Raw genomic sequence first — 57,671 nt, 5'->3', positions numbered from 1 at the left:
CTTATGCCACTCTCAAGTATATTGCCCTCGGCAGTACCCGCCTTGCTGGCTGTTAGCTGTGCAGGCTCAATCTTGCCGCTGCTCAGCTGGAAACGTATTTCATTAATAAGCGCCTCGTTATGCTTGGTGGCCTTGCTGTAATACATGGCCCTTTCTATAATTACATACAGGGTAAAGAATAGTAGCAATATAATAGGGATTACCATTACACCGCCCTTCATTACAAGCGAAAGATAGTTAACCGATACCTCTGTGGTTTGCACCGCAGCGGCGGCAGTGTCTTGTGCAGCGGCAGGAATGGAATCCTGCATTAAAAAGATCAAATTAGTCATGTTAAGTGTAGGTTGCTGTTTTTTAAAGTACTATGCTTTTTTCCGTCGTGTTATTGTATAATAACGAATATATGTTTTTTTGCGTATACAAATAAATAAAAAACCTGCCTATAAGCATAGGCAGGTTTCAATATTTTTAACAAAAAATGTCTTATGCAGCTTCCTGAGATTCGTTGTGTCGCCTTTCAATTTCTTCTTTGTCTTTTTTGCTTACCGAGTCAACAAGTACCGGGGTAGCAATAAATAGTGAAGAATAAGTACCTACAACAATACCGGTTAGCATAGCGAATACAAATCCGCGGATGCTCTCACCACCAAATACAAACATAATAGCAAGTACTATAACCATGGTTAGAGATGTGTTAATGGTACGAGACATGGTTGTATTGATAGATGCGTTAACTACTTCCCTGAAAGAACCTTTAAGGTTACCGGCAAGGAACTCACGCACCCTGTCAAATACAATTACGGTATCGTTCATAGAGTAACCAATAACGGTAAGTATGGCCGCAATAAAGTGCTGGTCAATTTCCATGTGGAACGGCATAAACTTGTAGCAAAGTGAGTATATACCCAGTACAAATATTACGTCGTGCGCCACAGCGGCAATTGCACCAAGCGAATACTGCCATTTCCTGAAGCTCACCATCAGGTAAACAAACACTATGGCCATTGCGCCAAGTACCGCCCAGTAAGCATTAGTCTTGGCATCATCTGCCACGCTGCCGCTCACGGTGCTTGATTGTATAATACCCTGAACCTTGTCATCGTTATTATTTACAAACTGCTCGTAAGAAAGGTTTGTATAGTGCTTTTTAAGGCCGTTGTAAAGTATAGTGGTAATCTCCTTATCTACACCTTCGCCTTTTTCGTCAACTTTATATTTAGTGGTAAGCCTTAGCTGGTTGTCGCCACCAAAACGCTTAACGTCTACGTTTTCGCCAAATGCAGCACCAAGCTCTTCCCTAACGTCTTCGTCAGAAATTGGCTTTTCAAACCTTACGGTATACGTACGTCCACCGGCAAAGTCAATACCTTCTTCAAGGCCGTTTACAAAGAACGACACCACACTTACAATAACCACAAGGCTTGAGAAGATATAAGTAAACTTCTTGGCACCAAGGAAATCAAAATGGAAGTTAGTAAACCAGTTTTTAGAAAGGCCGGTTACAAACGTTAGGTTAGTACCTTTTTTAACAGCCCTGTCAAGGAAAATCCTTGTTACAAACAATGATGTAAACAGTGAAGTAAAGATACCTATAAGTAGTGTAGTTGCGAAACCTTTTACAAGGCCTGAACCAAATATAAACAGTACCGCACCTGTAAGCACGTGTGTTACGTTAGCATCGGTAATAGAAGACATTGCACCCCTCCAGCTGTAAGAAGTTTTAACAGCCTCTTCAAGCGATTTTCCGTGGCGCAGTTCTTCCTTGGCACGTTCATATATAATAATGTTGGCATCTACCGCAGTACCCATTGTTAGTACAATACCCGCAATACCAGGCAGTGTTAGCACCGCGCTAAGGCTTGCAAGAAGGCCAAACAGGAACAGTAGGTTAACAAGTAGTGCAATGTTAGCATAAGTACCTGCCTTACCATAATAAACCCACATCCATGCACATACAAGCAGTAAACCTACAATAGATGAAGTAATACCGTTATCAATAGCTTCCTGGCCAAGTGATGGGCCTACTACCTGCCTTTCGGCGATATCTGCCTTTGCAGGAAGTTTACCTGCACGCAGTATGTTAGCTAAGTCTTTAGTCTCGGTAACATCAAAGTTACCAGATATTTGCGAGCTGCCACCGGCAATTGGGCCGCTGGTTACTGTAGGTGCAGAATATACTACGTTATCAAGAACAATAGCAATAAAGCCCTGCTCACGATAAGCCTTACCGGTCATTTCTTCCCACTTCTGGGCACCTTTAAGGTTCATCTTCATGCTCACGATAGGCTTACCTGCCTGGTCAAAATCATTAACCGCATCAGTAATTACGTTACCTGCAAGTGGTGCAACGTTATCCCTGTTGGTTTTAAGTGCATAAAGCTGCACAAGGCCATCGTTTTTCTTATCGTCTGCCTTGCCCCATACAAAACGTACAAATTGCAGGTTGTTAGGCAGCATGCTCTTCATTTCAGGTTTCCTGAAAATAGCGTTTATAGCAGCAGTATCTTTTAGGGAAGCCTCGCCAAGTATAGCGCCGCCGGCCCTTTCCATTTTAAGTTTGTCAAGTAGCGGGTTGCTGCCTTTTTTAGCACCAAGAGAATCTTTAGCACCAAGCAGTTTACCGGCATCAGCAGTTGCAGCTGTATCTTTCTCAGTTTTAGAAGCGTTTTGAAGCGCTGTGTTTACAGAGCTAAGGTACGGGAACACGTCCTGTGCCTTGTATACTTCCCAAAACTCAAGCTGTGCAGTACTTTGCAGTAGCTTTGTAGCACGGTCAATATCTTTAACACCCGGAAGCTCTACAAGTATACGGCCGCTTTCGCCAAGGCGCATAATGTTAGGCTGTGCAACACCAAATTTATCGATACGTTCTGCAAGAACGCCATAAGCACTGTCAATAGACTCGCTAACTTTTTTGGCAATAACCTTTTTAACCTGGTCATCACTCATTGTAGTGTTGATTTCGCCGGCAAGGTTTATGTTACCAAAAATATCAGGAGAAGCAAGCGGGGTGCCGTTAGACACTTGCGCAAATGCTACAAAGAATGCATCAAGGTAGTCCTGGTTGCCCTGTTTGTTTTTAGTAGCCTCATCAAGGGCTTTGTTAAACACAGGGTTATCAGAGTTGTTAGAAAGGGTTTTAAGGATTTCCTTTACCGAGATTTCAAGTGTTACGTTAACACCACCCTCAAGGTCAAGGCCTTTGTTTATTTGTTTATCCCTTACTTCATTATATGTATAGCCCAGCACCGGATATACAGGTATCTTACCCATAGAGTCAAGATACTTTACTTCTTTATCAGCATTTCCTTTGGCATAAAGCTTGGCATCATCTTCAATGTTGCCTGCCACCCAGGTGAATGTGAGCTGGTAGATACATAATATTGCAAATAGTATTGCAAAAAACTTTACGAGTCCCTTATTCTGCATTCTTAGTCTAAATTAATTATTCCAATTTTTTTAAAAACGAGCAAATATATAATTTACCACATGATAAACCAATTTATTTCATAATTATATCAAAAAAAAAGGCTGCCATTGGCAGCCCCTGTATTTATTGGGTATAGCGTTATACCAGCACTTCTTTAAGGTCGGCGTTCATGGCCCTAACCGCGTCGGCGCTCTTGGCCAGTTTGGCTTTTTCCTCATCATTAAGGGCAATATCCACTATCTCTTCTAAACCGTTTGCGCCAATAATACACGGCACACCCAGGCATATATCTTCCTGGCCACACTCCCCTTCCAGGAATACCGAGCAGGCTATCATTTTCTTCTGGTCATTCAATATACTGTCTACCAAATAAGCTACAGATGCCCCCGGGGCATACCACGCGCTTGTACCTAATAGTTTGGTTAGCGTAGCACCGCCCACCATAGTATCGGCCGCTACCTGCTCCAGTACATCGGCTGCAAGAAAATCACCCACCGGGCTGCCGTTGTAGCTGGCTAGCCTTGTAAGCGGAATCATAGTAGTATCGCCGTGCCCGCCTATTACCATACCCTGTATATCGGTAATGGGTTTATCAAGCGCCTTGCTCAAAAAGTATTTAAACCTTGAACTATCCAGCGCGCCGCCCATACCTATTACCCTGTTACGCGGCAGGCCTGTGGCTTTTAACGTAAGATACGTCATCGTGTCCATAGGGTTACTTACCACCACTATAATAGCTTCCGGCGAATATTTAAGCACGTTCTCTGCCACGCCTTTAACAATACCGGCATTTATACCTATCAGTTCTTCGCGGGTCATGCCCGGCTTACGCGGAATGCCGCTGGTAATTACAACAACATTGCTGTTAGCCGTTTTGCTGTAATCGTTAGTAACGCCGCTAACACGTGTATTAAAGCCCGTGTTGCTGGCGCACTGCATTATGTCCATAGCCTTACCTTCGGCAAAGCCCTCTTTAATATCTAATAAAACTACTTCGCTGGCTATCCCCCTGTACGAAATTACATCGGCACAGGTAGCGCCCACGTTGCCGGCACCTACAATTGTTACTTTCATAATAAATGATTTTGTTTGTTTAGGTTACTTAAATAAATACTGCAACGAAACGTTGGTATTTACAAATTTACCAAAAGCAACGATAGTTTGTATATTAAAATTGCCAATATTATAGGCCGCACTAAACTCTCCTATGTAATTTATACGCGTTTTATATATGGTTTTAAGCCTGTCGTTAAGCACAGCCTGTAGTGGCACTATTTCTTCAATGGTGCCGGTCTCTCCGGTAACGCGGTATTTTACATCGCTGGTGTTAACAATAAAGCTGCCCATAAACTCAAGGTCGTCCCAAAACTGCTGCGAGGCGCTCAGCTGAAACTGCCACGTGTCTACCAGCCCGTTTATTTGGTTTATACCCAGCGAACCATAATCCGTTTGTACATTAAGGAAGTTAAACGATACATCTTCCTTGGCATAAGCCGCTAAAACCGCTATGTGTATCTTTTCCTCTTCAAGGCTTTTAAAGTAGCGGCTTATGTTGTGCTTAAGCCCTACCCCATACACCTGGTAATTACTTTTTTCAAGCTTTACCTTTGGCGAATACTTCACTACAAGCTCATTGCCCCACGGCAGTGCAACCGAGCCCTGCAAATAAGGATAGGCCACGGTTTCCATATCTATACCCTCAGGCGTTTCAAGGCGCACCGGGTCGTTACCTATCATACCGGTAAGATACACCTGCTTGTCATTGCCCAGTGCGGTGGGCACCGCCGCACGGAAACCCTCTTCAAGCTGAAAAAACTGGAAATCGTCGTTATAAACAGTAAACACCCTGTCGCGCTTTGGCGTAAAAAATACGTTTGTATGCAGGCCAAAGGTTACATCCCACAACCCGCGTTCGCGTGGCGAGGTTATCCACCCGCTGCTTTGCTGGTACACCGCAGCATCGGCTGCCGGGGTTATGTACTTATCAGAAAAGAAAAGGGCGTCAGTAATCAGACGCCCTATATCTCCCGCAATTTGTTGCGTGTTTTGTGCTGTAGCCCCGCCCGTCAGGAGCAGGGCCGTAGCCAAAACAAGTATGTTTGTGTGCTTATGCATCAATCTTGGCATAGGCAGCATTCTTTTCAATAAATTCCCTCCTTGGCGGAACCTCATCACCCATCAGCATACTGAATATCCTATCGGCTTCAGCAAGGCTATCTATGCTTACCTGGCGCAGCGTGCGGAATTCAGGGTCAAGCGTGGTTTCCCAAAGCTGCTCGGCGTTCATCTCACCAAGACCTTTATAACGCTGTATGGTTGCACCGCCACCCAGGCGCTCGTTTATCAGGTCGCGCTGGTTTTCTGTCCATGCATATTCTTTCTTGGCACCTTTCTTAACAAGGTAAAGTGGAGGCGTTGCTATATATACGTGTCCGTTCTCAATCAGCTCCTTCATAAAGCGGAAGAAGAACGTAAGGATAAGCGTACTGATGTGGCTACCGTCTACGTCGGCATCACACATAATAACCACTTTATGGTAACGCAGCTTTTCAAGGTTAAGCGCCTTGCTGTCTTCTGCCGTACCAATGGTTACCCCCAGTGCGGTAAAGATGTTGCGTATCTCTTCGTTTTCAAACACCTTGTGGTGCATGGCTTTTTCTACGTTAAGGATTTTACCCCTTAGCGGAAGTATCGCCTGGAAACCCCTGTCACGGCCCTGTTTTGCAGTACCACCTGCCGAGTCGCCCTCTACAAGGAATATCTCGCACTTTTCAGGATCCTGCTCAGAACAGTCGCTCAGTTTACCCGGAAGTCCGCCACCGCCCATTACAGTTTTGCGCTGCACCATTTCGCGGGCTTTTTTAGCCGCATGGCGCGCCTGTGCCGCAAGGATAACCTTTTGCACAATAGTGCGGGCATCGTTAGGGTTTTCTTCAAGGTAGTTTTCCAGCATTTCGCTCACCGCCTGGCTTACGGGCGCCACCACCTCGCGGTTGCCCAGCTTGGTTTTGGTTTGCCCCTCAAACTGCGGCTCGGCTACTTTAACCGATATAATTGCGGTAAGCCCCTCACGGAAGTCATCGCCGCTGATTTCAAACTTAAGCTTTTCAAGCAGGCCAGAGTTATCGGCATACTTTTTAAGCGTATTGGTTAACCCCCTGCGGAAACCCGAAAGGTGTGTACCGCCCTCGTGGGTGTTAATGTTGTTTACGTAGCTGAATATGTTTTCAGAATAGCTGGTGTTGTAAATAAGCGCTACCTCAACCGGTATTTCGCCCTTATCGGTTTCCATGCTTATAACGCTTGCAATAATAGGCTCGCGGTTGCCGTCAAGAAACTTAACAAACTCCTTCAAACCTTCGCTTGAGTGGAAGGTTTCGCTCACAAAACTGCCGTCTTCGTTGTTTTCCCTTTTATCGGTAAGCGTTATGCTTATACCTTTATTAAGGTAGGCCAGCTCGCGCATACGGGCAGCAAGCGTATCATAGCTATATTCCAGCGTTTGTGTAAAAATAGTACCGTCCGGCTTAAAGGTTACGGTAGTACCCCTCTTATCGGTTTCGCCTATCTGCTTAACCGGATACATAGCCTTACCGCGCTCATACTCCTGTTCATATACTTTCCCTTCACGAAAAACAGTAGCCCTTAAGTGGTCTGAAAGCGCGTTAACACACGACACCCCCACACCGTGAAGCCCACCTGATACTTTGTATGAGTCTTTATCAAATTTACCGCCGGCGCCTATCTTGGTCATTACAACCTCAAGTGCGCTAACGCCTTCTTTTTTATGTATATCTACCGGTATACCACGGCCGTTGTCTTCAACGGTAATAGAATTGTCTTCGTTAATGGCAACAAAAATAGTATCACAATGCCCGGCAAGCGCCTCGTCTATCGAGTTATCAACAACCTCATATACAAGGTGGTGAAGGCCGCGTGTACCCACATCGCCTATATACATGGATGGGCGCATCCTTACGTGCTCCATTCCTTCTAATGCCTGGATACTGTCTGCCGAATAGTTGTTTTTCTTAACTTCTTCGCTCATAAATTATAGCTTAAACGTATTTTTTATGTTTAACGAACAAATATAGCAAAATGCAGGCGATAATGCCACAAATCGCCTCTAATTAGCTTTTAAGTTATTAACAATTTATTAAAATCATCTAATACTTAACAATAGTGAAAGAATTGCCCAATTACACTACATTAATGTAGTTTCAGCACTGTTTTTAAGTCGTAAATCAGCCCAAAATATTTGGATTAACAGGCTAAAATCAACTCGTTTAGCACCAAAAAAGCTACTCATCGAGCTTTACAAGATAATGGGTTACAAGATACCTGCAGGTGGTGCATTCTTCGGTTAATTTGGGCTGGTTATCAAAGTATAACTGGGCAGCAAAATCAAAACGCGACATAGCCAGGCTAAGCACTATATAATAACTCATTAAATCGTGCGTCTGGCTTTCCTGGTTTATAAATTCTTCTGCCTTAAACAAGGTTTGCTCGCCTAACTCTCCCTGTCCATTACGGGTAGCCATATACGACTTAAAAAACATGGTCTCAAAAGTTTGCTGCACTTCTACCGCTTTTTGGGCATATTCAAGCGCTTTAACCGCATCTTCTTTTGCATAATACAGCTTGCCGATAGTCAGCAACGTGGAGGCCCTGTCGGCATTATCAAGCAGTTTGGCATTAAGCTTACGCAGGTTTACCTCAAGCGCCTTATCATAGTTTTTCTGTAGGATGTAAAGGGTAGAAATAGCCGTGTAGGCATCGGGCGTACGGAAACCAAAGTTATCCTTACCCGCCGGAAAGGCTTTAAGGGCCTTTTCAAAATTAGCTATGGCGCCATTGTAGTCTTTTTTAAGCCAGGTAGCAAAGCCCAGGCAAAAATAAGCACTGTATACGTTGGCATCTTTCTCTTTAAGGTAATCAGTAAAATACTTTATGCGCCCATTAAGATAAGCAAGATCTTGTTTAGAAGCCACTTCTTTACCCGATGGGTCGAGTGTTATGATAAGCTTCATAAAACAGCTAAACAGCCTTGTAAATTCCTGCTGCCGCCTGAAGTATTTGTCCTTCTTATCAAAATTTTCCTCATAAGGCCGCATGTCTATCAGGTTTTCAATAGCAAGCCCTTTCGATTTTTCAGTCCACTCATCACCTGCCTGTATGGCCTGCTGCATTTTTTCATAAATTTCTACAAGCCCCAGGTACAAATAGGTGTTGTATTTAAGCCCTTCATCTTTCAGCAGTGGCATCAATACCCTTTTGGCATCGGCAAAACGGCCGTTATTAATAAGCATCATAGGGTAAAAGCTAAACGCAAGCGTATCGGCAGGGTTAATGGCCAGGGCTTTTTCAACATCGGGCACGCCGTCCTGGCCCAGGTTTATTTTTAATATCGCGCTGTATGAATAATACAGTGCCGAATCCTTTTCTACCTTAAAATGCTTTAGCTTGTCATAAGCCTTTGTGTAATATTTAAATGACGCTGCCTCCTCGCCCATCTTGTCGTAATACCCGCCAAGGTCGCTGTAATGAAACGGGTTAAGCGAATCGTTCTTTATAGCCTCAAGCTTTTTAGGCAGGTAGCCGGGGTCTGCTGCCGGCTCGGGGTGTATCTGGCTATAGGGCTTAGCGTGCTCTGAACTGTATGCAAAACTCAGGGTGGTGTTAGGCATAAAAAGCGAATCGGCATGCTTTAGCAAATCGCCAATGGTAGGCACGGGCAGCTCCGGGTTAAATGTATATTTTTCCTGTGCGGAAACAGTAAAGGAAATAAAGAGAAGCAGTAAGGTAATTCTTTTCATAAAGATAAGGCGGATCGTAATTGATAAATATAAACTTACAATTAATATGCCAATACTTACAAACAAAAAACGTCCCGCAATAGCGGGACGCTCTTCCACAAACAAACAAACTAAAATTCCAAAATTTTAAACAAACTAAATTATAAACCTAAACAAACTATCAAACTTTTGCCTGCGCTATGGCAGTATCGGCATTTACGTGGGCAGCGTTGGCTCGGCCGCTTGGGTCGGTATTCGCCTGCCACTTAGGTATCCATTTGCGCACGGTTTGCGCAGCACTGACCTGTGGGAAGTGCTTATGGAACACGCTCCTGTAAAAATAAGCCTCTTTTGTAGCCGGGGTGTTGTACGGAAAACGCTCTGCCGCACCCTCCATCTGTTCATCCGTTACCTGGCTTGAGCAATACTCGATCAGCGTATCTATCCAGTTGTACCCCACCCCATCGCTAAATTGTTCCTTTTGCCTCCACAATACCTCATCCGGCAGGTAAGGCTGCTGTGGCGTATCAAACGCCTTGCGGAGTATGTATTTTTCTACGCCGTTGTAGGTTAACGGCTGTTTTTCTTCGGGTTTTATTTTTATGGCCAGCTCCAAAAACTTTTTATCCAAAAACGGAACCCTCGCCTCAAGCCCGTGCGCCATGGTGCTTTTATCAGCACGCAGCAGGTCGGCAGTAAAGAGTTTTTGTACCCTTTCTATGGTTTCCTTCTGGAAGTCTACCGCTCCCGGCGCATTACGGAAATACAGGTAACCGCCAAAAATCTCATCGGCCCCTTCGCCACTCAGTACCACCTTGATACCCATATCTGTAATCGCCTTGCTCAAAAAGTACATAGGTGTGCTGGCGCGAATAGACGTAACATCATAGGTTTCAAGGTGCCAAATGAGCTTATCCAGTATTTCAATGCCCTGTTCTATTGTAAAGTGTACCTCATGGTGTTCAGTACCTAAAAAATCTGCCACTTTGCGTGCCGCGGCGGCATCGGGTGCCATAGCATCAAGGCCTACACTAAAAGAATGCAGCGTTTGCCCGCTATCTTTCATCAGCCTTGCGGCGATAGACGACGTTAACGACGAATCAAGCCCGCCTGAAAGCAATACCCCGATAGGTACATCGCTCATAAGCCTTTTTTCAACCGCCTGCGTTAACGATGCACGTATGGCTTCATAATCTACCGGCTCAACCGCCTTAGAGGCATCTTCCCACTGCGGCCTGTAATATTTTACAAAACCGGTTTTGGGCGTATAATAATGCCCCGGCGGAAAGGTAGAAAACGTCTGGCACTGATCGGCAATGGCTTTCATTTCGCTGGCAAAGTATATCCTGCCCCTTTCGTCAAGGCCGTAGTATAGCGGCTTAACGCCAAGCGGGTCGCGGCCTGCAATAAAATCGTCGCCGCTTATTACCACAAAGGCAAAAATACCGTCGAGCATATCGCAAAACTCATAGCCAAACTCTTCATATAAATGCACGATAACCTCAGAGTCAGACGTTGTCCTGAATGTATGGCTTTTCAGCACCGTATCGCGAAGGGCCTGGTGGTTGTATATCTCGCCATTATGCACCATCCAGGCATCATTAGTGCCCTGTATGGGTTGTTTGCCTGTATGAAGGTCTACTATAGACAGGCGCTCGTGGCTTAATATATGTCCCTTAGATGTTACATGAAGGTCGCTTTCATCTGGCCCGCGGTGCGACATCCTTTTAGAAAGCTGCTTAACCAATGCTTCATCTTTTCCCTTTCCGATAATTGCTAAAATTCCACACATACTTTATTCTGTTTACATTCAAAGCTCAAAACCACTATTTGGTTTATTTCAACAAGACAAAGTTGTATTTTTAGTTTCAATTTCAAAACACAAACTTGTGAAGTGATTTTAATTTTAAACTAAAATAGATTTTATTACAGCAATTAATAAGGAAATACAGGGTTTTTACAAGGAATGGATTACAAATGTTAATTTGTAAAGCATATCAGCAACGAATTAATGTAATTTGTTGCTAAAACAGTTGCTGGATAGTATACTTAGTACCGTTAACCTCAAATGTATCGCCCACCTGTTTGCCCATCATCATGGCACCCAGCGGCGATTGCGGCGATAACGCCAATATGCTTTTGCCTACCACGGTAATTTTAGGCAATGCAGCGCTTACAAACAGGTAAATACCATTTGCAACCACAAGGCTGCCTAAGGCTACTTTATCAGATTGTTTATCAGGATTAATGCGCTCTAAAACCGCCTGCTGCTCTAAAAATTCAGAAATTTTGTGGTTCAGCTTTTCCTGCTCCAGGTGCATCATGCTCAGGGCTGTTTCATGCTTGTCTCCCGCCGACCCTTTGGCATCGTTAGCCGCACCCTCAGTAAGGGCCGCTATCATATCACGAAAGGCATCCAGCTTGTCCTGAACCTGTTGCTTGTAGTAAGCCAGGATATTTTGTTTTAGTAACTGCATTGTATAAAGAAGCCACGAATTTCACAAATGGACACTAATTAAAATTTGCGCTAATTTGTGAAATTCGTGGCTAAAAAATATTAATACTCAAACGTTCCGTATTCGCTTGTAATGGTAAGTTTTTTACTTTCTGAAGCTTCTACCCTTCCCACTACCTGCGCTTCTATACCAAACGATTGTGAGATTGCAATAATATCACCTGCAATGGCCTGTGGCACGTATAGCTCCATCCTGTGGCCGCAGTTGAATACCTGGTACATTTCCTTCCAGTCGGTGCCACTTTGCTCCTGTATGAGCTTAAATAACGGCGGAACAGGGAACAGGTTATCTTTAACCACATGAACATTATCTACAAAATGCAGCACCTTGGTTTGGGCGCCGCCACTGCAATGCACCATACCATGAATATCGGCCGGGGTATATTTTTCGAGAATCTTTTTAATAACAGGCGCATAGGTGCGCGTAGGCGAAAGCACCAGCTTACCGGCATCTATAGGGCTGCCCTCTACTTCATCGGTCAGCTTTACATTGCCGCTGTACACCAGTTCAGCCGGAACCGCAGCATCAAAGCTTTCAGGGTATTTTGCCGCAAGGTAGTTGTTAAACACATCGTGGCGCGCACTAGTAAGGCCGTTACTGCCCATACCGCCGTTGTACCCTTTTTCATAGGTAGCCTGGCCGTAGCTCGCCAAACCTACAATCACATCACCCGGCTGAATGTTGGCATTATCTACCACATTGCTGCGTTTAATACGGGCCGTTACGGTACTGTCTACAATAATGGTGCGCACCAGGTCGCCCACATCGGCCGTTTCGCCACCGGTTGAGTGTATGGTCACACCAAAGCCTTTAAGTTCTTCTATAAGCTCCTCCGTACCGTTTATAATGGCTGAAATCACTTCGCCCGGCACCAGGTTTTTATTACGCCCAATAGTACTGCTCAACATTATGTTATCTACCGCACCCACACACAGCAAGTCGTCTATGTTCATGATAAGCGCATCCTGTGCTATACCTTTCCAAACGCTTACATCGCCGGTTTCTTTCCAGTACATATAGGCAAGAGACGACTTTGTACCCGCACCATCGGCGTGCATAATAAGGCAGTAGTCTTCATCTCCGGTAAGGTAATCAGGAACAATTTTGCAGAATGCTTTCGGGAAAAGGCCTTTATCTATGTTTTTAATGGCGTTGTGCACATCTTCTTTAGAAGCCGAAACTCCCCTTTGGCTATAGCGTTTGCTGGTATCAGAACTCATGTGTAGCTGTTTGTGTTGTAGCGGCAAAGATAGTTTTTAATGTGATAATTTACCAATGTTTTAATGAGCCAGTGGAGTATAGTCTAAATTTTGTAATTTTGAAGAAAAGCAATTGTTATGAACACCCAAACCATTTCATTAGAATTACCAGGAGATATACTTTTAGCACTAAACGAATCTGAACCCGATTTTAAACAGCGCTTAAAAGCCACTCTTGCCATGCAATTGTACAAATTACAAAAATTGACCATAGGCAAGGCTTCGCAGCTTGCAGGAATGCCGAGGCTTGAATTTGAAACACTGCTTTCTGAAAACAACATATCAATATCCAATATCACTGAAGAAGACATTGACAGTGATATTCAAAAGCTTTTGTAATGAAAAACGGGATTGTAATTGCCGATTCAGGCTCCATTTTCTCATTGGCAGTAATCAATAGGCTTGATATTTTAGAAACCCTTTTTGATCAGATAAAAATTCCAAATGCTGTTTGGGAAGAAATAACATTAGACAAAACAACAGAATTCTATCCGGCTATAGACGCATTCTTTAAAGACAAAGTTACCGCTATAACCGGATTTAATGAATTGACCTTTATAATGGATTACGGAGAATCAGAATCAGTAATCCTATACAAAGAATTAAGAGCCAACTTTTTGTTAGTTGATGATAAAAAAGCCCGTACTATTGCAGAAAGCCTCAATATTAACTGCATAGGCACTCTCGGCATTTTGTCAACCGCGAAAACAAAACAACTTATACCGGACTTAAGGCCTGTCTTTATAGAACTACTCGCTAATAAACGTTACTATTCTATAGACTTATTAAATAAACTTTTGAAAATCCATCAGGAGCTACCCATCTAAACCTTCGGCACCTCTGCCCTTTCCTCAATAAGTTTTTCCTTTTTAAGCTCTGCCCAAAAATCAACGGGTATTTTTGCACTCATGCTGGCGTAGTTCTCAGCAGCCTGTTGTGCCGTACGAATACCGGGTATGGTGCTGGCTACCACTTTAGGCGCAGCGGTAAATTGCAAAGCAGCACTGCGTAGGTCTACCTTGTGGGCAGTGGCAATCTTTTTCATTTTGGCATACTTGTCCATAACATCCTTTGGCTTTTCGCCAGCATACAGGTAACGGTCTTTACCGGCAAGCAATCCGGCGGCAAGCGGTGCACCTACAATAATGCTAACATCGCGCTTTTCACACGCAGGGAACAGTACTTCCAAATCATCTTTATGCTTTACCAGCGAATATTGGGTTGCTGAAAGAAACACATCCGGATCGGCCACCTCAAGGGTTTGCATGGCAGGTTCAATAGTGTTTACACCCAACCCCCACGCTTTAATAAGGCCTTCCTCGCGCATTTTGGTCAGCGCTTTCATAGCGCCGTTTTGCGCCACTTTAAAGTACTCTACCCACTTATCCTTCATATCGCCGTTATCAGGGCTTAAATCGTGTATAAACACAATATCCAGGGCCGGTATACCCAGCCTCAGTAAGCTATCCTCAACCGAGCGGCGCACGCCATCAGCAGTGTAATCGTATTTGTAATTAAAGTTAAGCCTGCCTTTCCATAACGGATGCGTAAAATCAGCATCAGGATACATCAGCCTGCCAACCTTGGTTGAAATCACATATTCTTTTTTGTCTTTGCCATGAAGAAAATTACCCATGCGCCTTTCACTCAGCCCAAGGCCATACCACGGCGAGGTATCAAAGTAGCGGATACCGGCATCCCACGCGCCCTGCATGGCCTGTAGCGCTGTGGTATCGTCGGTCTCGGCAAACCCATTGCCCAGCGCAACACCGCCCATGCCTATTTTATGCGGCACACGGTAGCGCAGTTTAGTAGGCTCAAACGAGCCGGCCGACTCTGTAATTATGGGTGTTACCGAACTTTCGGGTGCAAGGCCGTCAAGGCTGCTGCCTAAAACGGGGGTAATGGCTGCCGCAGCGGCGCCTTTGGTAAGGGTATGTATAAAATTGCGACGGGTAGTTGACATAATTTTGGGTTTAGTGGTTGTCCCTCAAAATTAGCCAATGCTTCAACTGTAAGCAAAATTATTACCTATAAATATATCCTAAAAATGACGAATTGAAGTGGTCATCAGCATTATGGGCAATATGAAAATAATTTTTATCTATCTTTGAAAAAAACATTATGGCGATGGATTTAGAAGCGAGAAAAATAAGTTTTGTACAGGAATTTTTACGGCTACAAAACGAAGATGTTATTACAGCTCTTGAAAACTTTTTACACAAACGTAAAGCAGAATTGGCTGACGAAAATATGTCTCCCATGAGCGTAGAGCAACTTAATATCGAAACTGATTTATCAATTAAAGATGCACAGGAAGGTCGCATTATTAAGGCTTCTTCCTTAAAAGATAAAATTAAAAAATGGGACTAACGGTTTATTGGACGCAATTTGCAGAAAACAAACTCGAAGATATTTACACTTACTACAAGTATAAAGCCGGCAAAAGAGTTGCCGCTAAACTGGTAGACGAATTAGTAGATGCCTCCATAAATTTAGACCAGTCTCCTTACATAGGGCAACGGGAAGAATTTCTTTCAGACAGACTACAGGAATTTAGATATATTGTACACAAAAATTATAAGATTATTTATTGGATTGATATTCCAAACCAAATGCTCCTGATATCTAATGTTTTTGATTCAAGGCAAAACCCGGACAAGATAAAACGCACTCCCTGATTTATGAAGGATTCTCTACAATCAACACCTCAACCCTGCGGTTAGCTTCACGCTCTTCAGGTGTTTTTTCAGGGATTGGGTATAACGGCTGGCTTACGCCGAAACCTTCAAATGTCATGCGGCTACGCTCTATGCCGCTTGTAGATAAAAACATTACAATAGCTTTTGCCCTGTCACGCGAAAGGTTTTTACGGTCGGCCGTCATGCAGCACACATGGCCTTGCACTTTTATTTTGATACCCGGGTTGGCTTTCATTACTTCCAGGAGTTCAAAAAGGCGTGGGCGCGAATCAGGCATTATGCCAAAGGTATTTTCGTAAAAGTTCATGTTAGGCAATACAATTTTTTGCCCTGCCGGGGTGGCCGCCACCTGCTTCATAAAACTTACATCAAGGGCAAGCTCTTCTTCCCTGCCGCCCGGCCCCTGAACCGTAACTTTTTCAGGATAGGTAATATCTTTCTTTTCTGTTACCACCGGCTTAGGTGCCTCTTCCTTTATACCCAGAATTTCATTCTCCCTATGCAAATCCTGTTTTTGCAGAAAGTACAGCGTTACCTTACGGTTTTCAGCCTTGTTAGCCGACTGTTTGTGCAGCTCGCCAAAACTGTGTGTTTTAAAGTCTTCACGGGTTTTTACACTGTTTTTTACAGCGGCATATACATAATCTACCCTGCGCTGTGCCAGCGTATCGTTATAGCCAGATGTACCGTCTTCATCGGTATAGCCATTTATAGCCAATATTTTAGACTCATGGTTAGCCACCATCCATCGGGCAAGCTTATCGGTTTCTTTTTTGGTAAGCTCACTCTTGTTGCTGTCAAAATAAACAGAAAACTGCTCCTGTGCCGCAGTCAGTAGCGGAAATAAGAATAGTACGCCAAATGAAAGTAGTCGCTTCATGAAGTCTTCTTTTTGTGTGGATAACGAATGTAATGAATTTTTATTGCAAACGAAACGCGGAAGATACCGATTTAAAGTAGTTTCTTATAAATAGAGAGAAAACATAAAGCTCAAATCAAATTAGTTACTGATGATTTCTATCTCTACCCTGCGGTTGGCAACGCGCTCGCCTTCGCTTTGTTCGGGTAACGGGTAAATGGGTTGCGAGCTGCCCAGCCCTTTGTAAGAAAGCCTGCTTTTGCTAATCCCGTTTTGCAGCAGGAAATTATACACCATAAATGCCCTTTTTTCTGATACACGGGTTACATCTACATCCTGGCAGCAAATATGCCCCTGTATTTGTATTTCAAGCCCGGGATTGGCCTTCATAATACGCAGCAGCTCATTTGCCACAGGCCTTGAAGACGGCAGCATAATATCTGAATTGTTTTCAAAATTCATGTTTTTAAGCTTAAGCTTGTCGCCTTTCTTCGCCTCAGCCACTTCTGCCGAAAGGCTTGACTGTAGTGCGGGCTGCACTACAGCCCCTTCCCTTTTTTCATAGGTTATTACTACCCGCCTGTCGGTTATAAGGCCACCGTCAAGAGACTGCAACTCCCCAAATCCTTTCACATCGGCATTGGCAGTATTAACACCTTTGCCCTTTAGATAAGCCGCAACATTATTAGCCCTGCGGTCAGAAAGTTTTTGGTTATACTGTGCGGTAGCCGTAGTATCGGCATGGCCGTAAATACTGAGTACTTTTGCATTTTTAAGGTCGGCCAGCAACCGAGTGTATTCATCCGGCAGCGGATTATCTTCGTTAACAGCAAAATAAACCACCGTATGCAGTTCTTTTGTTTGCTGCTGGGCATGCAGTAAACCCAGGCAGAATAAGGCAGAGAGGAGCAGTATTTTTTTCATAAAGTGTGGTGTGTAAAGAGGTAAACAAGGTACTACCTATTGGCTAAAAACAAAAAACCTGCCATAAAATTTATGACAGGTTTAATATTTATTTAAAACTCAAACAATTATCGGATGAAAAGCAGCTCCCTGTACTTGGTTAGCGGCCAGATTTCGTCATCAACAAGAAGCTCAAGCTTATCGCAGCTCTTACGGATAACATCAAACAACGGCTTAACCTCAAAGCAGTAAGCGTGCGCAGCCTCTTCAGAACTTGTAAGGGCATTAGCCTTTTTACGGGCTTCAGTCATTTCAACAACTTTAGAGTTAATAGTGGCAATGTGGCCAGAAATTTCTTTAATGATAGAAATCTGCTCTTTAGCAACACTTTCAAACTCAGCACCAAATATTTCTTTAAGGCCTTTTACGTTCTCAATAATTATGTTTTGGTAACGTATAGCAGTAGGTATTACGTGGTTGCGTGCAATATCACCCAGCACACGGCCTTCTATCTGTATTTTTTTGATATACTCTTCAAGCTCTATTTCATAACGGGCTTCAGCCTCAACATGGTTAAGTACGCCAAGTTCTTCAAACAGCGCAAGTGCCGATTCAGATACTTTAGCCTTAAGCGCTTCAGGAGTAGTCTTATGGTTGCTCAGGCCGCGTTTTGCAGCTTCCTCAGCCCATGCATCGCTATAACCGTCACCTTCAAAAAGAATGGCTTTTGTTTGCTTGATGTATTCCCTAAGCACGTTAAAGATAGCATCGTCTTTCTTCATTTCCTTACCTTCAATAAGGGCATCAACCTCTTTTTTGAAGTCTTTAAGCTGCTTGGCCATAATAGTGTTTACTATGGTCATGGCATTTGCACAGTTAGCAGAAGAACCCACAGCACGGAACTCAAACTTGTTGCCGGTAAAGGCAAACGGAGACGTACGGTTCCTGTCAGTATTATCAAGCAATACATCCGGAATTTTACCTACTACGTTAAGTTTAAGGTCGGTTTTCTCTTCAGGAGAAAGTTTGCCTGAAGATACACCCTCAAGCTCGGCAAGCACCTTTGTAAGCTGGTCGCCAATGAAAACCGATATAATTGCAGGTGGAGCTTCGTTAGCACCAAGCCTGTGGTCGTTACTTGCTGTAGCAATAGAAGCCCTTACAAGCTCTTCATACGTGTAAACAGCCTTAATGGTGTTAATGAAGAACGTAAGGAATTGTAGATTGCTCATAGGCGTTTTACCAGGACCAAGAAGGTTAACACCGGTATCTGTAGCCATACTCCAGTTGTTGTGCTTACCGCTACCGTTTACGCCTGCAAATGGTTTTTCGTGCATAAGCACTTTAAAGTTATGGCGCTCTGCAACTTTTTGCATTACATCCATAAGTAGTGAGTTGTGGTCTACCGCAAGGTTAGCCTCTTCAAATATTGGCGCAAGCTCAAACTGGTTAGGAGCAACCTCGTTGTGGCGGGTTTTAACCGGTATACCAAGAAGCATACACTCGTTTTCAAGGTCGCGCATATAGTTAAGCACACGCGTAGGTATAGAACCAAAATAGTGGTCGTCAAGCTGCTGTCCTTTTGCAGACGAATGTCCAAGCAGGGTGCGGCCTGTTAGTGTAATATCCGGCCTTGAAGCGGCAAGGGCAGCATCTACAAGGAAGTATTCCTGCTCCCAGCCTAAAGTGGCGGTTACTTTCTTAACGTTTTTATCAAAATACTGGCATACTTCTGTAGCAGCCTCATCTACTGCCGAAAGGGCGCGTAGTAGTGGCGTTTTATAGTCAAGCGCCTCACCGGTGTACGAAATAAACACGGTAGGGATGCACAGTGTAGTACCATATATAAACGCAGGAGATGTTGGGTCCCAAGCAGTATAGCCACGGGCTTCAAACGTGTTACGGATACCGCCGTTAGGGAAGCTCGAAGCATCCGGTTCCTGCTGTACAAGCTGGCTGCCGCCAAATTTTTCTACAGGGTCAGAACCGTCAAAAGAAGTTTCAAAAAAGGCATCGTGCTTTTCGGCAGTAGTACCTGTTAGTGGCTGGAACCAGTGGGTGTAGTGGGTAACGCCTTTGCTAAGCGCCCATTCTTTCATACCCATAGCTATATAATCAGCCAGCTTGCGGTCTATTTTAGTTCCATGCTGCTCAGCGCTCTTAACCGCCTTGTAAGCCTCCGGGGTTAAAAATTGACGCATTGCTTTGTCATTGAACACGTTGCTACCAAAGATAATCGACTTTCTGTCAAGCTCTTTAACCTCTACCGGCTTCCTGCCTGCGGTTTCTTTAAGGGCTTCAAAACGAAATGTTGACATGAAACTTATTTTTTAATGTTAATTAATGATTAAAAATCTGTGCAAATGTACAAATTTTTGTCTTCCAACACCCCTACCCCCAATTTTTAGTGGGTTAAATTTTCGTTTTTTTATCAAAACCTCAATTCTACCCACACTTTTAGGGCTTGTATTATTTTTTCTTAAATTTACTGTTATCCCGGTATTGCAATTACAGAATTTTCAAAAAAATTCTTACAACACTTAAAATAAATATAAAATTACTAAAGCCATGTTAATTGAGTTAAATATTTACTAACCAGATTATCAGGAAGCTGAGAATTCCATAATTTGGCTAAAGATTAAGTTTATAACCTAAAAACGAAATACAATGGCTAATAAAAAAGTAGTAATAGGTGCAGCTGTAGCAGCTGCCGTACTGGCCGGTGTAGCTGTGGCTGTAACCGTGCGCAACCGTAAAAAAGCAAAATACCGCGCCCATGCAGATGAGGCTAAGGAAACTTTTAAAGGTAAGCTGAACGAACTGCAACGCAAAGCTGAAAAAGAATATAAAAAGGCAACCAACACTGCCGAAGATGTGGTAAACGCAGCGGCCAACCGCGCCACAGAATGGGCAAATAAAGTGTAGAGGGGGAGCCCAAAACAAAGAAGAAGTGAAAGCCGGTTGCAGTTTGCAGCCGGTTTTTTAATCCAGAGTTTACAACCAAACAGTTATTAAATGCCATAAAATTATATCAATCACAACACGCTAAAAAACAAGTTACTGCACCATGAAAACGAGAAAAACCGCCGGAAAAAAATTTCAGCCCTATAACAACCTTATAGAGCAGTTATCTGCCCAGAATATTACTGTAACACCAAACGGGGAAAAGCTGCCCGAAATTTTGGTTATTACTACATTTCCACCCAGGCAGTGCGGTATTGCAACCTATAGCCAGGACCTTATAAAGGCGCTTAACGACCATTATGTGGATTCCTTTTCTATAAAGATATGTGCGCTTGAAACCAATAAAGAACAACACACCTATACCGACCCTGATGTTAAGTACATACTTAACACCAGCGAGCCGGAATCATACAAACAACTTGCCAGGGCCATAAATGAAGATGAAAACCTGAAAATTGTGCTTATGCAGCACGAATTTGGCCTGGTGCACGAAACGGTTAAAGACTTCAATACGTTTATAGACGAAGTACAGAAACCGCTTGCAGTGGTATTTCATACCGTATTACCCAATCCTAATGAAGAATTTAAGGCAAATGTGCAGCACATATTAAACCGTGCCGACAGCCTTATTGTTATGACACATAACGCTGCCGATATACTGGTGCGCGACTATATAGTTAACCGCGACAAGATTGCGGTTATTGCCCACGGCACACACCTTGTAAAACACGGCCAGGGTCCTGAACTAAAACGCAAATACGGTTTTGAAGGCCGCACCATACTCAGCACCTTTGGGCTGCTAAGTTCGGGGAAAAGTATTGAAACCACGCTTGACGCCCTACCCAATATTGTAGATAAAAACCCTAACGTACTGTTCCTTATTATAGGCAAAACCCACCCTACCGTGGTACTTAACGAGGGCGAAGTATACAGGGAATCGCTCATACAAAAAATTGAAGAACACGGGCTACAGAACAATGTACAGTTCATCAACAAATATGTAGCGCTCGATGAGCTGCTGGACTACCTTCAGCTTACTGATATTTATGTTTTCTCAAGCAAAGACCCTAACCAGGCCGTTAGCGGCACGTTCTCTTATGCGCTTAGCTGTGGCTGCCCTATTGTTTCTACCCCTATACCCCACGCTGTAGAAGTATTGGCAGGAGAAACCGGCTTTACGTTTGATTTTGGTAACAGCGAGCAGCTGGCCGACCGCATTAACACCTTGCTGTTTGACCCTATCCTTCGTGAGAAGATGGTGCTAAACGGGCTGCATAAAATTGTACACACCGCCTGGGAAAACTCTGCTGTGGCACACGCCAAGGTACTGCAAAAAAATGCCGCACCCGGAGCCATTAAACTGGAATACCGCAACCCTCAGGTTAATCTTGACCATATTAAGGCCATGACTACTGATTTTGGTTTTGTGCAATTTGCAAAACTAAATATGCCTGATTTAGCTTCGGGATACACAATAGATGATAATGCCCGCGCCATGATAGCCATGTGCCAGCACTATAAAAAATACCGCAATACCGACGACCTTAAATATATAGGCATTTACCTTAATTATATAGGCTATTGCCAAATGGCAGACGGCCGTTTCCTAAACTATGTAGATGTAAATAAAAATTACACCACACAAAACCACAACGAAAACCTTGAAGATGCTTCAGGGCGTGCCATGTGGGCACTGGGTTACCTTATTTCGCTGGCGCCGATACTGCCTGCCGAAATGGTAGAAAGCGCGGAGGCCATGTTCCAGAAAACGCTGGGGCTTACCAAAGATATTTATTCTACCCGCGCCATGGCTTTTGTTATTAAAGGCCTGTATTACTACAACCGCCAGAATAAGGATAAGGATGTGCTTATCTACATAAAAATGTTTGCCGACCGCATGGTGCAAATGTACCGTCATGAGGCTGATGAAGAATGGAAATGGTTTGAAGGCTACCTTACTTATGCTAATAGCGTACTACCCGAAGCCCTGTTGCTGTGCCACGCCATGACCGGCAACGAAACATATAGGGATGTGGCCAAGGCATCGTTTGACTTTTTACTGTCTAATATATTTGACGAAAACAGCATTAAGGTGGTTTCCAACCGCGGATGGCACGTGCGCGGCAGCGAAAAAGAACGCTATGGCGAACAGCCTATAGATGTGGCCTACACCATACTGGCACTGCGCAAATTTCACGATATATTTAAGTCGGCCGAGTACCTTAATAAAATGGAGGTTGCCTTTAACTGGTTTTTGGGCAATAACCACCTGCAGCACGTTATTTACAACCCCTGCACCGGCGGCTGCTTTGACGGCCTTGAAGAACACAGCGTAAACCTTAACCAGGGCGCCGAAAGCACCGTGAGCTACCTTATGGCAAGGCTTACCATTACCAAATACTTTGGTAATCCAAACAACGTGTACTTCCGTAAGCTAAGGGCTGCAAAGGTTAGCGCCCTGCGTGCCCCGCAGGACATATAAGCGGATGATGAAATACTATACAAAAAACCCCGGCTATCTTTATGATGCCGGGGTTTTTAATTAACTTAACCTTTATAATGTAAATTACTTAGTGCTTATCTGCTTAACATCACTTTCTTTAATGCCATATTTTTTCATTGTAGCATTGTAATCCTTAAACTCTTCCATAGCGTTTGCAGAAGTCCTGGAGCTACTTAAAAATCCTGGAATTATAACAATTCTAAAAATTTGGTTTCTTGTATAGGGATCAAAGGAAGGATCTGAAAGATCGGTGTTTGCCTCCATATATAAAAGCACATCATTTTGAGTAAAATTGTAATCATAATCCACCTCCTCTTCACCAAAATATAATGTACGAGGTATAAGTTGCCAAACATCAAGATCTGTATCAGGATCATCTGTAAGGCGATACACCAATATCATATCTCCATCGGGTATTGTAGTACCAAACTCTACAACATTTTTAAACTCTCCGGATGCTGTAAAATTAAGTCGACGTGTTTGAAAAACCTCAGCAATGGTGTCCTGGTCAAAATTATCGTCGTTGTTACAGCTTGAAAGGCTTAGTAGGCCAACAGCGCTGAAAAGTAAAAGTATCTTTTTCATAGTCTTAAATTTTTAAAGTTTGAATTATATCGTTTACTAAAGTATTCCAAAAAATGCGCCAAAAATGGTTTTTAAAGAAAAATTAGGAAAAAACTTTATTTTACCTTTGTAGTATGATGAACAGCAAACCCACGCTATACATGGTGGTGCTGGGTGCCACCCCACCCGGCAGGCTAACCGAGCAGCACGATATTTTTTTTGGGATAGGCACTGATATAAAAGCGCTTAAGCCCGATATGTATGCGTTTTGGCACAACGGCGGCCAGCTGCATATAGACTCGTGGAGACAGGTTACAAAAGTGGGCGGCTACAACATAAACATAGTACCCAAAGAAAGTTTTACCCCTACAGATGAAAAGCTTTTTTTCCTGAACCTGGGCGGCTACAAACCTGCCGACCTTGAGGAATACCACTACAAAATGCTGGTAGTTGCCAAAACAATGGCCAAGGCCGTTAAAGCCGCAAAGCAAACCGCCTTTTACAAACACTATAATTTTAAAGGTGCCGAAAGCCATATAGATGAGAAGTACGCACTTGATGTAGATGATATGCACAATGTGGAAGATATTTTACCACTACACCTTAAAGAGCAATATCGCATTGCCATAACCCCGTCTGACAGCCTGATAGAAGATGAGCTGCATGCGGGCTATGTAAAACTGGGGCCTTTTACAGGTTTATAGTGTGTGGTTCATAGTTCAACCACAAACTACAAACAAAAACACAAATAATTTAGATATGAGTGAGCAACAACAAACCATAAACAACAAACCACAAACCGACCTGTCGTGGAATGAATTTGAACGTGTAGAAATGCGCGTGGGCACTATATTAGAAGTAAATGATTTTCCGGAGGCACGCAAACCGGCCTTTCAGCTAACTGTAGATTTCGGGGCTGAAATTGGCACACGCAAAACATCGGCGCAAATAACAAAACGCTATACTAAAGAGGTATTAACCGGCAGGCAAATAGTGGCCGTGGTAAACTTTCCGCGCAAGCAGATAGGCAAATTTATGAGCGAATGCCTGGTGCTTGGAGCTGTGGGTAGCGAAGGCGATGTGATATTGCTTGCCCCTGATTTTAAAGTAGAAAACGGCCTGCGTATTGGGTAAATTTATAATACCGCTTTAATCATCCGGTCGTTACCAAACATATCTTTTCGCAGTTCTACTGTAACAAACCCAAGGCTTTTAAGTAGTTCAACCGTTTCCGGCCCCAAATATTGGTTTATCTCAAAATACAGCTTCCCACCGGGGTTAAGCCCTTCTTTAGCCAGTTGTGCAATTTTTCGGTAAAAAATTAGCGGATCGGTATCTTCAACAAAAAGCGCGGTATGGGGTTCAAACTCCAATACGTTTGGTTTAATTTCCTCTTTTTCAAGGTTGCGCACATAAGGCGGATTACTCACAATAACATCATATTTTCGAGGCAATTCACTTAGAGCCAATACATCCTGGAGTATAAATTGTATAGATACTCCATTAGCAGCCGCATTAGCCGTTGCCACTTCAATTGCCCCTGTAGAAATATCCATAGCACTTACCTCTGAACCTTCAATATTTTTAGCCAGCGTTATGGCAATACAACCACTGCCTGTACCTATATCTACAATACTGCTTCCGGCAGCGTTTTCAACAATAATCCAGTCAGCCAGTTCCTCCGTTTCCGGTCGTGGAATCAGGGTATGTTCGTTTACCTTAAACTGCAAACCGTAAAACCAGGTATGCCCAAAAATATACTGAATAGGCTTTTGCTGCTGTAATTGCGCACAGACTTCATTCCATTTAGAAAGTTCAGTATCTGCAAGTAAATAACCCGTATTCAACGCAAAATCCACACGCCTCCACCCTTTCAGTTCTTGAAGGGTTATATAAAAAAAGCGCTCAGCCTCCCCCTCGTCATATAAAGGCATAAGGGTTTGAATAAAGTGGCTGCGGTAGTCTTTAAATGTCATTTTATAAATCTTTAAGCATCCATACCTGGCAGGAGTTGTGGCCCGTGTCGCCCAGCGGCGCATCAAGGTACTTAAACCCTGTTTTGGTATATAATTTTTGTGCTGCCAGCATGCTATCAAGCGTTTCTATATAACATTGACTGTAGCCAAACTGCCGCGCTGTATCAAGGCATTTCTGCATCAGTTCGGTACCAATGCCCCTCCCCCTCGCTTCGGGCGAAAAGTACATTTTCTGTAATTCGCAAACATTGGCTATACCTCCATCAAGGGGTGCAATACCGGCACCGCCAATTACCTCGCCTTTACTTTCTACCACAAAGTATGTAGTTCCCTCTTTATCATATACTGTAGAAAGCCTGTCAAGAACAGGGTCGGCATAGGCAGTGCCTGTTGTGGGTGCACCAAGCTCTATAAACACCCTACGGATAACCTGCGCTATAACTATATTATCGGCCTCAGCAATGGGCCTTATTGTATAATCCATAGCGCAAAGATAACGTAAGAAGTTGGGTGTTGGGTGTTGAGGGTTATTTTTAAAGTTTTTTATCCGTATCAACAAGAACTTGACATCCCACAACACGCAACTCCTAACAACTTTGTAACTTTGCTACTCTGCAACTTAAAAAAATGACCCACGAAACCTACATGCACCGCTGCCTTGGGCTTGCCGAAACCGGTATGCGTGCCGCCATGCCCAACCCCAGCGTGGGTGCAGTGCTGGTACACAACGGGCGCATTATTGGCGAAGGCCACACATCGCCTTACGGAGGCCCGCACGGCGAAGTAAACTGCATTAATTCGGTTAAACCGGAAGACAAGCACCTGATTAACCAAAGCACACTTTATGTAACGCTTGAGCCTTGCAGCCATTATGGCAAGACCCCACCCTGCTGCGACCTGATTATTGCACAGCAAATACCCAATATTGTTGTAGGCACGGTAGACCCCCACGTTAAAGTGGCGGGCAACGGGATAAAAAAACTACGGGAAGCCGGCAAAAACGTAACTGTAGGCATATTAGAAGCCGAATGCCGCGAAAGCAATCGCCGCTTTTTTACCTTTCATGAAAAGCAACGCCCTTACATTATACTCAAATGGGCTGAAAGCGCCGATGGTTTTTTAGCACCTTTAAGACGTTCTGTTATTACAGAAGATAAGAAACCCGTTTGGATAACCAACCCCTACTCACGCCAGCTGGTACACAAATGGCGTAGCGAAGAGGCTACCATACTTGTTGGTACGCACACCGTAATAGACGATAACCCCCAGCTTGATGTGCGCTCCTGGACGGGCCCACAGCCCGTACGCATTGTACTGGATCGCACCAACCGTATTTCGGGCAATTATAACGTTAAAAATCAAAAAATAAAGACAATTGTATTGACAGAGTGCCCTGATTTGCCTAATTTAGAGAACCTGCTGTATGAACAGGTACCGTTTGATGCTAACCTGCTGCAATCTGTTTGCGGGGTGCTGCACAGTCACGGGTTGCTTTCGGTAATTATTGAGGGAGGCTACAAAACACTGCAGGGCTTTATTGACTGCAACCTGTGGGATGAGGCCCGTATTTTTAAGGGCAATGCTGTTTTTAGTAACGGTACACCTGCACCACAGCTTACAGGACAGCTTACCGCGCGGGATACAATTGTAAATGATGAGCTTTTAATTTTCAGGAATTATGGTTAATGCAATTATTTTTGATTTAGGCGATGTATTTTTAAACAAGGACAAAGAGGCTAAAGACAAAGCCCTGGCTGCTATAGGTGTAACCTGGAACGAAGACCTTGAAAAGCTTGAGAAGAAGCTTGAAACCGGCAAGATAAACGAAGAGCAATACCTTGAGGGCATACAGCCTTTTACAAACAATGCCACCCCTGAACAGATTAAAGAAGCCTGGAATGCGGGTATTGCTGATTTTCCGCTATACAGGCTGGAGTTTTTGCAAAAGTTAACCAATACCTACCGCCTTTTCCTGCTTAGTAATACCGACCCTATTCATATAGAAAAGTTTGAGCACGATGCAGGTATGTCGTTCTACAGCGATTTTTACCAGTGTTTTGAAAAGGTATATTTTAGCCATGAAATAGGTGTACGCAAACCCGATGCCGAAGCCTTTAATTACATACTCAACAAACATGATATACAAGCCAAACGCACCCTTGTGGTAGACGACAAAAAGTTTAATACTGATGCCGCCGAAGCATTAGGCTTCCAGGTGTGGAACCTGCAAAAAGGCGAAGAAGACGTAGTAGATTTATTTGATAAGAAGATTTTGACTTTAGAGAGTTAGTTTTGAATCTCAGTTTACAGATAAATTGCTATTGTATCTTGCTTTCAACCTATTAAATGATTTGTAGAATTCCGCTACTTTCCTCGGGTTTGAACTCTGTTTATTATAAAGTGATGGGTTTTGATACATTACCAAAATTTCCAATACTTCATCATCTGTTAAATCAGCAAGCGGTTTTTTAAAGTAATAGTGCGAAGCTGCTTCAGCGCCAATGCAATTCCGGGTAAAGTCAAAACGAGACAGGTTGAATTGCAGGCATTGTTGTGGTGTGGCATAATTTTCAATCATAAATGCCATAAATGTGGTATTCCAAAACGTTCCCTTTGCCCGTAATATCGCTAAAGTAACGGCTGCATCGCGCACTGGATATTTAAAATCTACCGTACTAAACCGTTCCTTAAAGGCATAACCCCAAATGGTATTGCTCATTGAACCCGGATATACCTTTTCATACACATCTAAAAAGTTTTGTGGTAACTCAGGCGCTTCAGCTAGGGATTTCTTAATTGCCTGTCGTTCTTTAGAAGTTGTTATTACACAACCACCGGTTTCAAGCACAAGGTAAATACAAGCCATAATTACCAGAATAGTTATGGTAAAGGACTTAAGTGTTTTGGTAAGCGTTTTTTTCATTGCTTCCAGATATTAAAATCGGTTCTAATGATATCCAGTAAATCCCGGATAAATTCAAGCTCGTCAACCCCAGGATAAATTTTCAAGTAACTTTCAGGATTACTATAGTTAATATGATTTTGTTCATTAAAGCTCCTTATAAAAATTTCATAGCCTGTACCGTCACTAATAGCAGTATGGGTAGTAAAGTAGCCATTTACCCCTTCTTCGGTACGACCTTTACTACGTTTTTCCAGTTTATATTTTATTTCCTTTTCATCAGGTATATATAAAATATTTGTATTGAGTATATCCCACCAGACACCATCAAGGTTTTTATTAATAAACATATCAGTTGTGTTTGTTTTGCCTCCAGTAAAGAAATAATATAGTGCTGCTTTCCACTCTTTTCCATCTTTATAAAACCTAAATACCTGAGAACAGTTACTAATCCCCCTGTCTTTGTACACCCTTATTTCGCTTTCATAAGCAAGGCTATCAGGCAGACCCAAAGCTTTATTTATTTCTGCCGGGGTTTGGCTGTAGGCTACCACACAGCTTAGGAGCAATAATAAAGGGGAAATCTTTTTCATTTTACTATTTTTTCTAAGTGTTTTAACTCATTGTGGCGGCCAAAATTTTGCGTAACCGCATCAGTACCGGTAAAATAACTAAAGCCGCAACCATAACAAATTTTAGCCACACCTGTTATCTTGTTGTTTTTCCTGAACACATATACATCCCTAAAATATGGCATACAGGCAGGAGCGGCATAATCTTCATCATACGCTCTTTCACTAAAAATCTTGTTTAAAGATTCATTTATACTGTCAGGGAGCACCTTCTTATTGTAACCAATATCTTCGAGCTGGGCCACAAATACACTATCTTTTAAAGATTCAGGAGTATAAGATGTAAGTACATCAAGTAACAACTGCCTCCTGATGCTCTTTGGAGCATTAAAAACAGTATCTAAATCTGTTTGCTTCATTGTGGTTTTATAGTACACAACTTCATCAAAATCAAAAAAATGCAGCCCCTTAATAACAGGACGTTCTTCATGATTTTCATTACTTTTATTACTGCAACTAAGAACAATGAATAAAACAGAAAGAAAAACAAGCAGTTTTTTCATAGTAAGGAGATTATACTACAAGTATACACAATTTTCCGTTTGGTTTATCTTGCTACCTTTGCACTACGATATTTTTATTTTGGAAAACGACACTTACAAAACCCTGGCCGCACCCGGCGAAGAAACCCTGTTTAAAGAAAAGAACAGCAAGTTCTTTGGCTATGCCTTTCCCATAGCAAACGAAGACGAGGTAAAAACCATACTGGCCGACATTAAAAAACAGCATTATGGCGCGCGCCACTGGTGCTATGCGTTTCAACTGGGTACAGAGCCTAACATTTACTACCGTGCTAACGATGACGGCGAACCCAACAACACAGCCGGCATGCCCATTTACGGACAAATACAAAGCTTTGGTGTAACCAATGTGCTGGTGGTGTCTGTACGATACTTCGGAGGGGTAAAACTGGGCGTAGGCGGGCTTATTTCAGCCTACCGCACCTCAGCCCAAATGGCACTGGAGGCATCAGAGATTATTGATAAAACCATTGATGTACATTTCACCGTAAAATTCGGTTACCCGGATATGAACAAGGTAATGCGCATTATAAAAGAAAAAAACCTGGACATTGTTTCTCAAACTATGGAAAACGACTGTACTATGACCCTGGCCACCCGCAAAAAAAATGCCCCAATGTTTCTTGAGGCATTTGAAGCGGCTTATGGGATTGTAGTAAGCCCCCCAACCCCCAAAGGGGGAGTTTAGTACCCAACAATTCCCCCTTTGGGGGTTAGGGGGCCAGTTTCTCTTTTACATACTCAGGAGGGCTTGTAGGCCTGCCGGTTTTCATGTCTACAAATACTAACATTGAGTACCCCGTTGTTAATAACTCCTGCTTCTCATTGTAGATTTCGTAGTCAAATTCTATCTTAACGCCCACCTGTTTTTTAAATATTGTTTTTACTGTTAAGAAATCATCATACCGGGCCGGTTTTTTATAATTCATGGTCAGGCTCACCACCGGCAGCATTACACCCTGCTTTTCCATTTCAGCATAGCTAACACCCAGGTTTCTAAGCCATTCCACACGACCCATTTCAAAGTATTCGGCATATTTTCCATGGTAAACAACCCCCATCTGGTCGGTCTCGGCATAGCGAACCCTTACATTAAACTCGTGAAAATTCATATTTTTTTACTGTTAATTTTATGCTAATTTTAGCTTAATTATGCTTACGTTTTTTTTTGAAAAAATCAATACAGCCCAAGTTTTTTTTTGAGAAAAAATGTTGCAATATTTGCTCTCCCGAACCGGAATGAAATCCGCACATTTCGGTTATAACGACAACAATTAATAAACACCTTAAAATCAGTAACATGGTAAAAACTGCGCAATCGGTATGGGAAAACTGTCTGCTGTTCATAAAAGACAATATTCAGGATCAGGCCTACAAAACCTGGTTTGAACCCATTCGTGCAGTTGAGCTTACTGATAATGCACTTTATATACAGGTGCCTTCAAAATTCTTTTATGAGTGGCTTGAAGAGCACTATGTAAAACTGCTAAAGGTGGCATTAACTAAAGAACTTGGCAACAGCGCAAAGTTACTTTATAAAATCAAGATGGAAAACACCTATGGCAACAAACAGCCCTTTACAGAGCAGTTGCCCAGCGCCCACCGCGCCCCTGTAAAACCACAGGAGGTTGATTTTCCGCTTCAAAACAAAAATCCTGAGCTAAAAAACCCGTTTGTAATACCCGGCATACGTAACCTTAAAATAGACTCACAGCTTAATGCAAATTACAGCTTTGACAACTTTTTTGAGGGCGACTCTAACCGCCTGGCACGTTCGGCAGGTTTGGCTGTGGCCAATAAACCCGGTGGCACATCGTTTAACCCACTGCTAATTTTTGGCGGTGTGGGCCTTGGTAAAACGCACCTTGTACACGCTATTGGTATAGATATTAAAGATAAATACCCGGATAAAACCGTACTTTATATATCTGCCGAAATCTTTACCCAGCAATATATAGACTCGGTAAAACGCAATACCCGTAATGATTTTATTCACTTCTATCAATTGATAGACGTGCTTATTATAGACGATGTACAGTTTCTTTCCGGCAAAACAGGTACGCAGGATGTATTTTTCCACATCTTTAACCACCTGCACCAAAACGGAAAGCAGGTAATCCTTACGTCAGACAAGGCTCCTGTAGATATGCAGGATATAGAGCAGCGCCTGCTGTCGCGCTTTAAGTGGGGCCTTTCGGCAGAACTGCACCAGCCTGATTATGAAACCCGTATTTCTATCCTTAACAACATCCTGTACCGCGATGGTGTAGAAATGCCGCAGGAAATTATAGAATATGTGGCACGTAACATTAAAAGCAATGTGCGCGAGCTTGAGGGTGCCATTATATCGCTTATTGCACAATCATCTTTCAACCACCGCGAAGTAACGTTAGACCTTGCCAAGCAGGTAGTAGAAAAATTTGTAAAAAACATAAAGCGCGAAATATCAATAGACTACATACAAAAAGTAGTATCTGATTATTTCCAGCTTGATATTGATACCCTAAAGAGCAAAACGCGCAAGCGCCATGTGGTGCAGGCACGCCAGCTGGCCATGTTTTTTGCCAAGAAGTTTACAAAAGCTTCGCTAGCCAACATAGGCTCTCAAATAGGCGACCGCGACCATGCTACGGTACTACACGCCTGCAAAACGGTTGATAACCTGGTTACTACCGATAAGCAGTTCCGTAAGTTTGTAGATGATATCAACAAGAAACTTTCTGTATAATGCCTGTTAAAATCTTAATGGTTTGCCTGGGCAATATATGTCGTTCGCCACTGGCCGAAGGTATATTGCAAAGCAAGCTCCCTGCCGAAAACTTTACAGTAGACAGCGCCGGAACCGGCAACTGGCATGTGGGCGACGGGCCCGACAGGCGTTCTGTAGCTACAGCTAAAGGCCGCGGGCTTGACATAAGCCGCCAGAAGGCAAGGCAAATCACCATTAATGATTTTAATGAGTTTGACCATATTTATGTTATGGACGCAAACAACCTGCGCGATGTTACCGCACTGGCTCCGCATGCCGAGGGTAAAGCAAAGGTAAAGCTGATGATGGACGAGATTTTTCCCGGACAGAAAGTAAATGTGCCCGACCCGTACTACGGAGGGGATGAAGGTTTTGAAAAAGTATATGATATGCTGGATGAAGCCTGTACATTAGTTGCCGAAAAACTTATAAAAGAGCACGCCTGATGCCTGCCGGAAAACTATACCTGCTGCCCGTTCCTCTGGGCGATGATGCCGACCCAAAAGCGGTACTGCCTGAAACTGTAGCTAAATCAATTGAATTTATTGACTACTATATAGTTGAGAACGAAAAAACGGCGCGACGTTTCATCAAGGCTATCCTCCCAACAAAAAAACAACCCGAACTAAAAATATCGATACTCAACAAGCATACTGAAGCTACTGAGCACAACGCTTTTATACAACCGTGTATGGAAGGCAAAAATGTGGGTTTAATGAGTGAAGCCGGCTGCCCCGGCGTTGCCGACCCCGGTGCTGCGATAGTTAAAATCGCGCATGAAAAAGGCATACAGGTGGTACCCTTGGTTGGGCCCTCTTCTATTCTGCTTGCAATGATGGCAAGCGGCATGAACGGCCAAAGCTTTGCTTTTAACGGCTACCTGCCTATTGATAAAGGCGACAAAAAAACCGCCCTTAAAAACTTTGAAAAGCTTAGTCAGGACAAAAGCCAGTCGCAACTTTTTATAGAAACCCCTTACCGCAACAACAAGCTTGTAGAAGACCTTTTATCCATACTGCAACCCAACACCCACCTGTGCATAGCGGCAGATATTACCCTGCCTACAGAGTACATTAAAACCAAAACCATAGCCCAGTGGAAAAAGGAGAAGCCAGACCTGCACAACAGGCCCTGTATTTTTATTATACACAGGTTTTAGAAGAAGCTTCCTGACTCTTTTGCAACAGTAAATTTTGCCGCTTTGAAGCTCTGTGCTATCTTCGCGGCATGAATACCATACATTTTATAAAAGTTACCCCGCCCTGATTTACCTACTGTAAAATCAGCATCCATTACATTTAATCAAATCATTATTGGTTTGGTTACATTTCTATATGTTTTGTAACCAGCCACACAGTAACTTTTATAAATTATGAAACTCTTCGACTTTTCACAAAAAATAAACTATAAAAACGAGATTTTGGCCGGGCTTACCGTAGCCATGACCATGATACCGGAATCGCTTTCATTTGCCATACTGGCCGGTTTTCCACCGCTTGTGGGGCTGTATGCTGCTTTTATTATGGGGCTGGTAACAGCAGTGCTGGGCGGCAGGCCGGGGCTTGTATCGGGCGGTGCGGGTGCAACGGTAATAACACTTATTGCTCTTATGAAATCGCATGGGCTCGAATATATATTTGCAGCCGTAGCATTAGCCGGGCTAATCCAGATACTTGTTGGTGTTTTTAAACTGGGTAAATTTATACGCCTGGTACCGCAACCCGTTATGTATGGCTTTGTAAACGGCCTTGCGGTAGTAATTTTTATGTCGCAGCTGGAACAGTTTAAAACCGTTGTTAACGGGCATACAGAATGGCTTTCGGGCACTCCCCTATACATTATGCTTGGTCTTGTAGCCCTTACAATAGGCATAGTAGTTGGCTTCCCAAAAATTACGAAGGCCGTACCGGCATCGCTTGTGGCTATTATTGTAGTGTTTGCCGTGGTGCTGGGCTTTGGCATAGAAACCAAAACCGTGCAGGACATAGCCTCGGTTCAGGGTGGGTTCCCTCCTTTCCACATCCCACAAATTCCTTTTACATTCGAAACACTGGCGCTTATCTTTCCCTACTCACTCATAATGGCATCGGTAGGCCTAACCGAAGGCCTGCTAACCCTAAACCTTGTAGACGAAATTACGGGCACTAAAGGCAACAGCAACCGCGAGAGCATAGCCCAGGGCACAGCCAATATAGCCAACGGATTTTTTTACGGCATGGGCGGCTGCCCCATGATTGCCCAAACACTGGTTAACCTCAACGCTGGTGCCAGGGCAAGGCTGGCGGGTATTGTAGCTGCATTAACCATACTCATAATTATATTGTTTGGCGCACCGGTTATAGGCAGGCTACCTATGGCCGCACTAACCGGCGTAATGATGATGGTAGCCATAGGTACGTTTGAATGGGCCAGTTTCCGTATCATTACCAAAATGCCTAAGAGCGATATTTTTACCGGCATACTTGTAGCTATAATAACCATAGTACTGCACAACCTTGCACTTGCGGTGCTTATAGGCATTATTATATCAGCCCTTGTATTTGCCTGGGAAAGCGCTAAACGCATCCGTGCCCGAAAATATGTAGACGATGCCGGTGTCAAGCATTATGAAATATATGGGCCGCTATTCTTTGGCTCTGTAAGCACTTTTAATGAAAAGTTTGATATTACTACCGACCCACAACAGGTGGTAATAGACTTTAAAGACAGCCGCGTGGCAGATATGTCGGCCATTGAAGCACTCAATGTACTTACCCGGAAATATCGCGAAGCCGGTAAAACCCTAACCCTTAAACACCTTAGCGAAGACAGCAGGAGGCTGCTGTATAATGCGGAAGGTGTTATTGAAGTAAACGTAAGCGAAGACCCGGTTTACAGCGTAGCAACCAACAAAACTTAACCGAATTTTGATTGCCAAACCTGCTAAATATCGTATTTTAGCAGCTATGGCGCTAAACATTAACCTTAAGGCATTCAAAAACTTTTTCAGTTCATCTTCAGCAGGCGGTATTTTACTGTTACTATGTGTAATAGTGTCCTTAACCATTGCCAATACAGGCCTTTCGGATGATTTTAACCATTTCCTGCAAACGCAACTTGGCTTTGAAGGTGGTGGAGTCCACCTTAAATATCCTATACTTTTATGGATAAACGATGGCCTAATGGCAATCTTTTTTCTGCTTGTTGGCCTTGAAATTAAACGCGAGGTTATTGAGGGAGAATTGTCTTCGGTAAAGCTGGCCGCACTGCCGGTTTTGGCTGCTGTGGGTGGTGTTATTGCCCCTGCTATTATATATGCCGTTTTTAACCATGCAGAGCCACACACCTCCAAAGGCTGGGGAATACCCATGGCTACCGATATTGCCTTTGCACTGGGTATACTGTCACTTTTAGGAAATAAAGTACCCTCCCGCCTTAAAATATTCCTGGCTGCACTTGCCATTGCCGATGACCTTATGGCAATACTGGTTATAGCCGTTTTTTACAGCACAGAATTACACCTTATAAACCTGCTGTATGCCGGTGGTATATTTTTATTCCTTATAGGTTTAAACCGCTTTGGCGTAAAGAAAATATGGGCATACCTGATACCCGGTGCCTTTATGTGGTATTTTATACACCACAGCGGTATACATGCTACCATTGCAGGGGTTCTTACCGCGTTTACACTTCCCACAACCCCAGATGCTGTAGAATCGCCACTCGAAAAGCTGGAGCATATACTGGGCAACCCGGTTAACTTTATAATTATGCCCATTTTTGCAATAGCTAATACTAATATTACTTTTGAACCCGGCATGAGCCAGGGACTGGTTAGTAATTTAGGTCTGGGTATTGTATTAGGTTTGTTTTTAGGCAAGCCAATAGGCATTTTTGCCATGAGCTGGCTATCGGTAAAACTAAAACTGGCAAAACTTCCGGCAAATGTGGGCTGGGTTCACCTCTTTGGTGCAGGCCTTTTGGGGGGTATCGGTTTTACCATGTCAATATTTATTGCGCTACTATCGTTAGACAAGCCCATGCTTCAGGCAGAAGCAAAATTTGCAATACTTGTAGCATCAATATTTGCGGGTATATCAGGATACATCTTCTTATCTGTATACAATAAAAAGAAACGGGCAACCAGCGCTATTGAGCATTAAATACCTGCACATCATTAACTGCCAATCGCTTGTTGAGCCAGTTAGCCAGTTTTTCTTTTTCATCATTTTTAAGGAGCTTACCAGTATAAAGCACCGCAGTTATATGCTTTACACTATCTTTCTGTACAGCAAAATCGTGCCGTGACACTGATAGCGATTTAATTTGAGGAAAAAGCGCACCTACTTCTTCAAACAATTTTTTATTGTCAAAAGTGTTCTTAGCCAGCTGTTTTTCAAGCTGTATGATTTTTACATCTTTTTGGTTTATCTCGTTCTCGCTACTTCTTATCTGGTTCAGTATATCTCCTTTAAGGGCATTAAAACGATCTAAACTGTCCTGCCTGATAACCAGCTTTGTGCCTGCGAGATATTCCATCCTGTTTACCCTGTGCTTTAATGAATCAATTTCAACATCAGTAAATCGCTTAGACAACATAGCAAGCTCAATCAACTTAGGCGATGCACTGGTTTTTTTATACACCACGGTAAAGCCTTTATCGGTAAACTCATTGTTTATAAAGGTATCGGCACTCTTTTTAAACTGTTGTTCCTTATATAGAGAATAAGCCAGGTAACTACTGGGAACAATCATAATAATTATAAGCACCCAAATGGTATTGCGTACCAGTTTTTGCTGGCGCTCATTAACCTGTTTTTTTGCTGGATATTTTAAATATTTAATTATAAGAAAAGTAGCTATGCCAATAAACACACAGTTTATACAATACAGGTAAAAAGCCCCTGCAAAATAACTCCACTGCCCTGTGGCAAGCCCGTAGCCTGCGGTACACAATGGAGGCATTAAAGCTGTGGCTATAGCAACCCCGGGTATTGGGTTGCCCTTTTCTACACGGGTAACAGCAATAACACCTACTATACCACCAAAAAAGGCAATAAGTATATCATAAATATTAGGTGCCGTGCGTGCAAGCAGTTCGCTTTGTACATCTTTAAACGGTGTAATTAAAAAATATAGTGTAGATACAGTTAGGCTTACCACTGTGGCCACTAAAAGGTTCATGAGCGATTTACGTAACAACGCAAAATCAAAAATGGCAAGTGCAAATCCTGCGCCAACAATAGGCCCCATTAGAGGCGATATAAGCATGGCACCTATAATTACCGCAGTTGAATTTACATTTAACCCAACCGAGGCCACTATTATTGCACAGGCCAGTATCCATAAATTTGCCCCCTTAAAGGTTACATTATTAGAAACGGTTTCAAGTGTTTTATCCCGATTGTCTTCTCCTTCAAGAAGGTTGAATAATGATTTTGATAGTGCCATAAGCAAATCTGTAATATATATCCTATTATAAGTGTCTAAGTATAATATAATAAAGATAAAAATCAATATTTAAATAAATACTGATTTTAACAATTCATCAAATTTTGATACCCAAAATTAAATAATCCTTTTTTATTGATACTCAGCACCAAAATGTAAATATGCGAGCTTTTTTTTTGTGTAATTTAGCACCAAACACAACCCATTATGCCTTTATTTCCTGAACTTACACTGGTAATACTATTATCAGCAAGCTTGGTTATATACCTGCTTTTTGCCTTCTTAAATAACCGGCCGGGTTACAAAATCCGCCGTAGTGAGCTATTGGAAAAATTCCAGGTACTGAGGCTCAAATCAAAAAGCCTGCAGGAGGTACTCAGCCAGCACATCTTGTCATCTGATGCCAATAAAAAGCCGCTTACTGAAGATGATGGCCTTACTTATGGAGAGTATTTTAAATACCTGCAGCGCAACCACATTCAAAACCTATCTGATAAAGATTATGCAAAGCTAAAAAACACGCACAACCGCTTACAGCAAAAGAAAGTATCTGATATGCTGGAAGAACAGGAAATACGCCTGGCAGAAGCCGAGAAAAAACTGGCCTCTTTACTGCTATAATTTTACCTTAGGGGAAGAATGCGCAACTATAATAGAAGTATCATATCCGCCAAATTTCTTGATGTAGCTCTTTATTGAAGTTCCAAAACCATCGCGGAAGCTTTTGTTACCGTTGCTGTAAAGAAAACGCTTTACACTATCGGCACCGGCAAGATGGGCCGCTGCAAGCATACCGCTTTCGGTAATTTTAATTCCTTTAATAATTTTGCCTTCAAACTTTACTATCTCCTTACGCAACTCATACTTGTTTTTAGAAAGCAGCGCTTTAAACGCCCTTTCCTGTAGTGCAGGGTTGTTAAGGAATTCCTTAGTATCATAAATACCCAGCGTGCGCAGTGCGCGCTTTCCAAACTGGTATTTACCCAGATATCCATAGCGGCTTACAAGCTTGTAAAGGCCCTGGCTTTCTTTAATGCCAACTGCCTGCTTAAAGCCTATGTATGATTTTCCGGTATAAGGTAAGCGGTAAGTAACTTGTTCTGTTTCGTCCGGGGTGGGAACTGTGTAATGGGTAATTTCGTTAGGGGCTATGTGAAAACCTTCTATTTTTCCAAATTGTTTTTCTGCCTTTGTTTTAAAACCTGTACTAACTACAGTAATAAACAGGCCAAGCCCTGTAAAATATATCCACCTTTTAAGCATGTAATTTTATTTCTCATAATCTGTCACCTTATGAATTTCACTGTGGCAAAGATAGGTAAAAAATTAGCCTGATTTACAAACACTTACAAAACAGCCTAACTTTAACTTTACCTTAAGAACATAATTTAGCCTTGAATACCGCCCTAAAACCTGCTATACAAAGCAGTTACAAAGATTGCCTGAAGCAGGCTTTTAAGGGTAAATTTTTATGAAAAAAAATGCCCGCCAACAGATATTGACAGGCATTCATGATTTAATTATGTAAGTATTTTTCTACTTTTTAATATCGTTTTGGTCAAGCCATTTGTGGTATTTTGCACTATTGGCATTGTGCTGTGCTTCGGTAACGGCAAACTCATGATAACCAAAGTTGGTTACGCTGGCGCAAAAATACAGGTAGTTGTGCTTTTCAGGGTTAAGCACGGCATCAATAGCTGTAATATCAGGCATGGCAATAGGCCCCGGAGGCAGCCCGTTATACTTATAGGTATTGTATGGAGAATCTATTGGCAGGTAAGCGTTTAGCACCCTTTTAATTACCTGTCCAAAATCGTTATCTACTTTTTTCTTGGCATAAATAACGGTAGGGTCGGCCTGAAGCTTCATACCTTTATTAAGGCGGTTTAGGTACACACCGGCTACGCGTGGGCGTTCGTCACTCTTAACTGTTTCCTTGTGCACTATACTGGCCAGTGCAGACACCTGTAGCGGTGTAAGGCCCTGCGCTTCTGCTTTAGCTTTGCGCTCAGGCGTCCAGAATTTGCGGTATTCTTCCACCATCCTGTCGCGTACCTTAGTGGCTGTAGTATTCCAGAAAAACTCATATGTGTTAGGTATAATAACACTTAACACATCATCTTCGGTAAGGCCGTTCTCTTCAAGAAACTTCTTATCGGTAAACGCCTGTAGCAGCGCCAGGCTGTCGGGCTCCAGCTGCTGGCCTATGCGGCCCACGGCATCGTTAAGGGTTTCCTGGTTGTTAAACGATATTTTAACGGGCACAGGGTTGCGCAGTGCCGTAATAAGGTCGTTACTGCTCATACCGTTGGTAAAAACTATTTTACCGGCCTTTACATTTTCGGTGTATTGCTTTTTATCGGCCACCCATTCAAACGTTTCAACGCTTTCTACATAAGGCGCCACTAATTTAGAAACATCTTCAAATTGAGCGCCGGTGGGTATGTATATGGCCACTTCGCGGTCGCTGAATTTAGTGTTTGGGGCAAATATCTTCTTATAAAAATAAACGCCTAAAATGGTTCCGCCAATGACAACCACCAGCGAAAAAATACCAATAATTTTCCTCAGTTTCAAAGTAATGTAGTTATTAAAGTTTGTTTAGCAGCTGGTATAAACCTTCGTCTGTAAAGCGGTTACCCTGCCTGTTCCAGTCTTTTTTTATACCCACCTGTGTGAAGCCAAAATTAGTAAAAAGGGTAATACTTGCAACATTGCCCAAATGTATATTTGCATAGAGCTGGTGTAGCTGCAAGGTATTGAATGCGTAGTTTATAACCATGCCCAGTGCCTCTTTGCCATAGCCCTTGCCCCTGTCTTGTTCATTTTGCAGGATGATACCCACGCCTGCCCTTTGGTTAGCTGGGTCAAAATCAAAAAGGTCTATAAGCCCAATAGCATCAAAACCGCCCGTTTTGCAAATAGCCAGGCGTAACTGCTTGGCCTCATAAATGTCCTGGTGGGCATTTTCAAGGTACTGGTGTATTAGGAAACGGCTGTATGGTGTTTGCGTGTTGCTTACCTCCCAAATGGTTTCATCATTTTCAAGGCGGTACACAAACTCAAGGTCTTCGGGCTCAAGTGCACGCAGGTAAATGCTATTTCCGGTAAGGGTTACCATTCGGTATCGCCTTTAAACACAAATTTAGCCGGGCCGGTAAGGTACACATCAGTAAACTGTTTATGGTTCTGCTTAAAGCTTACTTTCAGTTCGCCACCCGGTGTAAACAGCTCAATAGCATCGGCTTCGGTCTTGCCTAATACCTTCATGGCAATGGCTACGGCGGTTACACCGGTACCGCAGCTGTAGGTTTCGTCTTCTACCCCACGCTCATAAGTGCGCACTGAAAATTTGTCAGCATCAAGCTGGCTTACAAAGTTAACGTTAGACCCCGCATCGCCATACATACCGCTGTATCGAATGTTAGCCCCTATCTTTTTCACGTCCATTTCGGCAAGGTCTTCCACTATTTCCACATGGTGCGGAGAGCCGGTATCAAGAAACACATAGCTTTCATACACCGTTACCGTGTTTACGTCTTTCATGTGCAAAGAAACTATGCCGCTATCATCTATTGTAGCGTGGTGGCGGCCGTCTGCTGCTTCAAATTCTGTTTCGTTGTCTATAATCCCCAGGAAGTTAGCAAACGCCACTATGCACCTGCCGCCGTTGCCACACATGCTGCTGGTATTACCATCAGCATTATAATATACCATTTTAAAATCGGTAGCGCCGTCATTTTCAAGCAGTATAAGGCCATCTGCACCTATACCAAAACGCCTGTCACAAAGGTGGGCTACAAGTTTGGTATCATTTTTGGGAAATACTTCATCGCGGTTGTCTATCATGATAAAGTCGTTACCGGTTCCCTGGTATTTGTAAAAAGTATGTTCCATATTTAGCTGTATCAGCACAAAAGTACAAATATTAGCAACACCATACTACAGCATGGTAAACCGCCGTTTAACTATATGTTTTAACCATTAAATTAAATACTGTTTTTACTATTATGAAAAAGTTTTCAAGCTTATTTTTGGTAGCACTCTTAAGTGGCGCCACTACTCTTGGAGCGTATAAACTGGTATTTGATAACGACAATAATTCCTCTGCCTTATCAATTGCCGCTCCGCAATCTCCGTTAACCAGAAATGTATCATTTACAGGCAATGAAGCCGGCGATTTTACCGCCGCTGCAGACCAGGCCGTGCACACAGTGGTACACGTAAAAAACACAACATACCGCACCACCCCTAACGACCCCATGCTCGAGTTTTTCTACGGTTACCGCGGTGGCCAGCAACAGGCGCAGGTGGGTACCGGCAGCGGGGTTATTATTACGCAGGACGGTTATATTGTTACTAATAACCACGTAATACAAAACGCCAGCGAGCTGGAAGTTACACTAAACAACAATAAGACATATAAAGCCAAGCTTGTGGGCACCGACAGCAAAATGGATATTGCCCTGCTTAAGGTGGATACTGATGAGAAACTGCCGTATGCCACCTTTGGCGACAGCGATGCCATGAAAGTGGGCGAATGGGTACTGGCCGTTGGCAACCCCTACAACCTTAACAGTACCGTTACCGCTGGTATAGTATCGGCAAAGGCGCGTAACCTGAGCAAAGACGGCATACAGTCGTTTATACAGACTGATGCTGCCGTAAACCCGGGCAACAGCGGCGGTGCACTAGTTAACACCCGTGGCGAGCTGGTGGGCATCAATACCATGATACAGTCTACTACAGGGTCTTATGTAGGATATTCGTTTGCAGTGCCCAGCAACATTACCCGTAAAATTGTAGAAGACCTTATGGAGTATGGCAATGTGCAGCGTGGTGCACTTGGCGTGCAGGGCGGCGAGGTTAATGCCGTTACTGCCAAAGAGTTTGGCACCAGTGTTACCCAGGGCTTTTATGTAAACAGTGTAGTGGCCAACAGCGGTGCTGCCAAAGCCGGCATTAAAAAAGGCGATGTGATTGTTAAGATAGACAACAAGCCCATAAATGGCTTTGCCGATATAAACGCTGCTATTGTTACCAAAAGGCCTAATGATGTGGTTAACGTTGTTGTAGACCGCAACGGCAGGCAGGTAACCGTACCGGTTAAGCTGACCAAAAACGAAATAAACAGCTTTATTTATGATGGACTTGAGCTTGAAGACCTTACCGCTGCCGAAAAGAAACAGCTTAAGGTAAACTATGGTGTTCGTATTAAGGAAATTACCGATGAAAACTATATGCCTTATTATGATGAACTTAAGGGAGGTATAATCCTGAGTATTAACAACACAAAGGCCGAAAACATAGACACCGTTACCGAAATACTTTCACGCAAGGGGGCTAATAACCGCGTGCGTGTAGAGATGATAACCAAAAATGGTGAACTGGTGCGCTTTATCATGTAAATTTTCATCTTGCTTTTATTATAGTTAGTAACTGTGCCTGCTGTATTGCAGGCACAGTTTTTTTATGGTTAACTGTAACAAAATATAACACAAAATAAACATTGCTAAAAACCCTTTTTATACTTTTGCCACAAGACAAAACTAACAATGAGAAGAGCCAAGCGTTACTTTGAATTTTTTGTGCACCTTATTATTATTGGGGCACTGCTGTATAAAGGATATGATGAAGTAAGCAAACACCTGTATTTTCCAGGGGGTATAATACTGGGGCTTGCTGCCATAGCTATGGTTACTACGCTGTTTTGGAAACAGTTTAAAATACCGCCACGCATAGCCCGCCAAACCTGTTACTATATAGAGGCAGCTGCACTGTTGCTAACCGGTTATGTGTTTTACCTGGAGCATAATATTGCCTACATGAACTACAGTATTATAGCCGGCCTGGCCTGCTGCGCCGTGGGCTTTTTATCTACCCGTATAAAATTCAGCTAAAAAACAAAGGGAGCCTTTTCGGGCTCCCTTCTTTCATTATTACACTGTCCTGTTAGTGTTTAATAATTTTAATGATTCCGGTTTCGGTACCGCTTTGCACCTTAACCATATAACTTCCTGAAGCAAGGCTGCCCAGGTTTAAGGTAGCATCTGTACCGGCAGCTTGCTGCCTTAGTACACACTGGCCTACAAGGTTGTATACTTCTACAGTATCAATTGTATTCTTATAGCCAAGGGTAAATACATCCTTAACCGGGTTAGGATAATACGTGAGCCCAGCCATAGTAAACCTCTCTGAACCAAGGGTTACTGTTATGGTAACCGCTGTTGGCGCGCTAACACACTCGCCTACAGTTTGTACAACATAAAGCGTAACGGTTTCTCCAACGTTAACAGCATAGGTTTCAGGGTTAAGGGCATCGGTATTGTTTAACGCATCTTCTTCAGACTCATACCAGGTAAGCGGCGCATCGGCGGCTACCTCAATATCTTCAAGGCTAATGGTTTCGCCTTCTTCAACACTAAACGACTGTGTTTCTGCCACAGGGGCCGTTACAATATTAACAGTAGCGGTTACGCCAGTACGTGTAGCACTCTCGCAGCCTTCTACAAACTGTGCGGCATAATATGTGGTTCCACTAACCAGTTCAGCTTCATCACTAACCACATCTTCTCCCGTTTCAGATGCATACCACACCACTTCGCCATCGGCTACTACCTCAAGGTCACCTACATAGGCTTCTTCGCAAAATACCTGTGTAGCTTCTTCAGCTACCGGCGATGGGATAACGCTAAACTCAACGGCTACAGCAGTACGTTCTTCGCTTTCGCAGCTTCCTTCAGGAATTTGTGCTGCATAGTAAGTAGTTGCAGTAAGCACAGTAGCAGCAGCAAGCGCCTCGCCGCCTGTAGTAGCAGCATACCATTTAATAACAGTACCTTCTGCACTTAAATCACCAATGGTCGCGCCCGGGCACACTACCTGAAGGGCCTCAGCCTCCGGTGCAGGGGTATTGCATGGCTCAAATATATTAATGGTATAGTCTTCAATCTGGCCATAGCCAGAAGCATCATCGCTTGAACAAGGGGTTGTAGTAAAGGCATCAAATGACTTAAATATCCTCATACGGGTAAGGCCTGTAAGTGCAGTGGCCGGTATTTCAATATCTTCAGTAAGTACCTCAGATTCAGGGCTGCCGTCTGATTCGTATAGCGAACCTATTTGAAACACTTCTCCCTCGTCGTCAAGGTTACCGTTTTGGTTAAAGTCAATATATACAGTAAAGTAGTTATCAAACTCACCGGCTGTGTTGCCCCTAAGGGTAATGGTATAGGTTTCACCCTTAACAACTTCCGCAGGACCAAGGTTTGTAAAATCTTCCATACTTGGTGTTTCATCTACCTCTTCAGAAGTAGTATTGCTTATACCGGCAAAATCAACATAGGTAATAGGCTCTACACCGGCATCAAACTCAACATCGCAATAGCAAACTCCACCGGTAGATTCTACCTCTACAGCAGTACTGTTAGTGCTTTGCCCGCTGTTAGTACAGGTTACAACAGCCCTGTACCAGCTTGTTTGGCTTTGTGTTGTGGTATAGGTAGCACCTGTGCCACCTGCAGCTACGTTAGTAAATGTAGTACCATCGGTAGATACCTGCCACTGATAGGTAATTCCAAATTGTAAAAATTCAGGCGCCAAAGACAGCGTAAAACTATTATTAGTACACGCCTCAGCCATTGAAGACAAAGCAGTTGCAACCGCAGGAGCACCACTACAGTTACCTTGTATTACGGTTAGATTGTCAAAATACAAAAGGGCATCTACCTCATAATCTTCGTCATCCTGGTTTACATCTACCGTAAGCCTAAGGTACACATTGCCCGATGGCGGTGTAAAACTAATAGTCCTTACGGCACAATCAGCTGAAACTACGTGGTTAGACGGGGAAATGGTTTCCAGGGCTGTCCACGGCCCCGTAGCAGCTGTAGCATAAGACACCGTAAAACTACCCCATGCAAGTGTGTTAGGATATGCCGTACCTTCATAATAATCAAGCAGTTTATATGAATAGCTAAGCTGTGCAGGCTGCCCGTTTGAAACACCTATTACATCAGACGTGGCAATACCGTCAACATTTCCTGCATATAGCTCTGTTGCAAGCGAATAGCCGTCGCAAGCATCTTCGTCTTCAAGCCAAAAATAGCCTTGTTCATCTTCCCAGTCAATGTTGTCTTCGTCGTTAAAGTTCTGGCTATATGCTATTTGTGCGCTCAGGCTATTGGCTGAGAGCGCAAACAACAATATCAAACCAAGCTGAAACAGTAAATTTCTTTTCATAGTAGTGATAAATTTGTTAAAAAAAGAGTAATTAGTAAGCTAATCCTATAAAAATATAACACAAAAATGCACTTTATACATTCTTTAACAATCCTATAACATAATTTAACAGAGATGGCTTGAAAAAATATTTACGAATTTTGTTTCACGAAAACGTTTTAGTTTATATATTTGCTGCGTAATCAAAAACAAAAACCACTTAAAATTGTGAATCAGACCACACTTTACGAAAAAGAGCTTACTTTTCAGGCCAGCCGCCGCAAGGCTGGTGTAGAGCTTGTAAACATTGTTAGCGAGCTTTGGTATGACAAGTCGGTTGAACTGGTACTTTTCCGCAACCAGATGATAGACCGCAGCCTGGGCGAGATTATGAACCTGCACGAATATGCTGCCGAATTCATTAAAAAACCCATCAATGTTTTTGATACTGTCGAGATTGCACGTGCGCTAAGGGTGGCTAACCTGCCCCCAAGCCGCATAGATATTGGCAAATTAACCTACGAGTACCACCTGGCAGACAACCTATATAGCGATGCCGCCGCCTTTGTAAACGACCGCCTGCGCAATGCCCGCAGCGGTGGCGATATTAAGCCTAAAGATGTGGTACTGTTTGGCTTTGGCCGCATAGGCAGGCTGTTAGCCCGCGAAATGATGGCAAAAATAGGCCAGGGTGCACAACTACGCCTGCGTGCTATAGTAGTGCGCGACAAGCATGATGCAGCGCTACTGGAAAAACGTGCCTCACTACTGCGCCATGACTCTATTCACGGTGATTTTGAAGGCTCTGTTGTGGCAGACACCAAGAATAACTGCCTGATTATTAACGGGGCAACCGTGCGCGTGATAAGTGCCAGCAACCCCGAAAAAATAGACTACACAAAGTATGGAATACATAACGCCCTGCTAATAGATAACAGTGGCGCAAACACAACCCAGGATGCCCTGGGCAAACACCTTGCAGCTCAAGGTATTGATAAGGTAATACTTACTGCTCCGGGCAAGGATGTCCCTAACATTGTTTACGGCGTTAACCACGATAATTTTGATGTAGACACTACAACAATATGGTCGGCGGCATCATGCACTACAAATGCCATAACGCCTGTACTTAAGGTAGTTGAAGACACTTTAGGCATTGTTAAGGGACATCTTGAAACTATACATGCCTATACTAACGACCAGAACCTGGTTGACAACATGCACAAAAAGTACCGCCGTGGCAGGGCTGCAGGCCTTAATATGGTTATTACCGAAACCGGTGCCGGCAGCGCCGTAGCCCGCGCCATTCCTGCGCTTGCGGGTAAACTGACCAGCAACGCAATACGTGTTCCGGTGCCAAATGGCTCACTTGCAGTGCTTAACCTTGAGATAGAGCGCCCCACAACCGCAGCCGAGGTAAACGAGATACTAAAACACTATGCCCTTGAAGGCGAACTGGTAGAACAAATCAAGTATTCTGTTAATAACGAGCTTGTTAGCAGCGACATAGTAGGCACTGCCGCCCCTTCAATATTCGATAGTAAGGCTACCATTGTAAGCCCTGATGGCAAGAGTATTGTACTGTATGTGTGGTATGATAACGAATATGGCTACAGCCACCAGGTAATGCGCCTTGCAAAACACGTGGCTAAAGTTCGCCGCTATACCTACTATTAAAATATTGCCTAATCAACCTTTTTTTTCTTCATAATTGCCAAGTCCGCCCCGGTCACGTGGGGGCGGATTTTTTTTATTAAAAAGGGGCTAATTTTTCACTTTTGGATTTCATTTTCACGGTGTGAAACCAAAATGTTAACGCCATTGCATTTTTCGCAAATCGAAACCCGGTTTTTGGAATCACAAAAATTTTAGCTTATCCTATTGCGCACGCAAGCATCCTCTCCCTCCTTTTTATCTGCCTCAAATTGTCGACCTGAACTTACCGTAAGCCTTTCCCTACTTTTTTCGGCATCAAATCTTTCGACTTTTGACCTTAGACTTTTCTCTATCCCCCATTTTTCCTCACTTTTTTAGTGCAAGAATGGCTGCACTAAATTTTCAAAAAACGGTTGTAACTTTGCAGTGTTGGTTCGGTATAAGATTTCGCAAGATTTGATAACTGAAATACCACCATGCTTATTAAACCCCGCCCACCCAAAAAACGGCCTGAACAAAATCCGGATACTCCCCCGCCTAAGCCTCCCGAAGCTGTAAAGAAAACAATACGGATATGTTCTATTAAAATATTGAAATGAGGTCAAGGAAAGATTACTTCGTCGTTCCTCCTCGTAATGACACTACGTGAAGAAAGGGATAAAATCTGTGGGAATCCGTTCAGTCCGCGGCATCCGCGTTCCATAAAACAGGACAAAACAAAAAACTCCCCCGTTTAGGGAGGAGTCCTTTTCCATCTAAAAATTAAAGGTTACCGGCTTGCAACATCCGGCTTTATTTTGGCAGCCTGTTGCACCAGGCTTATAAATTCTTTTTTGTATTCATCGTTAGTGCCCGCGGTGGCAGTATTTGCCAGCTTCAGCACCATATCATAGGTTAGTGTGCCCTTGTACTTGCTGTCGCGCAGCAGCATGCCAAATCCCGCTACGGCCGAAACAAATTGCCCGTCTTTACCCGCCGGTGTGCTTTGTGCCGCCACAGGCTTTTCAATAAGCAGGCTGGTAGTGCTTTGCAAGGGTTTGTAACGCAGCTTCACGGTCATAAGCTCGTTAGATGTACCCGTAGTTTTAGCAGCCTCCTGGTATTTAAGCGCATCGGTCTTGGGGCCGTTAAACGCTACACCCGCCGGCACCACTTCATACAGGGCGGTAACGCGGTGGCCTGCCCCCAGTTCGCCTGCATCTTTAAGGTCGTCGTTAAAGTCTTCATTGTTCATTACGCGGTTTTCATACCCTATAAGGCGGTAGGCCTGTACTTTGGCGGGGTTAAATTCCACCTGTATTTTTACATCTTTGGCAATAACAAACAGGTTGGCTGCCAGCTCTTTGCCAAACACCTTATCGGCCTCTTTCTTGCTGTCAATATAAAAATAGTTGCCATCGCTCCAGTTGCTCAGCTCTTCCATGGTGCCGTCTTTGTAGTTGCCCATGCCAAAGCCGCAAATGGTAAGGAAAATGTTTTGCCCTTTGTTTTTCTGTATCAGGTCCATAAGGCCCGAACGTGACGACACACCCACATTAAAATCGCCATCGGTAGCCAAAATCACGCGGTTATTGCCGTCTTTAATAAAGTTTTCCGAAGCCGTTTTGTAAGCCAGTTCCAGCCCCGCACCACCCGCGGTTGAACCACCTGCCTGTAACGATGATAATGCTTCTTTTATCTTACCAAGCTCGTCAATAGGCGTACCGGGCAACACCAGCCCGGCGCTGCCTGCATAGGTTACTATAGACACACGGCTGCCTTTGGGCAGGTTTCCGGCAAGGGTAATAAACGATTCGCGCAGCAGCGGCAGTTTTTCAGGCGATTCCATTGAGCCCGACGTATCAAGCAGAAAAACCAGGTTACTTGGCTTCAGGTTATCATAATCAGGCGATTTACCCTGAAGGCCTATACGCACCAGCTGGTGGCCCTGCGCCCAGGGGGCATCCCACACTTCGGTTGTAACCGAAAAAGGCTGGTCGTCCTCCGGCTGCGGGTAGTTGTATTCAAAATAATTGATAAACTCCTCAATGCGCACCGCGCCTTTTTCGGGCAGGCGGCCGCTTTCAATAATACGGCGGGTATTGCTGTAAGAGGCATTGTCAACATCTATAGAAAAGGTAGAAAGCGGCGCGGTTTTGGCATCCTTAAAGTCGTTTTCCACAATTTGGTCATACTCTTCGGTGTTCATTAGGGTGTCGGCTGCTTTGCCATTTGGTGCAGGTGCAGCATCAGCCACTTCTGTTGTAACATAATGATATTTGGCCCCTTTTAAAACACTGCCACGATTACTTTGGCCACAGCCAGCTGCCAATAGCACAACGGCAGCGGCAACTAAAAATGAGATTGTTTTCATAACTGGAGATTTTTGGTTTTAAGGTTGTTGTATAATCCCTCAACGGAAACATGAATTTTTTTATTGTTGGGACAGGGATTTTTCGATGGTTTGAGTGTTGGATGGTTCGAGTGTTCGAATTTACATTACGTTTTTCAGGTTCTGTCGTTGCGAGGAGGAACGACAAAGCAATCTTTCACTCAGAAACTACGTGACGAAGAAATCCGTGTAAATCCCTTAATCTGTGACATTAAAGTTCAATTTTTTCTCCCTGAGCTAAGGGCATATTTCATAACCCAGCGCATCACCCCCTTGGTGGTATTGAAGCTAATCGCTGAAAGCTGACAGCTATCCATAAAAAAACTCCCCCTGTTTGCACAGAGGGAGCTTTGTCCACTATATTAAACTAAAAATTGTAAGCTACTTAAGCATCTACACCTTCGGCGGCGCTGGCCGCAGCAATAAGGTTAAGTGCGCTACCGGCCACAAACCAGCCTATCTGGCCTTCGTTGTAGCTGTGGTTAGCCATAATAACATCGCGGCTGCCATCGTCATGAATTACCTCAAGGGTTAGTTGCTTGTTAGGGGCAAACTCCTTCAGGTCGGTAAAATTAAAGGTGTCGTTCTCCTGTATTTTGTCATAATCAGCCTCATTGGCAAAGGTAAGCGCAAGCATACCCTGCTTTTTAAGGTTGGTTTCGTGTATACGGGCAAACGATTTTACAAGTACAGCCTTAACACCCAGGTGGCGCGGCTCCATTGCAGCATGCTCGCGGCTTGAACCTTCGCCATAGTTGTGGTCGCCCACTACTATACTTGGAACGCCGGCTGCCTTATAAGCACGGGCAGTAGCAGGTACTGCCTCATATTCGCCTGTAAGCTGGTTTTTAACGTTGTTTGTTTTTTGGTTAAACGCGTTAACGGCACCAATAAGCATGTTGTTAGAAATATTGTCAAGGTGGCCACGGAAACGAAGCCATGGGCCAGCCATAGAAATGTGGTCAGTAGTACACTTACCAAACGCTTTTATAAGCAGCTTGGCACCCATAATGTTCTCGCCATTCCACGGTTGGAAAGGGGCAAGAAGCTCAAGGCGTTCTGATGTAGGGCTAACAATAACCTGTACTTTAGAGCCGTCTTCAGCCGGGGCCTGGAAACCGGGGTCATCTACTGCAAAGCCCTTTTCAGGAAGCTCATGCCCTGTAGGCTCATCCAGCATTACCTCCTGGCCGTCTTCGTTAATAAGTTTGTCTGTAAGGGGGTTAAAGCCCAGGTCGCCCGCAATGGCAATAGCCGTTACAAGCTCAGGCGAACCCACAAACGCAAGGGTGTTAGGGTTACCGTCTGCACGCTTAGAGAAGTTACGGTTAAAAGAGTGAACAATGGTGTTACGCTCTTCTTTCTCGGCACCTTCCCTGTCCCACATACCTATACATGGGCCACAGGCGTTGGCAAATACGGTAGCGCCAATTTTATCGAAAGTATCAATAAAGCCGTCGCGCTCTATGGTAAAGCGCACCTGCTCACTACCCGGGGTAATGGTAAACTGCGCCTTGGTTTTCAGTTTCTTTTCAGCTACCTGCTTGGCAAGCGAAGCCGAACGCGAAATATCTTCATAAGAAGAGTTGGTACAAGAACCTATAAGGCCCACCTGTACCTGTAGCGGCCAGTTGTTTTTCTCAGCCTCTTCCCTCATTTTAGAAATAGGGGTAGCCAAATCCGGGGTAAACGGACCGTTAAGGTGCGGCTCAAGTTCGCTTAGGTTTATTTCAATAACCTGGTCAAAATACTGCTCAGGGTTGGCATACACCTCTGCATCGCCGGTAAGGTATTCTTTAACTGCGTTAGCGGCATCGGCCACATCGGCACGGCTTGTGGCACGCAGGTAGCGGTCCATAGACTCATCATAACCAAATGTAGAGGTAGTAGCACCTATCTCTGCACCCATGTTACAAATAGTGCCTTTACCGGTACATGACATAGCCGTAGCGCCTTCGCCAAAATATTCTACAATAGCGCCTGTACCCCCTTTTACGGTAAGTATACCGGCCACTTTAAGTATAACGTCTTTAGGAGCCGTCCAGCCACTTAGCCTGCCGGTAAGCTTAACGCCTATCAGCTTAGGGAATTTAAGTTCCCAGGCCATGCCGCTCATTACGTCTACCGCATCGGCACCACCCACACCTATGGCAAGCATGCCAAGGCCACCGGCGTTAACCGTGTGAGAGTCGGTACCAATCATCATACCGCCCGGAAATGCATAGTTTTCAAGCACTACCTGGTGTATGATACCGGCACCAGGGTTCCAGAACCCAATGCCGTATTTGTTAGATATAGAAGAAAGGAAGTCAAAAACTTCGCTGCTTTGCTCTTTAGCACGCTTAAGGTCGGTACGGGCATCTACTTTTGCCTGTATAAGGTGGTCGCAGTGCACGGTAGTAGGCACAGCCACTTTAGGCTTGCCGGCGTGCATAAACTGCAACAGCGCCATTTGTGCGGTAGCATCCTGGCAGGCAACCCTATCCGGTGCAAAGTCTACATAGTCTTTACCGCGGGTAAAAGCCTGGGAAGGCGTACCTTCCCAAAGGTGAGAGTATAGTATTTTTTCAGAAAGCGTAAGCGGACGGCCCACAAGCTCGCGTGCTTTATCAACACGCTCAGCCATACCTGCATACACCTTTTTGATCATTTCAATATCAAAAGCCATATCTCTATAATTTAATATTATACATTATTTTTACGGCAGCCCCAGCATCAAAAATTATCCTACCAGCTCTTTATTAGCCGGTGAGAACTTAGTAAGGTTAATGCCTTCAACCGCTGCTTTATATTCTGTAATGGTTGGTATGCGGCCCAAAATTGCCGACAGTACCACCACCGGTGTAGAAGCCAGTAGCGATTCGCCTTTTTTACGCTCGGTATCTTCCACCACACGGCCCTGGAACAGGCGCGTAGAAGTAGCCAGTACCGTATCGCCTTTGGCCGCTTTTTCCTGGTTACCCATACAAAGGTTACAACCCGGGCGCTCCAGGTACATCATATTTTCATATTCTGTACGGGCTGTGCTCTTAGGTAAAAGGTCGCTAAACTCAAAGCCGGAATACTTCTGTAGTAAATCCCAGTCGCCTTCTGCCTTAAGCTCGTCAATAATATTATAAGTAGGTGCGGCAACAACAAGCGGGGCGTTAAATTTAACCTCACCCTGCTGCTCCTCAAGGTTCCTTAGCATTTGCGAAACGATTTTTAAGTCGCCTTTGTGCACCATACAAGAACCTACAAAACCTAAGTCTACTTTTTTATCGTTGCCATAGTACGATATAGCGCGGATTGTATCGTGCGTATAACGTTTAGAAACGTCTTCGTTGTTTACATCCGGGTCTGCAATCATTGGCTCTGCAATTACATCAAGGTCAATTACCACCTCGGCATAGTATTTTGCATTCTCATCCGGGGTCAATACCGGCTTAACGCCTAATTTTATCTCGGCAATCCTTTTGTTTGCTTTGTCAATCAGGCCTTGAAGCACCTGGTTGTGGTTATCCATACCTTTATCAATCATAATCTGGATCCTGCTCTTGGCGATTTCCAGTGATTCAATCAGGGTATTATCCTGCGAAATACAGATAGATGCCTTAGCCTTCATTTCTGCAGTCCAGTCGGTAAACGTAAAGGCCTGGTCTGCAAGAAGCGTACCAATATGCACCTCAATAATCCTGCCCTGGAACACGTTTTCGCCATCAAACTGCTGTAGCATCTGCGCCTGTGTAGCGTGTACCACATCACGGAAATCCATGTGCTGCTTCATTTCGCCCTTAAAGGTAACTTTAACCGACTCCGGTATTGGCATTGAAGCCTCTCCCGTTGCCAGTGCAAGCGCCACGGTACCTGAGTCTGCACCAAAAGCAACACCTTTAGACATCCTGGTATGCGAGTCGCCACCTATGATGATAGCCCACTCGTCTACAGTAATATCGTTCAGTACTTTGTGTATAACGTCTGTCATTGAATGATACGCACCTTTAGGGTCGCGGGCGGTAATCACACCAAAATCATTCATAAACTTCATCAGTTTTGGGATGTTAGCCTGCGCTTTTTTATCCCAAACCGAAGCCGTGTGGCAACCTGACTGGTAAGCACCGTCTACACTTGGCGAAATTACCGTTGCTGCCATAGATTCCAACTCCTGCGCCGTCATAAGGCCTGTAGTATCCTGAGAGCCCACAATGTTTACCTTAACACGAACGTCAGATCCTGCGTAAAGTACTTTGCCCGGCGTAACGCCCACTGCATTTTTGTTGAATATTTTTTCAACAGCCGTAAGCCCCTGCCCTTCAACAGTAATTTCTTTTGAAGGCGCAAACACCTGCGGAATTGCAATACCCAAAGTCTGGGCGGCAAACGTTTGTATTTTTTTACCAAACACCACGGCATAAGAGCCACCGGCCTTGATAAATTCTAATTTTTGCGGCGTGAACGATTTAGAAAGGTCAATCAGTTCCTGGTCGCCGTGGTATAATTTTTTCTTCTTAGTATTGATAGTCAACACGGTTCCTGTAGCAACAGAGTACACCTCTTCAAGAACAGGCTCGCCTTTTTCGTTACGCACAAGGTTGCCGTCTGCATCATGCTTTTTAACCCAGTTTTTAAGGTCGATACCTATACCGCCGGTAACGTCTACCGTAGTAAGGAAGATAGGCGAAATACCGTTAGTACCGCCCACAATTGGCGCAATATTAACAAACGGAATGTATGGGCTTGCCTGCCTGCCTGTCCAAAGTGCTACGTTGTTAACGCCCGACATACGAGATGAACCCACGCCCATTGTACCTTTTTCGGCAATAAGCATTATGCTGGCATCAGGAAACTGTACCTGGAAATCTTTGATTTCCTGCTGTTGCTGTGGCGTCATCATACACAAACCATGCAGCTCACGGTCTGAGCGCGAGTGTGCCTGGTTGCCCGGCGAAAGCAAGTCTGTAGAGATATCGCCTTCGGCAGCAATGTAAGTAACCACTTTTATTTCTTCCGGTACTTCTGGCAGTTGGGTAAAGAACTCTGCCTTTGCGTAGCTTTCTAAAATTTCTTTTGCTATTGGGTTTCCGTCTTCATAAGCCGTTTTTAAACGGTCTGTATCTGCTTCGTAAAGAAAAACCTGCGTTTTCAGTACGTTTGCAGCATCTTTTGCAATAGTGGCATCATTACCAAGGGCTAAATCAAGCAATACCTCGATTGATTTACCGCCTTTCATGTGCGATAGTAGTTCAAGGGCAAATGCAGGTGTGATTTCTGCAACCACTGCAGTGCCAAGTATAATTTCCTGTAAGAATTTTGCTTTTACAGCTGCCGCAGGAGTAGTGCCCGGCAACGTGTTATAAACAAAGAATTTAACAGAATCTTCCCTGTGCGGGTTATCTGTATCTTTTATCTGGTCAATAATTGCAGTTGTAAGTTCTGCTCCGTCTATTGGTTTAGGGTGAAGTCCCTGGGCTTTTCTTTCTTCAATCTCTTTAATGTACTCTTTATAAATATTATCAAAAGCCATAGTAAGTATAATTATGTTCGCTTGTTAAAAATGTCTGTAAATTTACTCAATCTTAATTCAATTAAAAAATTTTTAGCGAAAGTTTAAAATCGGGAGATTATTATTTATAAACATTCTACTTTACTGAGGATATTTCAATAATTTTAGCCTTTTGAGTCTTTTGATTAAGAATTGATAGTATTCTTAAGAAATTTTAACAATTCGTAAGAAATCTGCTTAATATTATAAGGAGTTAGTAACACGCGTTTTATAAATATGGCTTTACACGCGCCCGAAACCGATATAGCAACTTAGCAAATATATACCTAATTAGCGGTGTATATTTACTAACCCCATATCTTTTTGGTTGCTTTTAGCATGATAGGCAATAAGCAAAATTGCCATAATTACACCAACACCAAACAGCCCTCCGCCAAAAGCTATAAACCTGTAAGTACCCGATGTAAATTCGTCGGCTTTAGCTAAATCAGACAGCATGGCCAGCAGCATATAAACACTAAAAAATCCCATTACAGCACCTGTAGCGAGGCCCGCCACCCTGTTTTTAAAGAAAAACCGGGTAGCAATAAGCAGCGTAACAACTATGGCTATGTAGTTAACGGTACCCGTAGACATCAGGTTTTCGATAATCCAGAAAAGGCCAAGGCCGGTAAAATACAATAGCGGAATGATGCGATAGATATTTTTCATAACGGTAAGGTGTTGGTTATAAAGATACAACGAAATCAAACACCTCTTAGTATCCTGATAGCATTAATTTTAGCATTACGCGCTATTGAATAAACACCACCACTTTGCTCAAGGTAGTCGTATATCAGCAAAGCCCTTGTGTATAGATCCTTTTCATTTTGCCTCGCAACTTCCGCCAATACATCAGCCAGTTTCTCAAGGTTATCCGCATCAAATTTACCGGTATCGAGCAGTGTTGGTACAAAATCTTCTTCAGTCATTTGTAACAACTCGTCTACATCAAACCCCAGTTCTTCCTTCAGCTCCCGGTTCACATCATTACTTTCTGTCGCAGCCAGGTCTTTACTCGCAAGTTTTGAGAACAACCGCGCCAGAAACTGACCCATTGCCTCAATTTGTTTTTCTAAGTGGTCTCTTTGTTCCATGATTATAATTTACAAAAAAAGCTGTTTTAAAACAGCTTTTTGATTATCATTTCTTCGGTAATGCCCTCGGCATCGGCCTTGTAGTTTTTTATAATACGGTGGCGCAGTATGCCCGTTGCCACAGCCTGTACATCTTCAATATCGGGGCTGAATTTACCTTTTAGCGCGGCGTTTGCTTTGGCGGCCAATATTAAGTTTTGCGATGCACGCGGGCCTGCACCCCAGTCCAGGTAGGTTTTTACATAATCATTGCTCAGCGCATTGCCCGGGCGGGTTTTATTAACCAGCGTAACGGCATATTCAATTACGTTATCGGCCACCGGAATGCGGCGTATAAGGTGCTGGAATTCGGTTATCTCCTCAGCCGTAAACAATGGATTTACTTTAACCGATGTATCGGCCGTGGTGCTTTTTACCACCTGTACCTCTTCGGCAAACGTAGGGTAATCCAGCTTTATGGCAAACATAAAACGGTCAAGCTGCGCTTCAGGCAGCGGGTAGGTTCCCTCCTGCTCTATGGGGTTTTGCGTAGCCAGTACAAAGTAGGGCAGGCTAAGCTTGTGGTGCACGCCGGCTATGGTAACCGCCTTTTCCTGCATAGCCTCCAGCAGTGCCGCCTGTGTTTTGGGCGGTGTACGGTTAATCTCATCCGCAAGGATAATATTACTGAATATAGGCCCTTTTATAAACTTAAAGTTGCGGTTTTCATCAAGAATTTCGCTACCTAAAATGTCGCTCGGCATAAGGTCGGGCGTAAACTGTATACGTTTAAAGTCGAGCCCAAGTGCCTGGCTTATGGTGTTTACCATTAGGGTTTTGGCTAACCCGGGTACACCCACTAAAAGCGCGTGCCCGCCGGAGAAGATGCTCAGCACAATCTGGTCTACCACCTCCTGTTGCCCAACTATTATTTTTGCTATTTCCTGTTTTAATGCGGCTTGTTTTTGTACTAAATTCTGTATCGCTGCTACGTCTGACATTGGTTACCGGTTAAAATTAAAGCCAAGGGTATGCCTTGGCTTTTCAAACTTATAAATAATTTTACTGTTTACCTAAAATTAGCGGGTTGATTTTTTAAGCCAGTCTATGGCAAAATCACAA

The 57,671-nt window shown here is 43.6% G+C and carries 54 protein-coding genes (2 of these 54 cut by a window edge); 20 read left to right on the top strand and 34 right to left on the bottom strand.

The features are described 5' to 3' along the window. From AM279_RS00565 to AM279_RS00525, 9 genes are all read right to left on the bottom strand, one after another. On the bottom strand, window positions 1-332 hold the 5' portion of the coding sequence (locus AM279_RS00565; protein WP_054405734.1) for a MotA/TolQ/ExbB proton channel family protein. It extends 370 nt beyond the left edge of the window; 332 of the gene's 702 nt are visible here — the first part of the coding sequence; it begins with the start codon at window positions 330-332; the stop codon falls past the left edge of the window. Window positions 333-483: 151 nt separating this feature from the next. Next, the gene (gene secDF, locus AM279_RS00560) at window positions 484-3,429 is read right to left on the bottom strand and encodes a protein translocase subunit SecDF (RefSeq protein WP_054405733.1); all 2,946 of its coding nucleotides are present in this window, start codon (window positions 3,427-3,429) and stop codon (window positions 484-486) included. Window positions 3,430-3,568: 139 nt separating this feature from the next. Further along, the gene (locus AM279_RS00555) at window positions 3,569-4,504 is read right to left on the bottom strand and encodes a malate dehydrogenase (RefSeq protein WP_054405732.1); all 936 of its coding nucleotides are present in this window, start codon (window positions 4,502-4,504) and stop codon (window positions 3,569-3,571) included. Window positions 4,505-4,528: 24 nt separating this feature from the next. Continuing rightward, a complete protein-coding gene (locus AM279_RS00550) occupies window positions 4,529-5,545 on the bottom strand; it encodes a DUF6588 family protein (protein WP_054405731.1) in 1,017 nt (338 codons plus the stop codon). Then, the gene (gene gyrB / locus AM279_RS00545) at window positions 5,538-7,478 is read right to left on the bottom strand and encodes a DNA topoisomerase (ATP-hydrolyzing) subunit B (RefSeq protein WP_054405730.1); all 1,941 of its coding nucleotides are present in this window, start codon (window positions 7,476-7,478) and stop codon (window positions 5,538-5,540) included. The genes AM279_RS00550 and gyrB overlap by 8 nt, the downstream gene beginning before the upstream one ends. A 253-nt stretch (window positions 7,479-7,731) precedes the next feature. Next, on the bottom strand, window positions 7,732-9,246 hold the full coding sequence (locus tag AM279_RS00540) for a tetratricopeptide repeat protein (protein WP_054405729.1): 1,515 nt from the start codon (window positions 9,244-9,246) through the stop codon (window positions 7,732-7,734). A gap of 160 nt (window positions 9,247-9,406) precedes the next feature. Next, on the bottom strand, window positions 9,407-11,017 hold the full coding sequence (gene asnB, locus AM279_RS00535) for an asparagine synthase B (protein ID WP_054405728.1): 1,611 nt from the start codon (window positions 11,015-11,017) through the stop codon (window positions 9,407-9,409). Window positions 11,018-11,249: 232 nt separating this feature from the next. Further along, the gene (locus AM279_RS00530) at window positions 11,250-11,702 is read right to left on the bottom strand and encodes a GreA/GreB family elongation factor (RefSeq protein ID WP_054405727.1); all 453 of its coding nucleotides are present in this window, start codon (window positions 11,700-11,702) and stop codon (window positions 11,250-11,252) included. Between the two features lie 80 nt (window positions 11,703-11,782). After that, a complete protein-coding gene (locus AM279_RS00525) occupies window positions 11,783-12,961 on the bottom strand; it encodes an AIR synthase related protein (RefSeq protein WP_054405726.1) in 1,179 nt (392 codons plus the stop codon). 117 nt (window positions 12,962-13,078) lie between these two features. Between AM279_RS00525 and AM279_RS00520 the strand changes: the two genes are divergently transcribed. Both AM279_RS00520 and AM279_RS00515 read left to right on the top strand, forming a co-directional pair. Continuing rightward, window positions 13,079-13,339: a UPF0175 family protein gene (locus AM279_RS00520; RefSeq protein ID WP_054405725.1), complete on the top strand. Its 261-nt coding sequence runs from the start codon at window positions 13,079-13,081 to the stop codon at window positions 13,337-13,339. Next, on the top strand, window positions 13,339-13,827 hold the full coding sequence (locus AM279_RS00515; RefSeq protein ID WP_054405724.1) for a DUF3368 domain-containing protein: 489 nt from the start codon (window positions 13,339-13,341) through the stop codon (window positions 13,825-13,827). Before AM279_RS00520 ends, AM279_RS00515 begins: the two co-directional genes overlap by 1 nt. On the opposite strand, the gene AM279_RS00510 is transcribed toward AM279_RS00515, so the two are convergent. Next, entirely contained in the window at window positions 13,824-14,966 is a 1,143-nt protein-coding gene (locus tag AM279_RS00510) for an aldo/keto reductase (RefSeq protein ID WP_054405723.1), read from the bottom strand. The genes AM279_RS00515 and AM279_RS00510 overlap by 4 nt on opposite strands. 164 nt (window positions 14,967-15,130) lie before the next feature. On the opposite strand from AM279_RS00510, the gene AM279_RS00505 reads away from it, so the two are divergent. Both AM279_RS00505 and AM279_RS00500 read left to right on the top strand, forming a co-directional pair. Beyond that, window positions 15,131-15,373, top strand: coding sequence for a hypothetical protein (locus tag AM279_RS00505; protein WP_054410020.1), 243 nt, complete (start codon window positions 15,131-15,133; stop codon window positions 15,371-15,373). Then, the gene (locus AM279_RS00500; protein ID WP_054405722.1) at window positions 15,364-15,681 is read left to right on the top strand and encodes a type II toxin-antitoxin system RelE/ParE family toxin; all 318 of its coding nucleotides are present in this window, start codon (window positions 15,364-15,366) and stop codon (window positions 15,679-15,681) included. Before AM279_RS00505 ends, AM279_RS00500 begins: the two co-directional genes overlap by 10 nt. A gap of 1 nt (window position 15,682) precedes the next feature. Here AM279_RS00500 and AM279_RS00495 read toward each other — a convergent pair whose 3' ends face one another. The 3 genes from AM279_RS00495 to AM279_RS00485 form a co-directional block, all read right to left on the bottom strand. Then, window positions 15,683-16,582 (bottom strand): OmpA family protein, encoded by a 900-nt coding sequence (locus AM279_RS00495; protein ID WP_054405721.1) that lies wholly within the window; start codon window positions 16,580-16,582, stop codon window positions 15,683-15,685. A gap of 120 nt (window positions 16,583-16,702) precedes the next feature. Continuing rightward, a complete protein-coding gene (locus AM279_RS00490) occupies window positions 16,703-17,485 on the bottom strand; it encodes an OmpA family protein (protein ID WP_054405720.1) in 783 nt (260 codons plus the stop codon). Window positions 17,486-17,592: 107 nt separating this feature from the next. Continuing rightward, window positions 17,593-19,782, bottom strand: a complete 2,190-nt coding sequence (locus AM279_RS00485) for a glutamine synthetase III family protein (RefSeq protein ID WP_054405719.1) — start codon at window positions 19,780-19,782, stop codon at window positions 17,593-17,595. A gap of 349 nt (window positions 19,783-20,131) precedes the next feature. Between AM279_RS00485 and AM279_RS00480 the strand changes: the two genes are divergently transcribed. Then, a complete protein-coding gene (locus AM279_RS00480) occupies window positions 20,132-20,389 on the top strand; it encodes a hypothetical protein (RefSeq protein WP_054405718.1) in 258 nt (85 codons plus the stop codon). A 142-nt stretch (window positions 20,390-20,531) separates the two neighbouring features. After that, window positions 20,532-22,910, top strand: coding sequence for a glycosyltransferase (locus tag AM279_RS00475; protein ID WP_054405716.1), 2,379 nt, complete (start codon window positions 20,532-20,534; stop codon window positions 22,908-22,910). Between the two features lie 84 nt (window positions 22,911-22,994). On the opposite strand, the gene AM279_RS00470 is transcribed toward AM279_RS00475, so the two are convergent. Continuing rightward, entirely contained in the window at window positions 22,995-23,516 is a 522-nt protein-coding gene (locus AM279_RS00470; protein ID WP_054405714.1) for a hypothetical protein, read from the bottom strand. 113 nt (window positions 23,517-23,629) lie between these two features. On the opposite strand from AM279_RS00470, the gene AM279_RS00465 reads away from it, so the two are divergent. Together AM279_RS00465 and AM279_RS00460 are read left to right on the top strand one after the other, a co-directional pair. Then, on the top strand, window positions 23,630-24,199 hold the full coding sequence (locus tag AM279_RS00465; RefSeq protein WP_316948645.1) for a DUF1543 domain-containing protein: 570 nt from the start codon (window positions 23,630-23,632) through the stop codon (window positions 24,197-24,199). 55 nt (window positions 24,200-24,254) lie between these two features. Further along, window positions 24,255-24,629 carry a tRNA-binding protein gene (locus AM279_RS00460; protein ID WP_054405710.1) on the top strand — a complete coding sequence of 125 codons (375 nt, stop codon included), beginning with the start codon at window positions 24,255-24,257 and terminating at the stop codon, window positions 24,627-24,629. A gap of 2 nt (window positions 24,630-24,631) precedes the next feature. On the opposite strand, the gene prmC is transcribed toward AM279_RS00460, so the two are convergent. Together prmC and AM279_RS00450 are read right to left on the bottom strand one after the other, a co-directional pair. Further along, complete coding sequence (gene prmC, locus AM279_RS00455) at window positions 24,632-25,471, bottom strand: peptide chain release factor N(5)-glutamine methyltransferase (protein ID WP_054405708.1); 840 nt, start codon at window positions 25,469-25,471, stop codon at window positions 24,632-24,634. Between the two features lies 1 nt (window position 25,472). Then, on the bottom strand, window positions 25,473-25,955 hold the full coding sequence (locus AM279_RS00450; RefSeq protein WP_054405706.1) for a GNAT family N-acetyltransferase: 483 nt from the start codon (window positions 25,953-25,955) through the stop codon (window positions 25,473-25,475). 143 nt (window positions 25,956-26,098) lie between these two features. Here AM279_RS00450 and ribD point away from each other — a divergent pair, with 143 nt between their 5' ends. Both ribD and AM279_RS00440 read left to right on the top strand, forming a co-directional pair. Continuing rightward, entirely contained in the window at window positions 26,099-27,157 is a 1,059-nt protein-coding gene (gene ribD, locus AM279_RS00445) for a bifunctional diaminohydroxyphosphoribosylaminopyrimidine deaminase/5-amino-6-(5-phosphoribosylamino)uracil reductase RibD (protein ID WP_054405703.1), read from the top strand. Next, a complete protein-coding gene (locus AM279_RS00440) occupies window positions 27,150-27,761 on the top strand; it encodes an HAD family hydrolase (RefSeq protein WP_054405701.1) in 612 nt (203 codons plus the stop codon). Before ribD ends, AM279_RS00440 begins: the two co-directional genes overlap by 8 nt. Before the next feature lie 9 nt (window positions 27,762-27,770). Here AM279_RS00440 and AM279_RS00435 read toward each other — a convergent pair whose 3' ends face one another. Genes AM279_RS00435 through AM279_RS00425 form a run of 3 tightly spaced genes read right to left on the bottom strand, consistent with a single transcriptional unit; the run spans window position 27,771 to window position 29,508 of the window. Continuing rightward, a complete protein-coding gene (locus tag AM279_RS00435; protein WP_054405699.1) occupies window positions 27,771-28,394 on the bottom strand; it encodes a transglycosylase domain-containing protein in 624 nt (207 codons plus the stop codon). After that, a complete protein-coding gene (locus tag AM279_RS00430) occupies window positions 28,391-28,966 on the bottom strand; it encodes a hypothetical protein (RefSeq protein ID WP_143090413.1) in 576 nt (191 codons plus the stop codon). The genes AM279_RS00435 and AM279_RS00430 overlap by 4 nt, the downstream gene beginning before the upstream one ends. Next, a complete protein-coding gene (locus AM279_RS00425; RefSeq protein WP_054405695.1) occupies window positions 28,963-29,508 on the bottom strand; it encodes a hypothetical protein in 546 nt (181 codons plus the stop codon). The genes AM279_RS00430 and AM279_RS00425 overlap by 4 nt, the downstream gene beginning before the upstream one ends. Window positions 29,509-29,587: 79 nt before the next feature. On the opposite strand from AM279_RS00425, the gene AM279_RS00420 reads away from it, so the two are divergent. Beyond that, the gene (locus AM279_RS00420) at window positions 29,588-30,214 is read left to right on the top strand and encodes an IMPACT family protein (protein WP_054405693.1); all 627 of its coding nucleotides are present in this window, start codon (window positions 29,588-29,590) and stop codon (window positions 30,212-30,214) included. Between the two features lie 25 nt (window positions 30,215-30,239). Here AM279_RS00420 and AM279_RS00415 read toward each other — a convergent pair whose 3' ends face one another. Continuing rightward, a complete protein-coding gene (locus AM279_RS00415; RefSeq protein ID WP_054405691.1) occupies window positions 30,240-30,638 on the bottom strand; it encodes an acyl-CoA thioesterase in 399 nt (132 codons plus the stop codon). A 188-nt stretch (window positions 30,639-30,826) separates the two neighbouring features. Between AM279_RS00415 and dnaA the strand changes: the two genes are divergently transcribed. Genes dnaA through AM279_RS00400 form a run of 3 tightly spaced genes read left to right on the top strand, consistent with a single transcriptional unit; the run spans window position 30,827 to window position 33,434 of the window. Further along, window positions 30,827-32,254, top strand: a complete 1,428-nt coding sequence (gene dnaA / locus AM279_RS00410; protein WP_054405689.1) for a chromosomal replication initiator protein DnaA — start codon at window positions 30,827-30,829, stop codon at window positions 32,252-32,254. Next, the gene (locus AM279_RS00405) at window positions 32,254-32,721 is read left to right on the top strand and encodes a low molecular weight protein-tyrosine-phosphatase (protein ID WP_054405687.1); all 468 of its coding nucleotides are present in this window, start codon (window positions 32,254-32,256) and stop codon (window positions 32,719-32,721) included. The genes dnaA and AM279_RS00405 overlap by 1 nt, the downstream gene beginning before the upstream one ends. Next, a complete protein-coding gene (locus AM279_RS00400) occupies window positions 32,721-33,434 on the top strand; it encodes an SAM-dependent methyltransferase (protein ID WP_054405685.1) in 714 nt (237 codons plus the stop codon). The genes AM279_RS00405 and AM279_RS00400 overlap by 1 nt, the downstream gene beginning before the upstream one ends. Here the strand turns inward: AM279_RS00400 and AM279_RS20560 are convergent. Next, entirely contained in the window at window positions 33,431-33,568 is a 138-nt protein-coding gene (locus tag AM279_RS20560) for a hypothetical protein (protein ID WP_160316410.1), read from the bottom strand. The two genes, AM279_RS00400 and AM279_RS20560, sit on opposite strands and share 4 nt — an antisense overlap. A 79-nt stretch (window positions 33,569-33,647) precedes the next feature. Between AM279_RS20560 and AM279_RS00395 the strand changes: the two genes are divergently transcribed. Together AM279_RS00395 and nhaA are read left to right on the top strand one after the other, a co-directional pair. Beyond that, window positions 33,648-35,174, top strand: coding sequence for a SulP family inorganic anion transporter (locus AM279_RS00395; RefSeq protein WP_054405683.1), 1,527 nt, complete (start codon window positions 33,648-33,650; stop codon window positions 35,172-35,174). A 46-nt stretch (window positions 35,175-35,220) separates the two neighbouring features. Further along, window positions 35,221-36,417 (top strand): Na+/H+ antiporter NhaA, encoded by a 1,197-nt coding sequence (gene nhaA / locus AM279_RS00390; protein WP_054410017.1) that lies wholly within the window; start codon window positions 35,221-35,223, stop codon window positions 36,415-36,417. Here the strand turns inward: nhaA and AM279_RS00385 are convergent. Next, entirely contained in the window at window positions 36,404-37,705 is a 1,302-nt protein-coding gene (locus AM279_RS00385) for a DUF389 domain-containing protein (RefSeq protein WP_054405681.1), read from the bottom strand. The genes nhaA and AM279_RS00385 overlap by 14 nt on opposite strands. Before the next feature lie 207 nt (window positions 37,706-37,912). On the opposite strand from AM279_RS00385, the gene AM279_RS00380 reads away from it, so the two are divergent. Then, window positions 37,913-38,326 (top strand): hypothetical protein, encoded by a 414-nt coding sequence (locus AM279_RS00380; RefSeq protein WP_054405679.1) that lies wholly within the window; start codon window positions 37,913-37,915, stop codon window positions 38,324-38,326. Here the strand turns inward: AM279_RS00380 and AM279_RS00375 are convergent. From AM279_RS00375 to dapF, 4 genes are all read right to left on the bottom strand, one after another. Next, on the bottom strand, window positions 38,321-38,968 hold the full coding sequence (locus tag AM279_RS00375; protein ID WP_054405678.1) for a hypothetical protein: 648 nt from the start codon (window positions 38,966-38,968) through the stop codon (window positions 38,321-38,323). The two genes, AM279_RS00380 and AM279_RS00375, sit on opposite strands and share 6 nt — an antisense overlap. Window positions 38,969-39,241: 273 nt before the next feature. Continuing rightward, a complete protein-coding gene (mltG, locus tag AM279_RS00370) occupies window positions 39,242-40,282 on the bottom strand; it encodes an endolytic transglycosylase MltG (protein ID WP_054405676.1) in 1,041 nt (346 codons plus the stop codon). Window positions 40,283-40,295: 13 nt separating this feature from the next. Then, entirely contained in the window at window positions 40,296-40,826 is a 531-nt protein-coding gene (locus tag AM279_RS00365) for a GNAT family N-acetyltransferase (protein ID WP_054405674.1), read from the bottom strand. Next, the gene (gene dapF, locus AM279_RS00360) at window positions 40,820-41,602 is read right to left on the bottom strand and encodes a diaminopimelate epimerase (RefSeq protein ID WP_054405671.1); all 783 of its coding nucleotides are present in this window, start codon (window positions 41,600-41,602) and stop codon (window positions 40,820-40,822) included. Before dapF ends, AM279_RS00365 begins: the two co-directional genes overlap by 7 nt. Before the next feature lie 113 nt (window positions 41,603-41,715). Between dapF and AM279_RS00355 the strand changes: the two genes are divergently transcribed. Next, window positions 41,716-43,113 (top strand): trypsin-like peptidase domain-containing protein, encoded by a 1,398-nt coding sequence (locus tag AM279_RS00355; RefSeq protein WP_054405668.1) that lies wholly within the window; start codon window positions 41,716-41,718, stop codon window positions 43,111-43,113. A 147-nt stretch (window positions 43,114-43,260) separates the two neighbouring features. After that, window positions 43,261-43,605, top strand: a complete 345-nt coding sequence (locus AM279_RS00350; RefSeq protein WP_054405666.1) for a hypothetical protein — start codon at window positions 43,261-43,263, stop codon at window positions 43,603-43,605. Between the two features lie 52 nt (window positions 43,606-43,657). Here AM279_RS00350 and AM279_RS00345 read toward each other — a convergent pair whose 3' ends face one another. Further along, entirely contained in the window at window positions 43,658-45,946 is a 2,289-nt protein-coding gene (locus AM279_RS00345; RefSeq protein ID WP_054405664.1) for an Ig-like domain-containing protein, read from the bottom strand. Between the two features lie 207 nt (window positions 45,947-46,153). Here AM279_RS00345 and AM279_RS00340 point away from each other — a divergent pair, with 207 nt between their 5' ends. After that, window positions 46,154-47,602 (top strand): glyceraldehyde-3-phosphate dehydrogenase, encoded by a 1,449-nt coding sequence (locus tag AM279_RS00340; protein ID WP_054410016.1) that lies wholly within the window; start codon window positions 46,154-46,156, stop codon window positions 47,600-47,602. Between the two features lie 748 nt (window positions 47,603-48,350). On the opposite strand, the gene AM279_RS00335 is transcribed toward AM279_RS00340, so the two are convergent. From AM279_RS00335 to AM279_RS00305, 7 genes are all read right to left on the bottom strand, one after another. Next, window positions 48,351-49,934 (bottom strand): vWA domain-containing protein, encoded by a 1,584-nt coding sequence (locus AM279_RS00335; protein ID WP_074961618.1) that lies wholly within the window; start codon window positions 49,932-49,934, stop codon window positions 48,351-48,353. Between the two features lie 403 nt (window positions 49,935-50,337). Beyond that, the gene (locus AM279_RS00330; RefSeq protein WP_054405662.1) at window positions 50,338-52,620 is read right to left on the bottom strand and encodes an aconitate hydratase; all 2,283 of its coding nucleotides are present in this window, start codon (window positions 52,618-52,620) and stop codon (window positions 50,338-50,340) included. Window positions 52,621-52,674: 54 nt separating this feature from the next. Then, a complete protein-coding gene (locus AM279_RS00325) occupies window positions 52,675-55,455 on the bottom strand; it encodes a bifunctional aconitate hydratase 2/2-methylisocitrate dehydratase (protein WP_054405660.1) in 2,781 nt (926 codons plus the stop codon). Window positions 55,456-55,764: 309 nt separating this feature from the next. After that, entirely contained in the window at window positions 55,765-56,145 is a 381-nt protein-coding gene (locus AM279_RS00320; RefSeq protein ID WP_054405658.1) for a hypothetical protein, read from the bottom strand. 35 nt (window positions 56,146-56,180) lie between these two features. Beyond that, the gene (locus tag AM279_RS00315) at window positions 56,181-56,570 is read right to left on the bottom strand and encodes a DUF6483 family protein (protein WP_054405656.1); all 390 of its coding nucleotides are present in this window, start codon (window positions 56,568-56,570) and stop codon (window positions 56,181-56,183) included. 26 nt (window positions 56,571-56,596) lie between these two features. Then, window positions 56,597-57,550 carry an AAA family ATPase gene (locus tag AM279_RS00310; RefSeq protein WP_054405654.1) on the bottom strand — a complete coding sequence of 318 codons (954 nt, stop codon included), beginning with the start codon at window positions 57,548-57,550 and terminating at the stop codon, window positions 56,597-56,599. Window positions 57,551-57,628: 78 nt separating this feature from the next. Beyond that, window positions 57,629-57,671, bottom strand: partial view of a peptidylprolyl isomerase gene (locus AM279_RS00305; protein WP_082344150.1) — the 3' portion only. The gene runs 1,379 nt beyond the window's last position; only the last 43 of its 1,422 coding nucleotides appear in the window; its start codon lies off the right edge, out of view — the gene reads right to left on this strand; its stop codon occupies window positions 57,629-57,631.

Origin of the sequence: Flavobacterium akiainvivens, assembly GCF_001278115.1 — a bacterium.
Taxonomy (GTDB): Bacteria; Bacteroidota; Bacteroidia; order Flavobacteriales; family Flavobacteriaceae; genus Flavobacterium; species Flavobacterium akiainvivens.
The sequence above is the reverse complement of the archived record's forward strand: the minus strand, read 5'-3'. Positions and strand labels throughout refer to the sequence as shown.

Bases quoted from the DNA above. Each gene is read 5' to 3' on its own strand.
- secDF (WP_054405733.1), bottom strand. From the start codon at position 3,429: ATGCAGAATAAGGGACTCGTAAAGTTTTTTGCAATACTATTTGCAATA.
- AM279_RS00555 (WP_054405732.1), bottom strand. From the start codon at position 4,504: ATGAAAGTAACAATTGTAGGTGCCGGCAACGTGGGCGCTACCTGTGCC.
- AM279_RS00550 (WP_054405731.1), bottom strand. From the start codon at position 5,545: ATGCATAAGCACACAAACATACTTGTTTTGGCTACGGCCCTGCTCCTG.
- gyrB (WP_054405730.1), bottom strand. From the start codon at position 7,478: ATGAGCGAAGAAGTTAAGAAAAACAACTATTCGGCAGACAGTATCCAG.
- AM279_RS00540 (WP_054405729.1), bottom strand. From the start codon at position 9,246: ATGAAAAGAATTACCTTACTGCTTCTCTTTATTTCCTTTACTGTTTCC.
- asnB (WP_054405728.1), bottom strand. From the start codon at position 11,017: ATGTGTGGAATTTTAGCAATTATCGGAAAGGGAAAAGATGAAGCATTG.
- AM279_RS00530 (WP_054405727.1), bottom strand. From the start codon at position 11,702: ATGCAGTTACTAAAACAAAATATCCTGGCTTACTACAAGCAACAGGTT.
- AM279_RS00525 (WP_054405726.1), bottom strand. From the start codon at position 12,961: ATGAGTTCTGATACCAGCAAACGCTATAGCCAAAGGGGAGTTTCGGCT.
- AM279_RS00520 (WP_054405725.1), top strand. From the start codon at position 13,079: ATGAACACCCAAACCATTTCATTAGAATTACCAGGAGATATACTTTTA.
- AM279_RS00515 (WP_054405724.1), top strand. From the start codon at position 13,339: ATGAAAAACGGGATTGTAATTGCCGATTCAGGCTCCATTTTCTCATTG.
- AM279_RS00510 (WP_054405723.1), bottom strand. From the start codon at position 14,966: ATGTCAACTACCCGTCGCAATTTTATACATACCCTTACCAAAGGCGCC.
- AM279_RS00505 (WP_054410020.1), top strand. From the start codon at position 15,131: ATGGATTTAGAAGCGAGAAAAATAAGTTTTGTACAGGAATTTTTACGG.
- AM279_RS00500 (WP_054405722.1), top strand. From the start codon at position 15,364: ATGGGACTAACGGTTTATTGGACGCAATTTGCAGAAAACAAACTCGAA.
- AM279_RS00495 (WP_054405721.1), bottom strand. From the start codon at position 16,582: ATGAAGCGACTACTTTCATTTGGCGTACTATTCTTATTTCCGCTACTG.
- AM279_RS00490 (WP_054405720.1), bottom strand. From the start codon at position 17,485: ATGAAAAAAATACTGCTCCTCTCTGCCTTATTCTGCCTGGGTTTACTG.
- AM279_RS00485 (WP_054405719.1), bottom strand. From the start codon at position 19,782: ATGTCAACATTTCGTTTTGAAGCCCTTAAAGAAACCGCAGGCAGGAAG.
- AM279_RS00480 (WP_054405718.1), top strand. From the start codon at position 20,132: ATGGCTAATAAAAAAGTAGTAATAGGTGCAGCTGTAGCAGCTGCCGTA.
- AM279_RS00475 (WP_054405716.1), top strand. From the start codon at position 20,532: ATGAAAACGAGAAAAACCGCCGGAAAAAAATTTCAGCCCTATAACAAC.
- AM279_RS00470 (WP_054405714.1), bottom strand. From the start codon at position 23,516: ATGAAAAAGATACTTTTACTTTTCAGCGCTGTTGGCCTACTAAGCCTT.
- AM279_RS00465 (WP_316948645.1), top strand. From the start codon at position 23,630: ATGATGAACAGCAAACCCACGCTATACATGGTGGTGCTGGGTGCCACC.
- AM279_RS00460 (WP_054405710.1), top strand. From the start codon at position 24,255: ATGAGTGAGCAACAACAAACCATAAACAACAAACCACAAACCGACCTG.
- prmC (WP_054405708.1), bottom strand. From the start codon at position 25,471: ATGACATTTAAAGACTACCGCAGCCACTTTATTCAAACCCTTATGCCT.
- AM279_RS00450 (WP_054405706.1), bottom strand. From the start codon at position 25,955: ATGGATTATACAATAAGGCCCATTGCTGAGGCCGATAATATAGTTATA.
- ribD (WP_054405703.1), top strand. From the start codon at position 26,099: ATGACCCACGAAACCTACATGCACCGCTGCCTTGGGCTTGCCGAAACC.
- AM279_RS00440 (WP_054405701.1), top strand. From the start codon at position 27,150: ATGGTTAATGCAATTATTTTTGATTTAGGCGATGTATTTTTAAACAAG.
- AM279_RS00435 (WP_054405699.1), bottom strand. From the start codon at position 28,394: ATGAAAAAAACGCTTACCAAAACACTTAAGTCCTTTACCATAACTATT.
- AM279_RS00430 (WP_143090413.1), bottom strand. From the start codon at position 28,966: ATGAAAAAGATTTCCCCTTTATTATTGCTCCTAAGCTGTGTGGTAGCC.
- AM279_RS00425 (WP_054405695.1), bottom strand. From the start codon at position 29,508: ATGAAAAAACTGCTTGTTTTTCTTTCTGTTTTATTCATTGTTCTTAGT.
- AM279_RS00415 (WP_054405691.1), bottom strand. From the start codon at position 30,638: ATGAATTTTCACGAGTTTAATGTAAGGGTTCGCTATGCCGAGACCGAC.
- dnaA (WP_054405689.1), top strand. From the start codon at position 30,827: ATGGTAAAAACTGCGCAATCGGTATGGGAAAACTGTCTGCTGTTCATA.
- AM279_RS00405 (WP_054405687.1), top strand. From the start codon at position 32,254: ATGCCTGTTAAAATCTTAATGGTTTGCCTGGGCAATATATGTCGTTCG.
- AM279_RS00400 (WP_054405685.1), top strand. From the start codon at position 32,721: ATGCCTGCCGGAAAACTATACCTGCTGCCCGTTCCTCTGGGCGATGAT.
- AM279_RS20560 (WP_160316410.1), bottom strand. From the start codon at position 33,568: ATGGATGCTGATTTTACAGTAGGTAAATCAGGGCGGGGTAACTTTTAT.
- AM279_RS00395 (WP_054405683.1), top strand. From the start codon at position 33,648: ATGAAACTCTTCGACTTTTCACAAAAAATAAACTATAAAAACGAGATT.
- nhaA (WP_054410017.1), top strand. From the start codon at position 35,221: ATGGCGCTAAACATTAACCTTAAGGCATTCAAAAACTTTTTCAGTTCA.
- AM279_RS00385 (WP_054405681.1), bottom strand. From the start codon at position 37,705: ATGGCACTATCAAAATCATTATTCAACCTTCTTGAAGGAGAAGACAAT.
- AM279_RS00380 (WP_054405679.1), top strand. From the start codon at position 37,913: ATGCCTTTATTTCCTGAACTTACACTGGTAATACTATTATCAGCAAGC.
- AM279_RS00375 (WP_054405678.1), bottom strand. From the start codon at position 38,968: ATGCTTAAAAGGTGGATATATTTTACAGGGCTTGGCCTGTTTATTACT.
- AM279_RS00365 (WP_054405674.1), bottom strand. From the start codon at position 40,826: ATGGTAACCCTTACCGGAAATAGCATTTACCTGCGTGCACTTGAGCCC.
- dapF (WP_054405671.1), bottom strand. From the start codon at position 41,602: ATGGAACATACTTTTTACAAATACCAGGGAACCGGTAACGACTTTATC.
- AM279_RS00355 (WP_054405668.1), top strand. From the start codon at position 41,716: ATGAAAAAGTTTTCAAGCTTATTTTTGGTAGCACTCTTAAGTGGCGCC.
- AM279_RS00350 (WP_054405666.1), top strand. From the start codon at position 43,261: ATGAGAAGAGCCAAGCGTTACTTTGAATTTTTTGTGCACCTTATTATT.
- AM279_RS00345 (WP_054405664.1), bottom strand. From the start codon at position 45,946: ATGAAAAGAAATTTACTGTTTCAGCTTGGTTTGATATTGTTGTTTGCG.
- AM279_RS00335 (WP_074961618.1), bottom strand. From the start codon at position 49,934: ATGAAAACAATCTCATTTTTAGTTGCCGCTGCCGTTGTGCTATTGGCA.
- AM279_RS00330 (WP_054405662.1), bottom strand. From the start codon at position 52,620: ATGGCTTTTGATATTGAAATGATCAAAAAGGTGTATGCAGGTATGGCT.
- AM279_RS00325 (WP_054405660.1), bottom strand. From the start codon at position 55,455: ATGGCTTTTGATAATATTTATAAAGAGTACATTAAAGAGATTGAAGAA.
- AM279_RS00320 (WP_054405658.1), bottom strand. From the start codon at position 56,145: ATGAAAAATATCTATCGCATCATTCCGCTATTGTATTTTACCGGCCTT.
- AM279_RS00315 (WP_054405656.1), bottom strand. From the start codon at position 56,570: ATGGAACAAAGAGACCACTTAGAAAAACAAATTGAGGCAATGGGTCAG.
- AM279_RS00310 (WP_054405654.1), bottom strand. From the start codon at position 57,550: ATGTCAGACGTAGCAGCGATACAGAATTTAGTACAAAAACAAGCCGCA.